Raw genomic sequence first — 56,623 nt, forward strand, 5'->3', positions numbered from 1 at the left:
CACTGCAAGGTGTTGAGCTAACGTGTACTAATGGCCCGTGAGGCTTGACCCTATAACACCCAAGGGGTCTGGTCGCAATGATAACGATGAATACCGGATACGCGCGCTGAGCGAGAAACGCTTGGCACGAGAGACGTCACAGAACACGTCAGCATGATAGACATTGACAGTTACGCCTGACGACCATAGCGAGCGTGAACCACCTGATCCCTTGCCGAACTCAGTAGTGAAACCGCTTAGCGCCGATGGTAGTGTGGGGTCTCCCCATGCGAGAGTAGGTCATCGTCAGGCACTTATACCGCAGAAAACCCAGCCATCGGCTGGGTTTTTTGTTTGCATGGAAGAAAAGGGTGGGGTCTCGCCAGGCGAGAGCACCGGAGCGCCGGCCGGCGGATGGCCGCCTCAGTTATCGTCAGGCACTTATTGTGAAAAATCCCCCGGGGCTTGCGCCTCGGGGGATTTTTTTTGCCTGGAACTTGCTATTTACGCTTTCGTTTGCAAGCAGCTACCCTGATATGGGTGGTGATACCGTGCTGTTGTCTTTAAAATGGTTCGGTACGTTGATGGAAGAGCACTTCACGCGCTATCTCAGGAGGAGAAACAAGATGAATGGACAATTGGTTAAGAAGTTATCAGCTGCGGTATTGATGGCACTGCTCGCGGGCGGTCTGGCTGCCTGTGATAACCAGGGCCCTGCTGAAGAAGCAGGTGAGAGCATTGATAACAGCATGGAAAGCGCTGGCGAAAGCATTGAGAATGCGGGCGAGAGTATCGAAGATGCTGCTGAAAATTAATCCAACGCGTTGATTGTAAAATATTTAGCTAGGGTATTGCCTAGCCAGCAAAACGGCCGCTAATAGCGGCCGTTTTGCTTGGTCTTTTGTATCGTCTTATGTTGATTTTAAGCGCCTGGGTTTTGTTCAATACCCTGTACATACCATGGAGCCTGGTCACGCATTGTGCGGGTCAAGTGCCAGGATTCGTTAAACTCAGTCTGCTGTCCGTTCTCTTCGATAATGCCGTGGAAGATTACGCTGGCCTCTGCATGGCCATCGTACTCATTGATATCCCCCAGCTCGGCAAACAGCCGTACGATCTCTGTACGATTATTGGCCGGATGCTGAGCACGCTCTGTACGTAACAGGTTATAGAGCTCGGGAGTAACATATTCCTGGATCTGGCTAAAGTCGTTATTGTCCCAGGCGCGCTGAAGGGTCATAAAATGCTCTTTCGCGCCGTTTAAAAACTGCTCTTTATCAAACCAGGCGGGCGTACTTTGCAGGCTGCTCGCTAAACTACCCGGGGAGGCCCCAGCTGAGCCAGCGGCAGGTGTTGATGGCACGTGCTGCGTACGCTGATAGTTGGATTCGGAAGCGTGCGCCGGGCGGCGCTGGCGAATAAAGGCACGGAAGGCGATCATCGCCAGCACCGCAATGCCCACCACCATGAGCAGATCCATCATTCTTAGCTCATCAAAGGCGCCGCCAAAAAACAGCGCAGCAATTAATCCACCGGCCAACAGGCCCCCCATCATGCCGCCCATTCCACCTCTACGTGCTGCCGCAGCACCCGCTTGGCCCTGTTGTCCACCTTGGGCCTGTTGTGTACTGGGTGTGCTGGCTGGGCGATCCGCAGAGCGGGACATACTGCCCACATTGCCGCCTCCGCCCATACGGCGCGCTTCAGCATGCTCTACCGCAACGCTAAACCCCATAACGCTGACCAGCAGCATGACAAACAGTTGTCGTAACATGGCAATCTCCAATGATTAAAAGCCATCAAGAACCTAAGCCCAACGTACTGAGCGTGTAGAAAGTATTGAACGGCTAGTTTAGCGCCTGGGCGGTTAGAATGGGCTATCTTAATAGCACTAATAAACACAAAGAATAAGGGGGAAGCGTGCGCCTACAACGAGATCGTAGCCTATTACTAATGGTCGATTTTCAAGCAGGCTTACTGCCCGTCATTGATGATGGCGTAAAAGTAATTGAAGAAGCCGCCTGGCTTGCAAAAGTAGCCGAAGCGTTAGACGTGCCTGTATGGCTTACCGAGCAGTATCCTGAAAAGTTGGGGGGGACGACGTCTGGCTTATTAAGCGAGCTGGGTGAGCATCAGGTTTGGCAAAAGCACCATTTCAGCGCGATGGAAGAGCCCGAATTCGCCCAGACGTTAAAGGCCCAGTCAGTGCAGCAAGTAGTGATCTGTGGGACGGAAGCCCACATCTGCGTGCTTCAGAGCGCACTTGGACTGCTTGAGGCAGGCTATAACGTATATTGGCTAAGCGAAGCAACGGCCAGCCGCCGCCGTGATGAAGCGCGCCTTGCCCGCGAGCGTGCCTGTGCTCACGGTGCAATCGCTGTGACGTCGGATATGGTGGCCTACGAGTGGCTTCACCGCTGTGATAACGCACTGTTTAAGGACGTGCATCAGCGCCTTCTAAAGCCCCGTTCCTCGCGCGTCGTCACATTTTTTTAGCTAAAGGTCAGCTTTCGTTTAGCGATCGGCTTCTTTGCGGGTAAAGACGAGCGTATCGCCTTCAGAAGAGGCAGCATCAAAGCGATAGCCTGCAACGTTAAAGCCTTTAAGCTCGTCAGGGTCATTAATTTTCTGGTTAATGATCCAGGCGCTCATCAACCCGCGTGCTTTTTTGGCGTAAAAGCTGATGATTTTAAACGTGCCGTTTTTCTCATCTTTAAACACCGGTGTAATAATGCGCGCATCAAGCTGCTTGGCATCTACCGCTTTAAAGTATTCGTTGGAGGCCAGGTTGACCAAGGCCTTAGAGCCGCTTTGTGTAATAGCGTCATCAAGCGCTTTAGTGAGGGTAGGCTTCCAGTAGGCGTATAAATCCTTGCCTGCCTGGTTAGGCAGTTTGGTACCCATCTCCAATCGGTAAGCCTGGATCAGATCCAGCGGTCTCAGCAAGCCATACAGGCCTGAGAGAATGCGCAGATGCTGCTGAGCAAAATGGTTATCCGCATCGCTGAATGTTTTAGCTTCCAGCCCGGTGTAAACATCGCCCTGAAACGCCTGGGCGGCAGGTTTCGCATTCTCAAGCGAAAATGGCGGCTCCCACTCAGCAAAGCGGGCTGCATTAAGGCCAGCCAGCTTATCGCTGATACCCATCAGCTCACTGATCTGCTGGGGCGAGTAATCACGCAGAATATCAATCAGCGATTGGCTTTCGCTGAGAAAGTCGGGCTGCGTAACGTGCTTGGTCGTAGAGGGCGTTTCAAAATCCAGCGTCTTGGCTGGCGAAATAACGCTTAGCAAGGTGAGCTCCTTCAGCCGATGCAAAAACCTAATAACAAATGTATGGCCGCTAGTATATCAAGCCTCGGCGTTGGCCGAGGCTATCGCCTTCATAGCGTCACTATACTTATCCAAGGCCCAAGGACTTATCCAAGGCTCAAGGGCAGGGATTGGGCATCCGGCGGTGGATATCGTCAATGGCATCCAGCACTTCGTCATCAAGCTTGAGGCTCTCACTAGCCAGGTTGCTTTCCAGCTGGTCAAGGGTAGTTGCACCAATGATATTACTGGTCAGGAAGCTGCGTGAGTTGATGAATGACAGCGCCATCTGGGCCGGGTCGAGATCGTGCTCGCGGGCCAGATCAACGTACGCTTGTGTGGCTGCTTCTGCTTCGGGCGAGGTATAGCGCTTAAAGCGCTCATAAAGCGTCAGGCGACCTTTTTCAGGCCAAGCACCGTTCAGGTACTTGCCGGAGAGCACGCCAAAGCCCAGCGGCGAGTAGGCCAATAAGCCAACATCTTCGCGGTGGGCGATTTCCGCCAAGCCGACTTCAAACGAACGGTTAAGCAGGTTGTAGGGGTTTTGTACTGATGCCACGCGTGGCAAATTCATTTTCTCAGCCAGATAAAGCGAGCGCATCACGCCCCACGGCGTATCGTTGGACAGGCCAATCGATCGTACCTTGCCAGCGTCGACCAGCTCTTTAAGCGCAGAAAGCGTCTCTTCAAGCGGTGTGGCATCTTCCTGGTCCTGATGGGTGTAGCCTAGCTTGCCGAAAAAATTGGTGTTGCGATCCGGCCAGTGCAGCTGATAAAGGTCGACATAGTCTGTCTGTAAACGCTTAAGGCTATCGTCGATTGCCTGATGAATATGCTCGCGCGTCATGCGCGGGCCGCCCCGGATATGCTCAGGGCCCGGGCCCACTGCCTTGGTCGCAATGATGACGTCATCGCGTGCACCACGCTGTTTCAGCCAGCTGCCGATATACGTTTCGGTTAAGCCCTGGGTCTCCGCCTTGGGTGGCACAGGGTACATTTCAGCGGTATCGATAAAGTTGATACCGAAAGCGACAGCGCGATCCAGCTGTTCGTGAGCCTCTGCTTCGCTGTTTTGCTCGCCAAACGTCATCGTACCTAGACAGAGTCGACTGACCTCAATTCCCGTTCTGCCAAGTGGGCGCGTTTGCATTTTTATCTCCTCGCTAAGGCGAAAATTGCCGCCAAATAGGCGTTTATTATCATGATGAATGGTGATGTGTGACAGGCATGTTAGCGAGGCAATTTAAAAGCAGCAAATCAATGGGGTTGAGTCGTCGCAAAGGCAGGCGTATGCTTGCCAGCCCATCGACCGGCTAAAGGCCGGTTTCTCGTTTGGTTGGCAGTCAAATGATGTAGTGATCGCTAATCAAGGTCTCAACAAATTGGCAGGGTGGTTTGCCATGCCGCAGGCATCATCTTTGTTTACTCGATTAGAATTTCGCTTAGCCGAACGGCTTTTTCAAAACCGTTGGTTGCTTCCGCGTTCCAAGCGTACACAGCGCCTGACCATGCGACTGTTCAAGCGCTGCGCTGATGCAGGACATCCGGATGCGCTATCCGTTTACGGCCATATGCTGTTTCATAGCAGCCTTTCGCCGCAGGATAAAGCGCGGGGCGCGCGTTATGTCGTAGAAGCCGCTCAGTCTGGCGACGTAAAGTCGCAGTTTCAGGTAGCGCAAATCTACGAGCATGGCTGTGCGCAGTATCCGCGTCGTGAAGACTATGCGGTAACCTGGTATGCCCGCGCCGCCCAGGCGGGGCATTACCTGGCCGCTGAGCGGTTAGCCTGTGCCTACCGGTTGGGTGAGCTAGGCTTAGCCGTAGACGCCGGGCAGGCCGCTTATTGGCAGCGTCTGGCGGATCGTCAGCCGCTTAACGATGCCGCCGTCGCGTAAGGGGCCGTTGAGCGATCACTATGCGTAATGATTGAATGAGGAAGTCAGTGTCCGAGACGCTACCTACCGTACTAGATATTGAAGCGTCCGGATTCGGGCGTGGCAGTTATCCGATAGAAGTCGGTATCGCGCGTGCTGACGGAAGCTGCTGCGCGTTTCTTATTCAGCCGCTGGAAGAGTGGACCCACTGGGACCCAAAAGCTGAGCTTTTGCACGGTATCTCGCGCGATCGTCTGCTCGCAGAGGGGCATCCTGTACAGCAGGTCGCCCAATGGCTTAACGATGAGCTAAGCCGTTTGGGTAAGGCTTATAGCGACAGTTGGGGGTACGATAACACCTGGCTGTCGCTACTTTTTCATCATGCTGGCATGCTGCCACGTTTTCGACTTGAAGCGCTGCGGATTTTGCTAAGCGAAGAGCAACAAGCCCTTTGGAGCCATACCAAAGAGAGCATGATTGCCGAGCGCGATATTAATCGCCATCGCGCCGGTGAAGATGCCCGCCTGTTACAGCTTACCTACCAGCGTACTCGCCTGCTGACAGAGCGCTAACGCTGTTTCAGGCAGGTTTATAAAAGCCTATAGGCGTATATCCAGTGCACTGAGTAGCGCTTGTGGCGTTTGCGCATCCTGCAGCATGTCACGCGTTGTCTGGGCTAAAAAGCCGTTGGCTACGGTGCTGTCCAAAAATGTTAAAAGCGGCCCATAAAAATCATCGATATTTAGCAGGCCCATGGGCTTTTCATGTAGGCCCAGATAGCCCCACGTCCAGATTTCAAACAGCTCTTCAAACGTTCCAATGCCGCCCGGCATGGCGATAAACGCATCGGCGTTAGCCGCCATGGTGGCTTTACGCTCATGCATATTGGCGACGCGGATAAGCTCGGTAAGCCCAAAGTGGGCCTGCTCACGCTCCACCAGATGATCCGGCATCACGCCGATAACGCTCCCCCCGGCTTCTAGCGCTGCATTGGCAAGCTCACCCATCAGACCGATCCGCGCACCACCATAGACCAGCGTATGGCCTCGCTCGGCCAGTGCTGTACCCAGTGCCTGGGCGGCTTGACGAAAAATCGGACGGCTGCCTTCACGCGAACCAAGATAAACGCAAATACGGGACATTAATCGGGTTCCTTAAACGAATATTGAATGGCGCTTTACAGGATAAAACGATCGATCTGATGGTGCTCGTTCATCCACTGGCCAATAACGTTGTCGCCACATAGATGATGGGCGTACTGGGTGTGCAGGCAGCGCACCTGCTGCCAGTTGCTGATACCGCCAATGCCACGCTCGGTAAGCACGTCGGTGTAACCCAGCCGGGTAACCTCGGCACGTTGTGCGTCACTCATATAGTCCCAGCGGGCTTTGACGTAGTCGCGGTGGCTTTGCTGGTAGCTTTCCAGAAAGGCAGGTTCATCCTGCAGGCGCTGTTCGAGTGATTTGATGACCCCTACGGCTTCAATGCGGGAAATCTCCACTTTGAGCACGTCAGAACACAGCCAGTACAGCGTAGGAAAGGGCTTGTCATCCACGATAGGCGCCATGCGCAGTACCAGCGGTGTTCCTTGGCTATCGGTCGCGGCGACGGCTTCGATACCGCGCGGTGCGCGGCCTAGCTGCTGGGTAATAATAGCTAGCTGGCGCTCATCAGGCGCTTGGTTGGTGCGAATCACCATCAGGTTGGTCTCTCAGGAGCGGTCGTCTTGAACAAATTTATTGGAGCGGCCAACAGCACGGAAAAAGCAGCGATTCAACTGCTCAGGGGACGCTACATAGCACCATGTCCGCTCGCAATACTCGGCGGCTCGTGCCATTAGCACGTCATAAAGGCGATTAAACGGGGCATCATAATCGTAAGGGTCAGCCCCGAACAAGCGGATATGTGGATAGTCCGCAAAGCGCTCCATGAAATAGTGTTCAAGATCCGCTTCGACAGCGCGATGCTGCGCGGTATTGTCCGGGTCTAGCCAGAGATTATAGCGAATGGCCATGCTGTGCTCCTGGTAGCCCCGTCCAGCGGGGCAGTGCGTCAGGCGGGCGCATCTTGTAAATGGGCTGACAAGGCGTCGCGCAGCTTGCCTTCAATAGGCACGGCGCACTTAGCCTGATGATCGTACTGTACCATCACGGTATGGCCGAGATTAGTCAACGTACCGTGCTGGCGAGCTTCCTGAGTAACCGTGAATGAGCTATTACCCAAACGCGTCAAGTAGGTGCGTAATTCGATGTCATGGCCGTAAAACAGTTCAGCACGGTAGTCGATTTCCATGCGCGCCATAATTAAGCGCCACTGTTTAGGATCCAGATCCGGCGTAAAAAGCTTGAACAGATCATTGCGGGCCAGCTCAAACCAGGCGGGCAGGCGCGTATTATTAATATGGCCTAGCGCATCGGTATCATAAAAAGCTGGCTCAATCGTGCGGGTGAACATAGTGGTCGCCTTGTTATTGGTCAGCCTTCAGGATTGCCCCTAGCAAGCGCTTGGTCAAGTGGCTTGGCCCTGTGCCTCTCGCCTTTCTGCCCACCAGCGTTGCCCCTGCATCCAGCCAATCAGCCATAGCGTCGCTACGCTAAAACCTGCCAGCGTACCCAAGGCAAGCCCCCAGCTTTCATAGGTGAACGAGACGCATAGGGCGTAGCACAGCAGCGAGCCGAGACCCATCGGGTAGTGCTTGATGACCGTGGCAGTCGGTGCAGGCCCTTGGCTCAAATGTAGAATCAGCAGGAAAGGCAGCATGGTGATCGGAAAGGCCGCCAGCGTTCCCGCCCAGGCGGACGGCACCCAGTGAGCAAGCGTGGTGATCGCGAACACGATAAGCGTGGCCAGCAGGGCACGTACACACAGCGCGCCCCACGAGAAAGGCGCTCGCGTGGTGGCGACGCTGTCCGGTATACGTCGGAAGAGCCAGCTGAACAGTACAATGGCGCAAAGCGTTACCAGCGTACCCGTCAGCCGGGTGAAATCAAACTGAGCCAGCACCAGGCTGACGCAAAACCAGGCGATAAAGCCACCAGTGGTGCCGGCCAAAAGCCCTCGTAATCCAGGCTTGCGCCCGCATAGCCAGTAGCCCGCCCCCAGCGCCATGGTGGCGGTAAAACCGGCCAGCGTATGCACAGCGCTCTCGGCGGCGAATAGCGGCGAGATCTCCAGGCCGATAAAGAAAAGCGCCAGTGCCGTGCCCAGCGGATAGCCCGCCAAAAGCCCCGCCACCCGTGGGCTTACCCGTACTGCCACTACTCCCAGGCCCAGCACCATAGCGACAGAAACCATGCCCTTGGCAAGCTGCCAGCTAATCGGAACTTCCAGCATAAATGACTATCCTTATAATTGATTAAATACTGTTTGAGTTATTTTGCAGCCACCCAACCCAGGAGAGCAGAGTCGTCGTGGATGTTGCTTCCCCACCAGGACATACGCTTTCGCCCCCGCTAAGGCCCGAGCGGTGCGAGCTTTGCACGCGCGCTGCATCGTTGACCAAGCACCACCTGATTCCACGAGCGCTGCACAACAAACCGCGCTATCGAAAGCGTTACTCGCGCGAAGAGCGGCTGACCGCCATCTTATGGCTCTGCCACGCCTGCCATCGGCATATTCACAGACTCTATAGCGAACGTGAGCTGGCCGATCAGTTTGCCAGCCGCGAGGCGCTGCTGGCGAGTGAAGAGGTACGCCATTTCGTCGAATGGCTTTCCAACAAGCCAGCAGGCTTCAAGCCCAAATCCCGTCCGCCCAAGCGCTGATGTTTCCTTTTTATACTAGGCGCAGCCCCTGCTGGTCGCGCCAGGCAGCTTCCAAAGCGCTTTTTAACGGCTCTTGAAGGTGAGCGGGAAGCGCAGCATGAGCGTCCTCTAAAGTGCTGAACGTACGGTTGCGCAGCCAGCAGTACGCCCAGGCGCAGGCTTCTGCATCACTTTGAGGCATGGGTTTGGCAGGCATTTGATTGAGTAAAAATACCGCGGTACGCGGTGCCCAAAGCGGAATATCGCCCTCCAGAGTCTGGCTCCAGTATTTAAGCATCGCCCCATCGGGCGTCGTGTCCGGCGTGCCCAGTTTGGCAACCCGAGCGGTTTCCGCCAGGATGAGCGCTAACTGATCAGCATCGGCTTGACCAAGCGCTTGCCACTGCCGCAATAGTGCCGGTAATCCTGCGCGCACCTTGGTATAAAAGTCATCTTGCGGCATGCTCGTTACCAATCCTTTATCAATGAGTGAGACCTGTATGGCCTTTGATTTTGCCACGCCAATCGAGCGACGCCACCCCGAAGGCGGCTTCTCGTCACAAAAATGGCACCGTTACAGTGGCGAGGTGCTGCCGCTGTGGGTCGCTGATATGGATTTTCGCTCGCCGCCGGCGGTTATTGAAGCACTCCAGGACCGGGTTGCCCACGGTGTGTATGGCTATGGTGAAGTGCCCGCTACGTTAACAGAAACGCTGTGTCAGTGGAGCACTTCGCACTACGACTGGACTATCCAGCCTGAGTGGCAGCACTGGCTGCCGGGGGTGGTGCCGGCGCTACATTTCGCGACGCTCGCCTTAACCCAGCCAGGCGATGGCGTATTAACGATGACGCCTATTTACCCGCCTTTCTTGGCGGTAGCCGAGCGCACTGGCCGGCTCCCCCAGCAAGCAATGTTGACCGAACCTAAAGGCCCTGGCGAGTCGTGGCAGTTGGATATGGCCGCTATAGAAGCGGCCATTACGCCCAAGACGCGCCTGTTGCTCTGGTGCCATCCGCATAACCCGACAGGGCGTGTCTGGCGCCATGAAGAGCTGGCGCCGTTGGCAAAACTGGTTGAACAGCACGATTTGTGGGTGGTCTCGGACGAGCTTCACTGTGATTTGCTGCTGGACAAAGATGCCCGGCATCGCCCGCTGGCGGCCATGTTTCCTGAGCTCGCCAAGCGTACGATTACCCTATGGGCGCCATCTAAAACCTTTAACTTGGCAGGTTTAACCAGCGCCTGTGCGGTGATCCCTGACCCTGAAGTGCGCAAGCGGTTTACCGCTGCCTGCAAAGGGCTGCTGCCTGATGTGAACGTTTTGGGGCTGGTAGCGGCTGAGGCGGCTTATCGGCAAGGCGAGCCTTGGCGCCAAGCGCTGCTGGAAGTGCTGCGTCAGCATCGCGCGACGCTTGAAACACACGTGGCAAGCTGGCCGGGGGTGACGTTAAGCAAACCGGAAGCCACTTATTTAGCCTGGTTGGATATGCGCGAGGCGGGGTTGGGCAGCACGCCCTATCAAACGCTCAAGGAACAGGCGGGGGTTGCGCTGTCTGACGGGGCAGCGTTTGGCTGCCCCGGCTTTTTACGACTTAACTTTGGCACCACGGCGTCCCAGCTGGACGCCGCGTTAGTGCGGATGGATAAGCTGTTAAAGGCCTAGCGATTAATACAGCAGAGCAAACAGCTTGCGGCGGTAGGCGACGGTCAGCGGATGATCGGCGCCTAGCGCATCAAACACCTGCAGCAGCGCTTTACGCGCCGCGTCGTCGTTATACGCACGGTCACGCTTCATGAGCGTCAGCAGCGCTTCAAGGCCGGCGTCGTACTGGCCATCGGCCACCTGGCGCAGAGCGCGCTGGAACTGTGCTTCGCTATCGTCGCGCTCGCCTAAAGCGGCGATATCTTCTGCTGAAAGCGCTCGTTCGCTGAACTCAATGCTCGCACGGACGCCGCGGGCGGCAGGCGCATCACGCTCTTCGGGCGGCAAATTATCCAGCACGCTGCGCGCTTCATCGCCACGCTTTTCAGCCACCAGGACGCGAGCAAAAGCTACCTGATAGGCATAGTGCTCGGGGTATTGGGTTACCAGGTTCTGGTAGATATCGCGAGCGGTGGCCGCGTCGCCTTCCAGAAGCGCCGCTTCGGCTTCTTCCTCCGGACTAGGCGGAGCTTCCGCGGGGGCCGGGAAGTAGCGGCTGAGCCAGGCACGAACTTCTTTCTCGGGCTGTGCTCCCTGCAAGCTATCGACCAGTCCACCTTGGCTGATTAACTTAACATCGGGTACCGAGCGCACGCCCAGCTGGGCTGAAATCTCTGGATTGGCCTGGGCATCCAGCTTACCCAGCAAAAAGGCCCCCGCGTATTCAATCGCCAGCTTTTCCAGAATCGTTGCAAGTTTGCTGCTGCTATCGTCGGCGGGGGAATAGCAGCACATAAGTACCGGCACCTGCATGGAGGCTTCGAGCACCTGCTGAATATTGCCAGCGTTTAGTTCAATGATGACTTCTTCAGCGGTAACCGGAGGGCGCTCAGCACTTGCCTGGGTATCGCCGGTGTTAGCGGGCTCCGCAGTAAGCGGATTGCCGGTACGGGGATCAATAATCGACATGGGTAAGCTCTACATCGCGTAAAAAGAAGGTTATCTGATGATATGCAGGCAGAGGCGTGCATATTCAAGCCGCAATGCAGCTAATCGTTGATATCCAAGCAGTAGAGGAAGGCAAGGCAAAGTGGACAGGCGTTGCACGCTAGATCGTGTTTAGCATGCAACGCTTGAAAGGTTGGTACTTATTGACGTTCAGTAATCTCAGTTTCCATACGCTCATACACATCATCCCATATAAAGCGATCATACGATGGAACTCTCTGACGGCGCCAATACGGTCAGCACGCAATAGCATCACCATTTAGCCTCATAATCTCTATTACTAGCCTCGCTGGGTTTGTTTACCTAACCAACTGGCGATAAGAGGAAGCATTGCTACGATCAAGAAAACACGAAGTACATGGTGGGCTGCCACCATAGCGGGGTCTATGGATAACGCTAGCGCTACGACGCCAAGTTCTGGCGCTCCTCCAGGCAAATAGGATAAGAACAAGGGTGTGTTGTCGAGTCCTATAATAGGTGCAAACAACAGCGCTGCAATGAAAGAGCCAAAGGTAAGAAGCACGCCGATCACCGCCGCGAGCCAGCCATCTTTTAAAATTTGTGGAAGAGAGTAATTCGCGAATCGCGCCCCTACTCCTGCGCCAATAACTATTTGTGCTGCACTGGAAAGCAGGGGAGGAACATGCACCGTCAAAAGGTCAGTCGCGTGTAGTAACCCCGAACTAAGCAATGGAATTAATAGCATCGCTGAAGGGAAGTTTAGCCGCCAGGCTAGCCAGCCGCTGACTATCGCTACCAGCGCCAGGATGCCATGGTTAACAGGGTCAATTGCTTCCGCGTGAGTGAAGCTTGCAAGGCTAGCATCAGCGAGATTAATGCCGGAAATAGCCTGGATGATGATGGGGGCTGCAATAAGCAATACCACTAAGCGCGCGGTATGACAGAGGGCAACGCGGCTGACTTCGGCACGGTAATTTTCTGCCAAAACAGAAACGACTGAAAGTCCGCCGGGTATGGCGGCGAACAAGGCCGTCACTCGATCCATTTTTCCGAAACGATAAAATATTTGATAGGCAATGAAACAAAATGCCAGCGATAACAAGCTCATCACAATCAGACTGATGGTCCAATCCCCGGCCTGACGAACAACTTCTGGCGTAAAGCTGGTGCCTAGCATCGTGCCGATAGCGACCATGGCGTAACTTCGCCATGGGGCAGGAAAGCGAGGCTGAAAAGATGTCGTCTGAGTGCACAGAAGTGATGCTGTTAGGCTGCCCAGTACCCATGGCAATGGTAGAGAGAGTGCAAAAAAAGCGAGTCCGCCTAACGCGCCGATGCCAAAGGTAACGCCTCCTCTACGTTGAGGAGGCATTTGTTTAATTAGATTCATGGCTAGTGCGGCGAGAGCGGAAGGCTTTCAGTGCGGGGACACCCATTAACACCAGCAGCATTATAGTGAAAAGAGCCAGAGCAATGGGTCGCTCCATCATGTATTCAAACGGTCGGCCACCGGACACCTGTAAGGTGCGCACGACTTCGCCTTCCATCATTCGGCCAAGCAGTAAACCGATGACTGTTGCTGCGACGGGATAGTTGTTTTGTCGCATGAGCCAGCCAAGCCCTGCAAATGCGGCAACGGTTAGCGGCCCAGCGATCGTGCCGGTTATGCCATAGCCACCCCAGGCACACATGGCCAATACACTGGGTACTAGATAAGCCAGCGGAACGCGCACCACCATGCCGAGTAAGCGAAGGCTAAGTAACCCCAAAAACGCTAGAAGTACCACTTGGCCCAGGTTGCCGAGAATAATCGAGTAGACGATATCGGTCTGGTCTCTTATAAACGATGGCCCACCAATAATATTGTGAAAAGAGAACGCAGCCAGAAGCACCGCCGTCGCAGCCCCGCCAGGGATGCCTAGCGCTAATAGCGCCGTCATGGAGCCGCCCTCCGAGCTTGAGTTTGCGGATTCGGCGGCTACGACACCTTCGGATGCTCCCTTGCCGAATGCTTCAGGCGTCTTCGACGTTCGTTTGGCCTCACCATAAGAGACCAGATTAGCTACCGATGACCCCACGCCTGGAATGGCACCGATCACGGCACCAATCAGACTGCCGCGCAGTAAGGTGCCGGGATGGCGGAATGTCTGCCCAACGCCTTTAAGAATAAGAGCAAACGATATATTACGCTGGGCCTCATTTTGTACTAGAAACGAGCCTCCCCTCAGGCGCAACAGTTCAGAGGCGGCAAATATGCCGATCATGGCGGGCACCACCGGAATGCCATCAAGTAAATAGGGGTTGCCTATAGTTGTGCGCATAATGCCCGTCGTGGACATGCCAATTTGACTCAGCATGAGCCCCAGAAAACCTGCCAGTAGGCCCTTGGCCATACTGCTGTCATTAAGTGTCGCGATGAGGGTTAACCCCCAAAGGACCACCACGACCATTTCCAGCGGGCCTATCTTTAGTACAAAAGCAGCCAGTGGATTGATTAACAACATCAGAAGGCTGTAACCCACGAAAGCGCCCACGACGGAAGCACAAAGGCCCAGGCCCAGGGCTTCATTGTGCTGTCCCTTTCGCGCCATAGGGTATCCATCGAATGCCGTGGCAATTGATGACGATGATCCGGGGATATTCATAAGAATAGCGGTTACCCCGCCACCATAGGCGCCGCCAGTAAATATGGCGGTTAAAAACAGCATGGCTTGAAGAAAATCCATGCCAAAGGTCACGGGTAAAAAAACGGCCATGGCCATTGATATTTGTAGCCCGGGAATCGAGCCGAAAATCAGGCCGATTAATAGGCCGGGGATAACCCAAAGCCAAGGGCTTAGGTCAGTAAAAAGAAGCGTAAAAGCCTGAGATAATGCGAGTTGATCAATCATATTAAAGCACGAGTGTGGTCATTGGATAAGGGAAGAGAGAGCCAAAACCCTTGACAAGAAAAACAGTAAACACAAGTGCGTATAAAGGCGGCTGCCACTTACCTTTACTCCCACACATAAGAACACCGACCCAGACGAAAATGAAAGTAGCAACGTCGAAGCCGACAGTGGTTAATGCAAAACAGAAAGCGGCAAATCCTGCAAGAAGCAGAATGTCGCTCCATATAGAGGATTTATTGGTACTGCTGGATGAAGACTCGGGCGCTGGCTTCAACAGGAGGCTAGCGACAATGCCTATGGATAGAAGACCCACGATTAACGCACTGGGAGCTACTACCACCAGATTATTCATCGTTGTGGAAGCCTGGGTAGCGCTCCAGGTAATAAAGCCCGTTATAGCCAATACGAGGCCTAACAAAAAGGCATGCGTTGCAGAAATCTTTCCTGTCACCATTTTATAGTGCCTCCACATTGAAATAATAATGGGACCAAGCGTAAGTTGGTCCCGTAACGATCAAGCGCAACGTGCTAGTGCTAATGCGCCAGCATTGAAATCACTTATTCTTCTGATGTGTACTGCTTCAAGATTTCAAAGTTGGACTCGATGATCTCAGTCGTACGTTCAGGCCCCAGCCACTCGGCACCGATATCCTGAGCTTCTAACCGACTAACGAACGCCTCATCTTCAAGCGCATTTTGATAGGCATCGACCATTTGTTGAAATGCTTCGGGGTTATTCTCTTTAAAGGCAGCATGCGCGGCAAGGCCTCGCATTGACCCTGCAAGCACCGGGACCGGCTCGTGTCCGCTCTCTTCAAGCGCTGCGTTCAACGTTGGTGCATCCCAGTCTTCCGATGAGGCATCCGCCGCCAGGGCAAGAGGACGAATATATTCCTGAATTGATAGCGTGCCGTCTGCCGCCAATACGGTCATGTCTACTTGCCCGCCAGCCACCGCCGTACGTGCAGCACCGCCAGACTGATAGGTGACAATGTTGACGTCTGTTTTATCGAGCCCAAAGGCCTCCAGAGCCAGTTCAAGGTTGATGGCACCGGTTGAGCCGGGCACGACAGAAACTCTAAGTTTTCCTGGGTTTTCCTTGGCTGCAGCCATGAAGTCCGCTAGCGTTTCGTAAGGCGTGTCAGCATTAACGGCGAAAAGATCGTAATCGTTCCACTGCCCGTTGATGAATGCGAAGTCTGATAATTCATACGTGGCATCAAAGCCAAGAATCGCATTAGAGATGTAAGGGTGGATCGAAGAGGCAAGGAAATAACTGCCATCAGCAGGCATGTTATGGAAGTAAGTATGGCCGACGTGACCACCGCCACCATTCTGATTAACGACTGAAATCGGCGTGCCTAGATCCTCCTGGAGCCGTTGAGCCAGCGCGCGAGCAGTGCGGTCAGCGGAGCCGCCAGGGCCAAGCGCAACAACGAACGTGATTTTCTGAGTTGGCCAGCTTTCCTGAGCAGCGGCCGTGAGGGGGGTAATCGAAGCCGCCAAGGAGAAACCCAAAATGGCATTAGCGATGACTTTTTTCTTATCGAGCATGGTGGTCACTCCGCTTTTATTTTGAAGATTGTAAGACAATAATTTGTTCGTAAATATAGAAGTACATATAGTAGTTTGTGTCAATCCTCGGATATGTAAGTAAAAGGTCTAATTTTCCACCTATTTCAGGAAAATATTGAACGTTGTATAAAGTGTGTCGCTTTCGGAGGATAAATATCTTGTCTACAATAAAAGAAGAGACACACGGATTGGCTGCTGAACGAGTGGCGAGTGGCTTGTACGATGAAATACTAAAAGGGCAGCTTCAGGCTGGTGCTCGTCTCGGGGAAGTCGCGTTGGCTGAGCGCTTTTGTGTCAGCCGAGGGCCGATACGTATGGCGCTCAAAAGCCTTAGCGAGTGTGGGCTCGTTACTATCGTGCCGAACAGTGGGGCGCATGTGCGTGAAATGCGCTACGAAGATGCACGGGCTATTTACCAGGTCAGAGCTGCTCTTGAAGCTGAGGCTGCCATGTTGGCGGCTCGTTGCGCGAACGCATCCACCGCCAATGAGTATCTTGCGCTGCTGCAGTTGCATGCCAGCCAAGTGACATCTCATCCTGAAGGAGCCTATCTTCAGGAGTCCGAGGAGTATGATTTTCATTTAATTACCGCACGGATGTCCGGTAATCCGCTCATTGAGCGTTATTTAACCCACGAGCTTCGTCCACAGCTAACTCTGTTAAGGAACAAGCATCGGCATGTTACGGGGCGTGGAAAAATCGCACTTTATGAGCATGAGCGCATAGCATCAGCTATCTCGGAAGGTGATGTGGAGGTGGCGGGGTTGTTGATGCGACGGCATATACAAAGCAGCTGGGAAGCGCTTGAAGAGCAGTTGCCCAAGCGAGATGCCCTTAATTAAACAGTCATTAAGGGATAAGTACACCGTTCAGACAAGGCTATGACCGGCTTTTGGCTGAACTAGAGGGGAAGTGTATGAAGACGGTAATTCTTGATGATTGGGAGGGGTGTCTAAAAGAGCACCCTGCCGTATCCCGCTTGCGCGAATTCTCAGAGGTGGCGGTCTATGGGGATATGCCGACCTTTGAAACCCTGGTGAGCCGGCTTCAAGGGGCCGATGCGATTATTCCTCTCAGGGAGCGCACCTCGATTGGCAGAGACCTTATCGCGTCCTTGCCTGATCTAAAGCTAATCGCCCAAACTGGTACAGGCCTTGCGCATATGGATAAAGGCGCAGTGGCCGAAGCGGGGGTTTCGGTTGCAACAACGCCAGGTGGGTCTACCGCGGCGGTGACCGAGATGACCTTTGCGTTTTTGCTTAACCTCACCAAGCGGATCGTTGAGGTGGACCGTCGGATGTCCGCAGGAGAGTGGCCTGTGATCGTTACCAGTAACTTGAGCGGTAAAACCATTGGCCTGATTGGCCTGGGCAAGATTGGTTGTTCAGTGGCGAGAATGGCACAGGCCTTTGGTATGCGCGTTATTGCATGGGGCCCCAGGCTGACTCGAGAGCGAGCCGTTCAGGCGGGAGTGGAGTACGTCTCATTGGAAGACCTGCTTACCCAATCGGATGCTGTTAGTATCCATGTAAGGCTTGTGCCTGAAACTGAGAGTTTACTGACGACGGAACATTTTGAACTCATGAAGCCTAATGCGGTTCTGGTTAACACATCACGTGGGCCCATTATTGACGAGGCTGCGCTCCTTGATGCTTTGCAGCGTAAGAAAATTGGTGGGGCGGGGCTTGATGTTTTCTGCGAAGAGCCGCTGCCGCAACATAATGCCTTTGCAGCATTGGATAATGTCATGACAACGCCGCATATGGCGTGGAAGACTGAAGAAACCTTTTCGCGTTTTCTGAATGGGTCGGTTGATAATGTCCATGCATTTTTTGTAAAGGGAGAGCCGCAAAATATCGTAAGCATTTCCAGTGACAAGAAAAAACAGGAGTAGTGACTGCCCTTTGAGAGTCTCATCGCTAATTTTGGGACGCCTGATGTACCGCTGGGTTGCTTGCGTCCGCCCTGTAAGCCGCCCATGAGGTTTGCCGGGAGCTGAGCTTTAGTGTCAGTAAGGGTATCCGATGTCGAGAGTGAGTGTCACGCACTCGGCATAACGGCTTGGTTGGCTGTGGAATGGTGCTCCGGGGAAGGGGTTTAAGAAAGAAAGTATCTGCTTTAGAAAAATGGTAAGCAAACGGAAAAGAGCCAGGTCAGTAAATAACTGATCTGGCTCTTTAAATATTGGTAGCGGGGACCGGATTTGAACCGATGACCTTCGGGTTATGAGCCCGACGAGCTACCAGACTGCTCCACCCCGCATCAACGTGAGGCGTATTCTACGGGTTTTTTTAGATAAGTCAACCCTCGCTAGAAAACTACTCACATAAGACTGATATTCATACTGCTGCAATATACAAAGAGTAAAGCTATGCTTTCAAAAGCCATAACAAAAAGCTTACTGTCAGTAGGTCGTCTGATAGGTAAAGCGACGTGCTGTTAGTGATACAAGCGCTTAGCGCTTATTCGAAATGGTTTGCGACACCATAACAGTGCTTACAGTCCAAGCCATTTGTCATATCAGGGAGGTAGTCAATGGCCAATCAAGCCCCCGTCGCCTGGGTAACTGGTGGAACTGGTGGAATCGGTACGGCAATTTGCCATTCGTTGGCGGATGCGGGTTATTGGGTGGTAGCGGGGTATAACAATCCCGAAAAAGCCAAAACCTGGCTGGAAACCCAGCAAGCTGCCGGTTATGAAAATATTACAACGTTAGGGGTTGATCTATCTGACCATAATGCATGTCTGGAAGCCGCGCGTGAGATCCACGAAAAATACGGCCCTATCAGCGTGTTGGTTAACTGTGCCGGCATTACCCGCGATGGCACAATGAAGAAGATGGCCTACGATCAGTGGTACCAGGTCATCGATACCAATCTTAACAGCGTCTTTAACACCTGCCGCAGCGTGATCGAGATGATGCTCGAAAACGGCCATGGTCGAATCATCAATATCTCGTCTATTAATGGTCGTAAAGGTCAGTTTGGTCAGGTTAACTACGCAGCCGCTAAGGCGGGCATGCACGGCTTAACCATGTCGCTGGCGCAGGAAACCGCGACCAAAGGCATCACGGTAAACACCATATCGCCGGGCTATATTGCGACCGATATGATTATGCAAATTCCAGAAACGGTACGCGAAGCCATTCGCGAAACGATCCCGGTAAAACGCTATGGTAAGCCTGAGGAAATTGGCCGGTTAGTGTCCTTCCTGGCCGATAAAGAGTCTGGATTTATCACTGGCGCCAATATCGATATCAACGGTGGCCAGTTTATGGGGTAGGCCATCACGCCTATGGATTTACTGGATAAATGCTTTCTCATAAGGAGAGCATGAAAACGGGAGGCCAATGGCCTCCCGTTGCGCTGTTGCTGAAACACGTCGCTGAATTCTACTTCACGCTAGGGTGGGAGAACCCTCGCCAAGTCACTGAGTAAGTTATCTAGCTCCTTTACTTCGCGCTCCCACTGCTCTGCGGATATCGGCCCAAGCGCAAGTAGTGCTGCGAGCACATCGATAATTTCTTCTGGGCGGCTGCGCTCTTGCCGAATCCCTTCATTTAAACGCTCTACCTGGATCGCCAGGCGCAACGGTTCATCGGTCTGGCGTACGCTGCCGCTGGTTAATAAGGCAAGGTGTACCCGCAGGCGGGAAACCGAGTCCGCCAGCGCCGCTTTATCTTCTGCCGATAACGGTAGGGGTGTTGTATGGCGCTGACGATTGCGGGTGTGGTGTGCCTCGATAAATGCAGCGGGGAGCGGCGTGCTGATCACCTCAGTTGCGTTGACGGTTTCTGCGGCTTCCCCGGCCAGATAGCGCTGGTCGGCTGCCAGGTGCGCATTGACGAGCGGCAGGATCAGATGCCACTGCTCAACCGTGTCGGCAATTTCCAGGCGGCTTAAGCGCTCGCGTTTGGCCCGCACGATGCCACTCAAACGTCGCTGCATACCTTCGCTGCGACGGTTTCTTGGCAGCGGTTCAAGTCCGTTGACCTGGCTTAGGAAGTCTTCCAGCACGCTCGCTTCCCGGGCAGTAGTGGGTTGCCAGCTATCCATTTGGTCAATCAGCACCTGCATCGCATCAAGTTGCTGTTGCTGGCGGGCGGCCTGCTCGTTTTTATGTGCATCACGTTGAGCAAATAGCTGATCGCACTCATGCCGAAAAGCTTTCCAAAGCGACTGCTCTGCACCTTTAGGGGCTCTCCCTAACTGGCGCCAGCGTTGCTGTAGCTGCTTGGTTTGGGAAATGCGCTGAGCCAAGGGTTGCTGCTCATCGCTGCGCAAAGCCTTCACTTCTTCAATCAAAGCGTGTTTTTGTGAGGCGATTTGCTCTGCTCGCTGATCGATCAGCGTCTGAAGCTGATGACGAATTTTACCAAACCGCTGGCCTACCGCTTCAGAGCGCTCGCGGGGGACCGGTGAATAGTGACGCCATTGATGACGTGCTTTATCGCGAATTTCACGCAGCACGTCAGGGTCGGCATTCTCGGCCGGTTGAGCAAGCAGGGTTTCAAGCTGTTCGCATAGCTGTTCCCGGGCGCTTAGATTCGCTTCACGCTCCTGGCTAAGCTGATCACGCCACGGACCGAGCCGTTCATGAATACGCTCCGACGCCGCGCGAAAGCGTGTTGACTGTTCGCGGTTGGCCGCTGCATCGCCCAGTGATTTCCACTCTTTTACCAGCTGGCGGTGGTGGCGGTCCAGCGCGGCTTCAGCCATATGCTGGTCATTAGCCAGTGCATCAATACTGGCGCATAGCTGCTCACGCTTTGGCCCAGCAACAAAACCGCGCCAATCGCGTAGTTCGGCCAGGCGCGCACCCAGTTGTTTCAGTCGTGCTTTCAGCGGCTTGGCATCGGCTGTTTTCAAACCTTCAATTTGCGGCTTTAAGCGCTGATGAAGCTGGCTGGCGCTTTTAAAGGCTCCCCGCTCCAGCAGGTGCTCAAAGCTATCAAGCTCCGCTTCAAGCGTGCTTAGCGAGACGGAGGCCTGATGGCTGTCGTCAATTTCTTTTGACTCAGTGGCAAGCGTTGCCTGGGCGCGCTGTATGAGTGCCGGTGGCGTAAGCGTTTCAGGCCAGGCGCACGCTTTTAACAAGCGCTTCATGGCGCTGTAGTCGTTATCCGTCAGGGCCTGCTCAAGCGTGACGCTGATATCCTGCCAGCGGTGCCAGGCGTCCAGGCACTGCTCGTACTGAACGATCGCCTGGGTGTAGCGCTGCCGGGCCAGCTCGCTAGGAGTATGCAAATCAGAAAGCGCTTGCCAGCGCTGGCTAAACAGTTGCCGCTGGGCGCGCAGGCTGTCGATATCCTGCTCGGTGATTTCCGTTGCGTGGTGTAAGCCTTCAAGCGTCTCCTCCAGCCCATCCAGAAGCTGGTTGCGGGTCCGTTCCGCTTCGTCTCGGCGGGCAAGGCTTTGCTGGCGGGCCTGCTCTTGGGTTTCATGATCATGCAAGGTTCTACGACAGCCCAGCATAGCGTGATGAAAACGCTGCTCCTGCTCGGCGCTAGGTGGGTGCGCAAGGCCCTTCCATTCGCGCTCCAAATGGCGCAGTCGGCCACCGTAAAGCGGCTCCCACGGGACACGCGCCTGCTGCTCAAGCTGCTGAAGTAGCTGTTCACGCTGCTGTTGCTGTTGGGCAAGCCACTCTGCATCGGTGCGCTTCTGGCCGAGCTTTTCACGGGCAAGACGCACGACGTGACGGTCACGGCGAGCCTCTTTGAGCAGGCGCTTTAAGCTCTCTTCGTCTTCTATGCGCTCGGCCGCGCGATGGCGCACGGTGGCTACGCCGTTGTGACACGCCTGGGTAATAAGATCGTTATCATCGGTGAGCCGGGCAAGCGCCGTTAGGCGGAGATTAAGATTATCTCCTTGAAGAGCAATCGCATTCAGCAGTCGCGATTCATCTAACTGCTCTACAAGTGCTTGGCGCTGATGAAGGTCGGTATTACCTTCAAGACCACCGAGCCGCTGGCACATGGCATTAAACCATGCCTCTTGCTGGCGGTGATCGGAGTAAGCATCGAACAGGCCTTGTATGTCATCCAGCGCTAATAGAGCCGCCAGGCGGATGTCGCTTTCGCTATCGTGAGCGAGTGCTTGCAGCGCTTCACGCTGCTCTGCCTGGCTCGGGTCCAGGCGTGCGAGGGCCTGTCGACGTACCTCGGGGTCGGGGTGTTGCCACCGAGGAGCGAACAGGCGTCTTAACAGTCCGTACATGGATCATCCTGCGTAGAGGTGCGTGACATAAAAAAATCAGCCATTGTTGAACAGGCGGTTGCAGTCACCGGCGCTGTCGCTTAGCTTTGCCTTACCAGGGTGTAATAGAAATTGATTCTTCACACCGAAAGGCGCCAAATTGCGCTACCTTTATCTTACCTGAACATGACATGGAGTTCGGCTATGAGCCTCAACGCCGATAGTGCCAACGTGGCGTTTACCTTTAAAGGCGGCATGCTGCCGATGACCGTCATGGAGCTAAGTAGCGCCGATCCTGAGCATATCCGGCGGCAGCTGGCCGGTAAACTATCTCAATCTCCGGCATTCTTTCAGCATACACCGGTTGTGCTTAGCGTGGAAAAGCTTGATGAACCCCACTTAGCCCTGGAGCGGATATGCGCCGTTTGTCGGGACCACAAGCTTTTGCCGGTAGCCGTACGCGGTGGCTCAGAGCCGGTGCGTCAATCAGCCTGGGCATTGGGTCTTGGCTGGTTCGCGCCCGTAGAAGAGGGGCGGGCTAGATCGCTTGAGAGCGTTAGCCGAACGCCAGAAATGGCGCCTGTCGCTTCCAGCACGCAGCCTGATGTTGAAAATCTGGAAGCGCCTAGCGCTGCCACGCGCCTGTTTCGCGGTACCGTTCGCTCAGGCCAGCAAGTTAGTGCATCAGACGGGGATTTAGTCGTCATTGGCGCGGTCAATGCGGGCGCTGAGGTATTGGCTGCGGGGAGCATTCATGTTTACGGTGCTTTGCGCGGGCGAGCTTTGGCAGGTATACACGGCAATACTCAGGCGGGTATTTACTGTCGTGAACTTGAAGCCGAGCTGATTTCTGTCGCAGGAAACTATAAACGTCTTGAAGATATTGATTCACAGCTTTTAGGCTGTGCTGCAGAAGTTCATTTTATAAAAGAGCAACTTGAAATTAAGCCGCTAAGTTAATGGCGTAAGCGCGGGGTGTATCCATGCTTAATGCTTAGCGACGCTGCCTTGCCTATCCGTTACAGTATGGCATCCTACATAACATTGACGTTTCCGTTATTCGTTCTGCGTCATGCGCTCGCGATGAACGACTTCAAGAAGGAAGTTAATCTTGGCTAAAATTATTGTTGTGACCTCAGGTAAAGGGGGGGTCGGTAAAACTACCAGCGCTGCGGCAATCTCTACGGGGCTTGCGCTGCGCGGTAAAAAAACCGTAGTTATCGATTTTGATGTGGGGCTGCGTAACCTTGACCTGATCATGGGCTGCGAGCGCCGGGTGGTATATGACCTGGTGAATGTTATCCAGGGGGAAGCAGGCCTCAATCAGGCGCTGATCCGTGATAAGCGCGTTGAGAATTTATATATTTTGCCCGCCTCACAAACCCGCGATAAAGATGCGCTGACCCAGGAAGGGGTGGCGGAAATACTGGACAAGCTCAAAGAAGAGTTCGATTTTATTATCTGTGATTCACCTGCCGGTATTGAGCGTGGTGCGCAGCTTGCCATGTATTTTGCCGACGAAGCGATTGTAGTAACCAATCCTGAAGTCTCCTCGGTGCGTGACTCTGACCGTATCTTGGGACTTTTAGCATCAAAAACCCGGCGTGCTGAGCAAGGCGGCGATCCGATTAAAGAGCATTTGCTCGTTACCCGCTACAACCCCGAGCGCGTGACTACGGGCGATATGCTTACCCTTGAAGATATTCGTGAAATTTTAGCGGTTCATCTGTTGGGCCTTATTCCTGAGTCTGAAGCTGTGCTTCGTGCCTCTAACCAAGGTGTGCCGGTCACTCATGATGCATCAAGCGATGCAGGCCAGGCGTATAGCGATACGGTGTCGCGTCTGCTGGGTGAAGAGATTCCGTTACGTTTTCATGAAGTGCAGCGTAAGAGCCTGCTCAGCCGCATGTTTGGAGGTAACCGTCGATGAAACTACTGGAGTTCTTGAAGCGCGAGCGCAAGAAATCCGCCTCGGTGGCCAAAGAACGGTTACAAATCATCGTGGCGCATCAGCGCAGCCAACGTGGTCAACCTGACTACATGCCGTTGCTTGAGCGCGAACTATTAGAAGTTATCCGTCGCTATGTGCATGTAGACGATAACGCTATCCAGATTTCTTTGGATAGCGAAGATAACTGCTCGGTGCTTGAGCTGAACGTAACGTTGCCTAAAAGCTAAGAGCAATCCTGTCGAGAAGAGTCAGCGCCGTGATAGGGGCGAAGGGCGAGATAGGTTTGGTGAGATAGGTTTGGCGAAATAGGTTAGCGGCGAGATAGGCAAAGGGTGTGCTAGGCTTGGTGTTTTGCCCTGCGGAGTGCTTGTTCATGGCGCCATCCAATGCCGCCCCTGCCAGTTTTTTGTGGCATGACTATGAAACGTTCGGGGCCGATCCACGCCGAGATCGGCCTGCCCAATTTGCTGCGCTGCGTACCGACGCGGACTTAAACGAGATTGGCGAGCCGGTCGAGCTTTACTGTAAGCCGGCAGACGACTATCTGCCGCACCCTGCCGCCTGCCTGATTACCGGTATTACTCCGCAAAAAGCCCAGCGCCACGGCTTGCCTGAAGCGCAGTTCGCCAGTGAAGTGCAGCGCCATATGAGCGAGCCAGGCACCTGTGTCGCGGGCTATAACAGCCTGCGCTTTGATGACGAAGTCTCCCGCCATCTGTTCTATCGTAACCTGATCGATCCTTACGCTCGCGAGTGGCAAAACGGCAATTCCCGCTGGGACTTGATTGATGTCGTGCGGGCGTTTTACGCACTGCGCCCGGACGGCATCGAGTGGCCCCTGCGCGAAGATGGCGCGCCAAGCTTTAAGCTTGAGCACTTGACCAAAGCCAATGGTATTGACCACGAAGGCGCCCACGACGCGGTAGCCGACGTGCGGGCCACTATTGCCCTGGCTCGACTGCTCAAGGAGCGTAATCCCAAGCTGTTTGATTACCTGCTTGGCCTGCGTGGCAAGCGCGCGGTTGCCCAACAGCTAGACCTGCCTAACGCCAAGCCGCTTCTGCATATCTCACGCCGCTACCCGGCCAGCCGTGGTTGCAGTGCCCTGGTGATGCCGCTGGCTGAACATCCCACCAACCCCAATGGGATGATCGTTTACGATTTAAGCGTTGACCCTGGTGATCTTCTAACGCTCAGCGCTGAAGAGATCCGCGAGCGCGTTTTTGTCAGCCAGCAGGATCTGTCGGAAGGCGAGGCGCGTATTCCGCTGAAAGTCATCCATATCAATCGCTGCCCGGTTATCTTTCCGGCCAGCGTGCTTAAAGATATTGATGGGCCGCAAAAGGGGTCTTACGGCGCGATTGTTGAGCGCCTGGGCTTGGATATTGTTACCTGTCGCCAGCACTGGAAAACCCTACGCAGCGCCCAGGGCGTGGCGCAGAAAGTCGCCGATGTATTTAAAGCAGGTTTTGATGAGCCGGTTCAAGACCCTGATTTAATGCTTTATTCAGGCAGCTTCTTTTCCGCCGCTGACCGTCAGCAGATGGAGCGGGTGCGCGAAATGGATCCCTGGGACTTAGTCGGGCAGCGGTTTGCCTTTCAGGACCCGCGCCTGGAAGAAATGCTGTTCCGCTATCGGGCGCGTAGCTACCCCGATACGTTGGAAGGTGAGGAGCGCGAGCAGTGGGAAGCGTTTCGCTGGATGCGTATCAACGATCCGGCCATTTCAGGATTTACGCTTAAAGCGTTTGCCCGGGAAATTGAGCGCTATAACCAGCAAACGCTCAGCGACCGTGAGCGGCAGGTGCTGGAGGAGCTGGTAATGTTCGTCGAGGCGATGATGCCCGCCCAGGCCTTTGATGCCTGAGCGGGTCATGTGGCTTACGGCTGGCTTTGTTTGCTAAACGGCGTTAACGCTTCACGATAGGGTGTCACGTCGCTGGGTGTATCGCCTGGGTTGAAGCGTACATCCAGCTGGTGGGTAAGCAGCTCAGGCCATGCGGCCTGTATATCGGCTGGGCTTACCTCAAGTGCCAGATTGGCCAGCTCCTCGCGGCGATCAAAGCGGATTTCATCCAGCGCGGTGGCCTGCCAGTATCGGCTGGCCATACCGCTCAGGCTGGTATCGCGCTGTTTGAGCCGGTCATGAACCGCCTGACGGTAAGGGGCGAGTGTCTCATCGTCTAGCTGCTCAAGCTGTTGGCTGGCGTCATCCAAAAACGTATCCATATGCTCAGCCACGGTTTCGCTGTCCACATCGGGCGATTGAACGAGCAGCGCAATACCAGGCGCTTCAAGCAGCGGCGAATAACCGGCATTGACGATATAGCCTAGCTGCTCCTCGGTACGCAGCTTCTGATAAAACGGCGTTTCCAGCCATTGCGCAATCACGCTGGTGACTGCCTGCTCCTTGGCGGTTTGGTTGCGGGCCTGTAAATAGCGCAACACCAACGACTCTTCACGCGTGCTGTGGGGGCGAAGCACGCTGGGCGTCTCGCTGACAGCCTGTGGCGTTAGCTTAGGAATATCGTCACGGGTTAAGCGCGGGCGTAGCTTGTTACGCATTATGTCGGCCTGCTCGCGGGCCAGGTCTGCATCCAGGTTGCCGACCGCCATGGCGTCAGCATAAAGCCCGCCTAAAAAGCGCTTGCGGAAGTTTTCCAGATGGCTGCGTTCCAGGCGCTGACTGGCAGCAAGAAGCTCGGTAGTCGACCATTGAGGGGCTAGCAGCGCCTCACCTAGCGTGCGGCTGGCCTGGCCTGGAAGTGATGACTGCGGCGCATTGCGCCATTCCCGCTGCAGCTGATAGCGTACGCGCTCAAAGGTGCTGTCGCTGATTTCGGCCATTTTAAGCTGATCAATGGCTTGCTCAATGAGCGGCGTCTGGCCATCACGCCAGCCTGAGAACGAAAGCGTCATGCCGCGCGCATGCGGATAGGCGCTAAACGCTTGGCCCGCCAGCCACGCCGGATACAGTGACTCATTGAGGCTGTCGTTTAACCACCCGGCCAGCAGTTGAGTCAGCACCACTTCTTCAGGTGAGTAGCTGGCGTCCGGGTATTGCAGGCTCAGGCGCCACTCAACGCTTGGCGTATTGAACCGGGCATCCTGCATATGCCACGCGTGAAACGAGGGTGTATCGATTAGTATGCTGGGGCGCTCATCCTGACCTTCCAGGAGCGTCAGGTCGCTGGCAATAAACGGATTCGGCTCAGGGAGTGTCAGTTCACCCAGTACCTGGCCTGCCTGGGAAGGCTGCTGCTCCCGCCACTGGGTATTGAACCAAGGCGACGCGGTGTCACTTTCAATGTCCGGTGCGGAATAAAAGCGCAGCATGTTGTCAGGCGTTAACGCATCTAGATACACCTCTTGGCGTTCAGCGTCCGGCGCATCCATTCGGTAGGCGGCGTACTGTACATCTTCCACCGGATGGCGGGACAGGCTCATTGAAAGACGAGTGGCTTCCTGCTGCGGCGCACCGTGCTGCTGAAAACGAAAGGCCTGCTCGCGAAGGTCGCGTTGCTCGGCGTAGCGCCAGTCGGCGAGCCCCTTGGTACGGATCTTCTCAATGGCGGCAAACAGCGTGGTTTGAATATCATCCAGCCGCTCAGCCCCTGCAGGCGTTAAGCTGATGGATACGGTAAATAAAGCATTCTCGCCATCGCCTCGGCCAACGCCTGCCGACAGTCCATCGGCCAAGCCTGCATCGCGCAGTACGGCTAAAAGACTGCCGTCGCCCTCATCACCTAACAGGTGTGAAATCACCTGGGTGGGTTTGGTGCGATACTCATCGGTGGGATCGGGGATCGGAAAGTAAAAACGCAGCTGGCGACGGTCCTGCAGCGATTGACGCTCGATATAGCGCGGCAGAGTGGACGCATCTACCAGTGGCGCATCAATCGCCGGAACGCTGAGGTCATTGTCGGGGATATCGGCAAAGCGTTCTGCCACCCAGTCTTCGAGAGTATCCAGCGGCTGTGGGGCAACCACGGCCAGGTTCATAACGTTGGCATCGTAATGCTGATGGTAAAAGTCCATCACCCGCTCGCGCAGCGTCGCCTCGCCTTCAGGCGGGTTGGCGAGGGTTTCGCGGCTGCCTACGGCAAAGCTGGTGGTGGCGTTGTCAGGATTCAATAGCTGATTGAGCACGTCGTTTTCACGGCGTGACTCATCGCGAATACGCGCCATGTATTCCGAGTGAACAATATTGCGCTCGCTCGCCAGGTGATCGGCATTAAACAGCGGCGATAAGAAAAACTCGCTAAACCGGTCAAGTGCTTCCGGCAGGGCTGACGGCTCGATATCAAAAAAGTAGTTGGTGTCCTGCTGGGCGGTAAAAGCGTTGTGAGAGCCCGCATGGTCTGAAATAAACCGCTGATAGGCATCTGAAGCGGGGTAGGGCTCAGTGCCCAAGAACAGCATATGCTCAAGAAAGTGAGCAAGCCCCATTAGGTCGTCCGGATCCTGAGCGCTGCCCACTCGAACGTTCATTGAGGCCGCGGCCTTGTCGGCTTCCGGGTCGCTTACCAGCAAAACGTTTAAGCCATTCTCAAGGGTCAATACGCGATAGTCGCGGCTATCGAAAGGGCTGGTGGTGGGTGTTACCACTTCGTCGACCGGATGATCGCTTGCCGCCAGTAAGTGGGGGGAGAACCATAAAGCGCCTAGCATCACAATCAAGCTAATACGCGGATAGGGCACGCGTTCGGGGACTATACTCATCGGCTGTAACATTATGGCTCCTGTGCGGTGGCCCACTGCAGCATTGGCCCTATGGGGTGGGCGCAGACCGCAGATTGATAGGCAGGATTATTAACATGCTTTGATACCGGAAAAGCGCCCAACAGTTCCAAAGGCGCGGGCATTAATAATTCTTTGACGGTGTCGAGAAGGCTGTCTGGGTCAAGCCATGTGTCTAGAGCATGAGGCGGAATAACCACCGGCAGACGGTCGCTCAATGGTGCAAGACACGCATTGGCGGGCACGCTAATCAGCGCGGTTGAGTCGGTAAACGCGCTAAGCGTTGTATGATAACGACACCATAATGCCCCCAGCAGCAGGGGCGCACGGGTTACGTGAGTGACCAAATAGGGCTGTTTGCTTCGCGGCAGCGCTTTCCAGATATAAAAACCGCTTACCGGAATAACGCAGCGCCTGGCCTGAAAAGCCTCATAAAACATGGCCTTTGAGCTAAGGGTCTCGGCCCTGGCGCAGTGGGGAGCGTGATCCAGCACCGTCAGCCACGGCGGCGTAAGCCCCCAGAACAGCGACTCAAGCTGATACTCACCTTGCGCTAAACGAATAGCCGAAACCGGCTGGCGCGGCGCCAGATTGGGCGATTCCACAAGCGCTGAGTGCGCCTTAAGCGAGGGCAAAAGACGCGTAAGCGCTAAGTTTTGCACGTGTAGGCGTCCCGTCATGCCTTTCTCCTTAAGCCAAATCGACGCAATCATGTCATGGGAGAGCGAAAGACGCATAAGAATGCAGTAAATGTAATGTTTTAGTGTCGAAAACAGTGTTCGATGTAAGGTATCCTATATTACCCCTTGCTCACGCTAAAGCGCGGTGAGGCATTCTTATTTGTTTGCCGTTGACCTGAAGAGATCGCCATGGCCCGTCCTAGACAGCATGCGCCCGATGCCCTCCATGCGCAGGTCATGAACGTTTGTGATGAGTGGTTGGCTGAAAAGCCAGTCCATGGTTTGTCACTGCGTGCCCTGGCTAGAGAGGTTGGCTGCGCACCCAGTACGCTGCTCAAACTGTATGGCAGCTTTAACAACTTACTGCAGAACGTCAACGTTGAAACGTTGGCAGGATTGCAGCATACCATTACGTCATTAGCCGAGGACGCCCCCGAGCCGTGGCTGCGTTCGCTTGCTCATGCGTACTGGCATTTCGCCGAGCAGGACTGTTACCGCTGGCAGCTTTTGTTTGATTACCCCTTGGCTCAGGAGGGTGAGCTGGATCAGCGTCAAGGCGCTTTGATTGAAGCGCTGTTTACTCAGGTTGAGTCTGCCCTTAAAAAGTATCAGCCCACGCTTGATGATTTAGAGGCGCGCCGTTTAGGACGCACCCTATGGGGTAGTGTGCACGGACTTGTACAGCTAGGCTTAAATGAGCGGCTAGGTTATTGGCAAGGGCAGCAGCTCAAAGTGGATGAATTACTTGATCAGTTAGTAAGCACCGTACTGGCAGGGCTCCGGCATCGGGGGCCTGCAGCGTGAGATGTTGGATGAACGGTGTTCGCCAGGTATTACGTAGCCTGATCTATCTGGCTATGCGCCTGTGCTACCGTTTGCATGTTCATGGACGCTACCACCTGCCCAGGCAGGGTGGCGCGCTCGTGGTGTGTAATCACGTAAGCTTTATGGACGCTTTGGTGTTGGGCGGCGGCAGCCCTCGGCCGCTTCGGTTCGTCATGGATCAGCCGATTTTCGATTCGCCTTGGCTCAAGTGGTGGTTTCAGCTGGTTGGCGCCATTCCCATTGAATCTGAGCGGCGTAGCCCCGGCGCCTTGCGGCGTACGCTGGATGAAATCAGCCGGGCGCTACATCGTGGCGAAGTGGTCATGGTATTTCCGGAAGGGCGGTTAACCCCCGACGGTGAAATTCATACCTTTCGACGTGGCCTGGAAACCATTTTGGCGCGCGATAACGTGCCTGTGATTCCGGCAGGGCTTGCCGGGCTTTGGGGGTCATGGACATCTCACTACAATGGTAAAGCGCTTAAGAAGTGGCCAAGCCGCTTTCGGGCGCCGGTTAGCCTGCATTTCGGCCCACCGATTAATGCCCAGGAAGTCAATGACGTGGCGCTACGCAGCTATCTGGAAGCGCGAGTAAGAGTGCTTAAAGCGGCCGCCGATAAAGATCTTGGTCACCGCTAATCGGCTCTTTAAATTGCTCTTTTCGAGCGCTCTCTAGCGCTACTTCTTTATAGAGCTGTTTCTGCCTAGAAGTATCTTTTCTTTTCCAAGCGCTATCCGCCACGCCGGGGCAGGCGAACTTTTTGCCAGCAGCGGGCCGATGTAATCAAATTGTCGCGAATCTCCAGGATTTCCATGCGGGTATTGCCAATCTGTAGGCTGGCAGGGCCTTCTGGAAACGCCTCCAAGTGTTCCAATATCAGTCCGTTTAGCGTCTTGGGGCCATCGGTTGGCAAGTGCCAGCCAAGCATCTTGTTGATTTCACGGATATTGGCCGTGCCTTCAATTACATGACTGCCATCATCCTGCTGATGAATCTCTTCGTCTTCAGATACATCCGTGGTGAACTCGCCCACAATCTCTTCCAGAATATCTTCAAGGGTGACTAGCCCTTCGACATCGCCATACTCGTCTACCACCACACCAATGCGGCGTTTCTGCTTTTGGAAGTTAAGCAGCTGGGTATGTAGCGGAGTGGATTCGGGAATAAAGTAGGGTTCGCGGGCTTCTTGCACGATCGCTGCTTTGGTGACTTCGCTGCGCGATAAAAACCGCGCGGCATTGCGTAAGTGCAGCATGCCGATGATGTTATTGATATCGCCTTTATAAACCGGCAGGCGGGTATGCTGGCTGGTGCGAATCTGAGTCAGAATATCTTCCAGCGAGTCGTCTAAATCGATCCCCAGCACCTCGTGGCGCGGCACCATGATGTCGTTTACCGTGACGTTCTCAAGATCCAGAATCGACAGCAGCATGGCGCGGTGACGGTAAGGAATCAGCGTGCCCGCTTCATGCACCACGGTGCGCAGCTCATCGCGAGTCAGGCTGTCACCACCGTTCTCCACGCTTTTCACGCCGAGTATTCGCAGCAACCCGTTGGAGATCATGTTGACCAGCCACACCAGAGGATACAGCAGCTTTAGCAGCGGCTCTAGCGCCATTGAGGTTGGGTAGGCAATGCGTTCAGGTTTGATCGCCGCGTAGGTCTTGGGCGTGACTTCGGCAAAAATCAAAATGGTAATGGTTAAAAGCGCGGTAGAAATCGCCGGGCCCGAGACGTCGCCGAAGAAATGGATGGCAATAATAGTGGCAATGGACGCCGCCAGGTTATTGACGAAGTTATTACCAATCAGAATGACGCCGATGAGGCGGTCGGGCCGGGTAAGCAGGCGCATGACCCGTTTGGCGCGCCGGTCACCGCTGTTGGCCTGATGGCTCAGGCGGTAGCGGTTGATCGACATCATGCCGGTTTCAGAGCTGGAGAAGAAGGCAGACAGTACTATCAGTAAGCCTAGTAGGCCGAACAGTAACCCCAGAGGGAAGTCGTCGCTCAAGTCGAAAGTTCCTTTATGACGTATTAGGCTCGATTTGTAGAAGGTAGGGGATGGTGTGTCAAGACAACCATGGCCGCCTAAGTCTGCCTAGCGATTAAGCAGTATTTCAAGTACAAACTTGCTGCCAAAGTAGGCCAGTACCAATAGCGTGCAGCCACCCAGCGTCCAGCGTACCGCACGCATGCCTCGCCAGCCAAAACGATAGCGGCCAATAAGTAGTGTGGTAAAGATTATCCACGCCCCCAACGATAATACGGTTTTATGTAATAAGTGCTGGGCAAAAATATTATCTAAAAAGATAAAGCCGCTAATGATGGAGAGGGTAAGCAGCAAAATACCTGCCCACACCAGCTCAAACAGCACGCGCTCCATGGTGGTTAATGGCGGAAGTGACTGCACGATACCGCGAATATGATGATGGCGCAGCGCCTGATTCTGCAGGCCTACGAGTATCGCCTGCACTGCCGCAATGGCCAGCATGGCAAAGGCCAGTGCCGAGCTAATAGCATGTAGCAGAATGCCCGGTGTGAGGCCTGCATGGCTGCCGTGGCTGGGGAGCCAAGTAGCGGTAATCAGCGCGACACCGGCGAGCGGAAATAAAACAATGCTGACGTTAAGGACCGGCTTGAAAAGGCTGGCTATCAGCAGCACGTTAACCGCGACGGCCATAAATAGCGTCGCGCTGGTGGTGAACCCCGGCAGTAAACCGGGCGCCTGATTCACAAGCTGCACGACCACCGGAATGTGCAGCAGTAGCCCCAAGGCACCGAGAAGGCGCACCATACCCTGGCGGGGCGGTACGCGGCGAAAAAGAGTCATGCCCTGCCAGATAGCAGCGGCGACATAAAATACAAAAGCGATCGTGGCGAGAGGCAGCGCCTGCATGATGCTATCCGTGCGCGCGTTTCGCGCGTTGCAGTGAAAAACAGTCGAACTAAAGTGTACTGACTACTATAACCAATCGAAACCGTATCGCACAGCCATCGTTAGTCGGCGCTGACAGCCATGGAGACTCAGGGCATGAGCGCGTATAATCCATGTACATCAGTCTAGGGCCGTAGGTGCCCGGCGACAGCGACGGAGGCAGAGAGGCCCCATGTTCCAGAATCTCAGTGAGCGTCTTTCCCAGACGTTGAAGTCGATCAAAGGTCAGGCACGCCTGACCGACGACAATATTAAAGACACCCTGCGCGAAGTACGCAAAGCGCTGCTCGAAGCTGACGTGGCGCTGCCGGTCGTCAAAGCCTTTATCGAGCGTGTGCGCGAGCGGGCGGTTGGCCAGGAAGTGTCCAAAAGCCTGTCACCGGGCCAGCAGTTCGTCAAAATCGTCCAGCAGGAGCTGGAAGCTATTATGGGCGAGGCCAATGAAGGCCTGACCCTGAAAGGCTCCCCGGCGGTCGTGCTGATGGCCGGTTTGCAGGGGGCGGGTAAAACTACCTCGGTTGCCAAACTGGCCCGCTACCTACGCGAGCGCGAGAAGAAAAAGGTTCTTGTAGTCTCGGCCGACGTCTATCGTCCGGCGGCCATTGATCAGTTGGAGACGCTGGCCAAAGAGGTTGAAGTCGACTTCTTCCCGTCACGCTCTGACCAGAAGCCGGTTGATATTGCCGAAGCGGCGATCAAGCACGCCAAAATCCAGTTCCACGATGTGGTGCTGGTGGATACCGCTGGTCGTTTGGCGATTGATGAAGCCATGATGGCGGAGATCCAGGCGCTGCATAAGGCGATCTCACCGCAAGAGACGCTGTTTGTCGTCGATGCGATGACCGGCCAGGATGCGGTTAATACCGCAAAAGCGTTCCACGATGCGTTGCCACTAACCGGGGTGATTCTCACCAAGGCCGACGGTGATGCGCGTGGTGGTGCGGCGCTGTCCGTGCGCCATATTACCGGCAAACCCATCAAGTTTATGGGGGTGGGCGAGAAAGTCGACGCCCTGGAGCCTTTCCACCCGGATCGTGTTGCATCACGCATCCTCGGTATGGGCGACATGCTGTCGCTGATCGAGGAAGCCGAGCGCACGGTCGATAAAGACAAAGCCGCCAAGCTTGCCAGCAAGGTCAAAAAAGGCGATGGCTTTGATCTGGAAGACTTCCGTGACCAGCTCCAGCAGCTCAAAAAGATGGGCGGCATGGGTGGTCTTCTGGGCAAGCTGCCCGGCATGGGGCAAATGGCGGAAATGGCCCAAGGCCCCGGTCCTGAAAAGGAGCTGGGTAAGCTTGAAGCGCTGATCAACTCCATGACCCCCAAAGAGCGCCGCACGCCGGATCTGATCAATGGCTCGCGCAAGCGCCGGATCGCGGCGGGTGCTGGCCTGCAGGTGCCGGATCTGAACCGTCTGCTCAAGCAACATAAGCAGATGCAGAAGATGATGAAGAAAGCGGGCAAGAAAGGCGGAATGCAGAAGATGATGCGCGGCATGTCTGGCATGATGGGCGGCGGTGGTGGTCCCGGCGGCCCGGGTGGAATGGGCGGTATGGGTGGCGGCGGTATGGGTGGTCCCGGTGGCCTACCCTGGCGCTAAGCACATTAGTTTAGGCGCTGCGGCGATGTTGGTAAGGTTGACGGCCTGTGAGTTTTCTGGCTGTCAGGCTTTCCAATCCGGGCGCATTTGCGTAGAATGCGGCCTCTTCATGCGTGGGTGTTGGCAAAATATGCGCAAGCATTGCCGTCATATCCGGTCGTGAAGGCCTTAAAATGATACAAAGCAGGCACTTATCTTTGAGTGAGCGGCGTATCAAGAAAACAGTATGATGAGTGTTCTGGTGGCGGTTTGCGCTATTTTCCACTCTCGTAACCTCAACCGAAGGATAGTTATCGTATGGTTACCATTCGTTTGGCACGTGGTGGCGCCAAGAAGCGTCCCTTTTACCACCTGACTGTTACCGACTCGCGTAACGCCCGTGACGGCCGTTTCATCGAGCGTATTGGCTTCTTCAACCCGGTTGCCCGTGGTCAGGAAGAGCGTCTGCGCGTTGATCTAGAGCGTGTTACTCACTGGCAGAGCCAAGGCGCCCAGCTGTCTGGTCGTGTTGCTGAGCTGGTTAAAGAAGCGCGTAAACAGGCATAAGTCTGTTCACGGTAGAATCTGGACTGCTGTACGTTGAGGTCGTCGATGACGCGTTTTGAAACAAGCCATACTGACGACACGCATGTGGTGTTAGGCAAGCTGACCAGCCCTCACGGGGTGCAAGGCTGGCTCAAGGTGTATTCATACACCAGCCCCATGGACAGCATTTTGGATTACCCCGAATGGTGGGTGCGTAAAGGGGAAACCCTGACGCGAATGGCCATTGTTCAGGGACGTCGGCAAGGTAAAGGCCTTGTTGTGCAGCTTAAGGGCGTAGATGACCGCAATGCCGCTGAAGCACTGGCGCAGACGGATATCTTGCTGCCTAAAGATGCACTGCCTGAGCTTTCCGCCGATGAGTATTACTGGCATGAGCTTGAAGGCCTGGCTGTTTTCACTCAAGCCGGCGAGCGGTTGGGACGGATAAGCTATCTGTTTGAAACCGGCGCCAACGATGTCATGGTGGTTCGCGGCGATGACGACGCGATCGACAAACGCGAGCGGTTGATACCGTTTCTGCCTGATGATGTGATTGTCGAAATCAGCCTGGAAGATGACCGTATGGTCGTTAACTGGGATGCTGACTTTTGAGCAGTGACATGACCTGTGATGCGCAAGCACCAGGCTCTGGCAGTAACCTGGATACGCCCGCAATGTGGATCGGTGTGGTGTCGTTGTTTCCCGAAATGTTCGATGCACTCACCCAGCAGGGCGTAGTAGGTCGAGCGATTGAGAAGCAACGTATTGCCCTGGAGTTCTGGAATCCGCGGGATTACGCCACCGATCGCCATCGCAGTGTGGATGACCGTCCTTATGGCGGTGGCCCGGGTATGTTGATGAAAGTCGATACACTCCGTGGCGCTATTCACGATGCCCGCGAGCGGGCACATCAAGCCACTGGCCTGGAGCCTACCGTGATTTATCTTTCGCCCCAGGGGCGCAAGCTGGATCAAAAAGGTGCTCAGGCGTTAGCCGCTGCAGGCCCCCTCGTGGTGGTAGCAGGGCGCTATGAAGGCATTGATGAGCGTGTGGTAGAAAGTGACATTGATGAAGAATGGTCGATTGGCGACTATGTGTTGAGCGGCGGTGAGCTGCCCGCCATGGTGCTGATTGACGCAGCGGCAAGGCTGATTCCCGGTGTTTTGGGGCATCAGGATTCCGCTGTCGAAGACTCGTTTAATGACGGTCTGCTAGACTGCCCGCACTATACCCGTCCAGAAATCATCGACGGGAAGACCGTGCCGGATGTGCTGCTAAGCGGTAATCATGCAGCCATCAAGCGCTGGCGCTTAAAGCAGTCTTTAGGCCGCACATGGCAGCGTCGTCCCGATTTATTAAAGGGGCGCGAGCTTAATGCCGAGCAGCATAAGTTGCTGAACGAGTTTATCGAGGAACACGCTCTGTCCGCCAGGTAGGTTATTTTCAACTACATAGTGCAGAGCGGCGGTGCAGGACGGCAAGGGCGCGTCGTTTATCTATTGACTGCAAGCCTACGTACCTGCGTCACCCATAACGACTCCCGCGAAGCTCGTTTCGAGCGCCGGGATCACGATTTGCCCCTTCCACAACTGCGTGGCAAATCATTCCGTTATTTAGGAGCATGAAGATGAGCAGCAAGAACAAGGTGATCCAGGCGATCGAAAACGAGCAGATGGGCAAAGAGCTTCCTTCTTTTGCACCGGGCGACACCATTGTCGTTCAGGTAAAAGTAAAGGAAGGCACCCGCGAGCGTCTGCAGGCGTTTGAAGGTGTGGTTATCGCTAAGCGTAACCGTGGCCTGAACTCCGCTTTCACCGTACGTAAAATTTCTCACGGTGTTGGCGTTGAGCGTACCTTCCAGACCTACAGCCCGCTGGTTGACTCTCTTGAAGTCAAGCGTCGTGGTGACGTGCGTCAAGCCAAGCTGTACTACCTGCGTGAGCGTAGCGGTAAGTCAGCACGTATCAAAGAAAAGCTGGCGTAAACGCCGCTTTCTCGGGCGTGCCCTGTTCTTGACGTACGTCTTGAGCATTCGTTGTGCCCAGATACCAGGACCCCGTCACCGCTTTGCGGGACGGGGTTTTGTTTATGTACCCGTATCACTCAGGGGCCGTTAACGTATGAGCGTCATTGATGCCTTTTTGGATGCCCTCTGGTTAGAGCAAGGTGCCAGCGATCATACGTTAGCCGCTTATCGGCGCGACTTAACCGCGTGGCAGAATTATCTGGTGGCGCAAGGCGACGATATATTATCCCCCGGCCTCCAGCAGCTTCCTGTATGGCTCGACGCCCGCCGGGAGCAGGGTTATCAGCTGCGCAGTAACGCCCGGCTGTTATCGAGTCTTAGAAGTTTTTATCGCTGGGCGCGCCTGCACGGCCATGTGGCGAGCGACCCGCTGGCTGAAGTGAAATTACCACGCGTTCTTCCCGGGTTGCCCAATACGCTGGAAGAGGCGGAGGTCGAGCGCCTGCTGATGGCGCCAGATATCGAAACCCCGCTTGGCGTGCGTGATCGAACCATGTTGGAATTGCTATATGCCTGCGGATTGCGTGTATCGGAGCTTGTGTCGTTAACCGGAGACGCGGTGAACCTGCGCCAGGGCGTAGTGCGTGTGCGCGGTAAAGGGGATAAGGATCGCCTGGTGCCTATGGGCGAAGAGGCCATCGACTGGCTTGCGCACTATATGAAAACGGCCAGGCCTGCGCTAATGAGTGACCCGACAAAGTCTGCGCTGTTTCCGGGGCGAGGCGATAAAGCCATGACCCGGCAGACCTTTTGGCATCGCATAAAGGCCCATTCGATCACAGCCGGAATTACTCGTCCGCTGTCGCCACACACATTGCGCCATGCTTTTGCGACACATTTATTGAATCATGGGGCCAATTTACGGGTCGTACAGCTGCTGTTAGGCCACAGCGATTTATCCACGACTCAAATTTATACGCATGTTGCCCAGGCTCGCTTGGAAAATCTTCATGCTGAACATCATCCGCGAGGTTGAAGAAAGAATGCGCCAACGTACGGTTACTCCCTCTTTACGCTCTGCATTATTCACACTCGCCATGGCAAGTGTTTTACCTATCGCTGCCCACGCTGATGCTGCCACCGACTACTTGCGCGAATCACTCAGCGTTAACGGCCAGCAGATGCCGGTTGAGCAGGTAACCGCAACCCCGATAGAAGGCATTTACCATGTGCTTCTGGAAAGCGGTGAATCGTTTTATTCCAACGCCGAGGGCAGCCACTTTTTAGTCGGCGATCTATTCGAAAATGCAGAAACGGGTCTGGTCAATTTAACCGAGCAGGCCAAAAATCAGGATCGCGTAGCTGCCTTGGCATCTGTGCCTGAGTCCGAGCGTATCGTGTATCGCGGTGTGGACGAGCCCAAAGCAACCGTCGTGGTGTTTACTGACCCGACCTGCCCGTATTGCGAGCGCCTGCACGAAACTGTGCCTGAGCTTAATGAGCGCGGTATTGCGGTACACTATATGGCCTTCCCGCGTGCGGGAATGGGTAGCGCAGCGGCGACCTCGCTACAGCAGGCTTGGTGTTCAAGTAATTCAAGCGAAGCCATGACCCGTGCTCAGCAGCGCCAAGAGCTAACTGGCCCGTCTGACTGTGATAATCCGGTCGCCGAGCAGTATGAGTTAGGCATGTCGCTTGGTATTCAGGGCACGCCAGCGATTATTCTGCCTAACGGTCAGCTGGTACCTGGTTTTGTACCGCCAGAAAGGCTTGCTGCCATGTTAGGCTTAGGCGACGCGTAAGCCTATTTAAGTAAGTTCTATCCAGGTAAGTTCTATCCAAGTAAGTTTTATCTAAATAGAATCGTCGTTTATATCACGATGACGCTGAGACACTGATTTAAGACCGGGCGCTTTATGCGCCCTATACGAAAGGGGATGTATTTTGAAACCGGTAAGAGTAGGCATTTGTGGGCTAGGCACGGTTGGTGGCGGCACGTTCAATGTGTTGACGCGCAACGCTGATGATATTGCACGCCGTGCAGGCCGCCCTATTGTTATTGAGCAGGTGGCTCATCGCAGTATCCATCCTGACTGCGATATTACCGGTATTAACACAACCACCGATGTTTTCGAGGTGGCTAATAACCCTAACGTTGATGTGCTGGTCGAATTGATCGGCGGCTACGACATGGCCCGCGAGCTGGTGTTAACCGCGATTGCCAACGGCAAGCACGTGGTGACGGCCAACAAGGCGTTGATTGCCGTTCACGGTAATGAAATCTTCAAGGCGGCTCATGAAAAGGGCGTTATCGTGGCCTTTGAAGCTGCCGTTGCAGGCGGTATTCCGGTTATCAAATCGCTGCGTGAAGGCCTGGGTGCCAACCGGATCGAGTGGGTGGCAGGTATCATTAACGGTACCGGCAACTTTATTCTGACGCACATGCGCGACGAAGGCCGTGCCTTTGAAGACGTGCTTGCCGAAGCGCAGGCACTGGGTTACGCCGAAGCCGACCCCACGTTTGACGTGGAAGGTATCGATGCGGCGCACAAGCTGACCATTCTGGCCTCGATTGCCTATGGCGTGCCGCTCCAGTTCGAGAAAGCCTTCACTGAAGGCATTTCACGGATTACTGCTGAAGATGTTGAACAGGCCGATAACCTGGGCTACGTCATCAAGCACCTGGGTATTTCCAAACGCACCGATCAGGGGCTTGAGCTGCGCGTTCACCCCACGCTGATCCCCAAAGAGCGTTTGCTGGCCAACGTGCACGGCGTCAAAAACGCCATCGCTATCATGGGTGACGCGGTCGGTCCTACGCTTTATTACGGTGCCGGTGCGGGTGCTGAACCAACAGCTTCTGCCGTGGTTGCCGATCTGCTTGACGTAGCTCGCGATATCTCCACTGACCATCACTACCGCGTGCCTTACCTGGCATTCAGCGGTATTGACGAAGACGTCAGCCAGCTGCCAATTATGCCTATGGAAGACATCATCACGGCGTATTACCTGCGCCTGCTGGCGGTGGATCGTCCCGGCGTATTGGCGCGCGTAGCCACTATCCTTGCCGAACAAGGCATCTCGATCGAGGCGCTGATCCAGAAAGAGGCGACCGAAGGCGAGCTGGTGCCGATTATTCTGCTGACGCATCGTACTAAAGAGAAGCAGATGAACGAAGCGATCCGCGAAATCGAAGCGATGGCCGATATCGCCGGGCCAGTGACACGCATCCGCGTGGAAAGCCTGAGCGAAGGGGAGTAACCCACTATGCGCTATATCAGTACGCGTGGGCAGGCGCCCGCGCTCTCGTTTGAAGAAGTCGTACTAACCGGTATGGCCAGCGACGGTGGCCTTTACGTGCCGGAAGAGCTGCCCTCTCTCTCGAAAGAAGCGCTGGCCGATATGGCCGGGCTCTCTTACGCTGAGATTGCCTTTCGCGTTATGAAGCCGTTTGTGAACGGCGAGATCGACGACGACACTTTCCGCACCATCGTGACCGAAGCGTACGCCACCTTCACCCACGATGCGGTGGTGCCGCTCAAGCAGCTCGACGCCAGTCACTTTCTGCTTGAGCAGTTCCATGGCCCGACGCTGGCGTTTAAAGACGTCGCGCTACAGCTTTTGGGCCGCCTGCTTGATCACTTTTTGAAAAAGCGTGGCGAGCGCGCGGTAATCATGGGTGCCACCTCGGGCGATACCGGGTCAGCCGCCATCGAAGGCTGTCGCCACTGCGACAATCTGGATATCTTCATTCTGCATCCGCACAAGCGGGTGTCTGAAGTGCAGCGCCGTCAGATGACGTCAGTACTGGCCAACAACGTGTTCAACGTGGCCATTGAAGGCAACTTTGACGATGCTCAGGCCATGGTCAAGGCAAGCTTTGCCAATCAGGACTTTTTGAACGGCACACGCCTGGTGGCGGTCAATTCGATCAACTGGGCGCGCATCATGGCGCAAATCGTTTACTACGTTGCATCAGGCGTGGCACTGGGTGCACCGCATCGCGACGTCAGCTTCTGCGTGCCGTCGGCCAACTTTGGCAACGTGTTTGCGGGCTACATGGCGTACAAGATGGGGCTGCCGGTCAAGCAGTTCATCATCGCCACCAACTCCAACGACATTCTGCACCGCACGCTTGCCGCCAACGACTTCTCCAAGAAGGAGCTTGAGGCAACGCTCGCGCCTTCCATGGATATCGTGGTGTCGTCGAACTTCGAGCGTCTTCTGTTTGATGCCTATGATCGTGATGGCGCGGCCGTGGCGGCACTACTGGAGCGCTTTCAGCAAGAGCCCACCGCGCTTGCCGATGCGCCACTTGCCAAGCTGCGTGAGAAGTTCTCAAGCTTTAGTGTGGACGATGACACCATTCTGGAAGTCATTCGCGAAGCGCATCACCGTACCGGCGAAATGCTCGACCCGCATACCGCCACGGGCTACCGCGCTGCTGAACGTGTCCGCGCTGATCAATCAACGCCGATGATAACGCTTGCCACCGCGCATCCGGCCAAGTTTGCTGAAGCGGTGGTAAAAGCAGGCTTCCAGGGCGTACCGCTGCCCACACACATGGATGATTTGCTGGAGCGGGAAGAGCGCTACACGGTACTGCCTGCTGAGTTGAGCGCCGTACAGCAGTTTGTTGCGGATAACCGTCGTTAACACATGATGACTGCTTTGCCAGATGCCAATCAGCCCGTTACGCCTCAGCACACTACGCAGCTAATGCTGGAGCCTCGTCCACTGGACGAGGCTGTCTACGCCCGTGCCCAGGCACAAGGCTTGAGCGAGCTTCAGGCGCGCCTTCTGGCCTCACGGCTGCCCGGCTATCAGGGCGAGCTTGCTCCGCTGGTAACGCCCAGCCTGCGCTATCTGGCTCACCCGGAAAAGCTTGCCGATGGGCGCCGTGCCGCCGAACGTATTGCTCAGGCTGTTGCGGAGGGTGAATCCATCGGGATTCTGACCGATTACGATGTGGATGGGATTACCTCTCACGTCGTCATTCGCCGCACGCTGGTTGAGCTGTTTGGTGTGCCCGAGCACAAACTGCACAGCCTGATTGGCCACCGTATTCACGATGGCTACGGCATCAGCTTGCCGTTGGTTGAGCGCACGCTGGCGCTCAAGCCATTCCCGACCCTGGTGATTACTGCCGACTGCGGAAGTAGCGACGAGCCACGTATCGCGCGACTCAAAGCGGCAGGCATTGACGTAGTGGTCAGTGATCACCACGCGCTGCCGTTGGAAGGCCCGCCCGCGTCGGCCTACGCCTGCGTGAATCCGACCCGCCCGGACTGCGCCTACCCGGATAAAACCATCGCCGGGTGCATGGTGGCGTGGCTGTTGATGTCGTTGGCGCGTGGCGTATTGGTGGAGTGGGGCGCACTGCCCAGCGCTACGCCCAAGCTTTCGCCCTGGCTCTCCTATGTGGCGCTGGGCACCGTGGCGGACTGTGTGTCGCTGGGTGGAAGCCCGGCTAACCGCGCCGTAGTGAGCTACGGGTTAACCCTGATCAACCGCATGGACGCCGCCTGCTGGCGCGCCATGGCCGCACGTCTGGGCGCAGATAGCGTGCCGTTCAATGCCGAAACCCTGGCTTTTCAGATGGGCCCGCGGATCAATGCGCGCTCGCGGTTGGATGACCCTTACGCCGCACTGCATTTCATGCTGGCCGAAAGCGACGCCGTCGCTAACCGTCAGCTCGAAGTGCTGGACCAGGATAACCAGTCGCGTAAGGCGATTGAGGCGGATATGGCCGAAGAGGCGCGGGTGCTGGCCGCCAGTGCGTTGATCGCCGATGAGCCTGCCGTGGTGGTATTTCTGGAAGATGGTCACCCCGGCGTTCAAGGCATTGTGGCCTCCCGGCTGGTGCAGTCTTACGGGCGCCCTGCGCTGGTGCTGACACAGGCGGCGGCGCCCAATATGCTCACCGGCTCCGGGCGCTCAATCGATGGTTTGCACCTGCGCGATGCGCTGCAGCGTACCTTTGAACTGGCCCCAGAGGCGCTACCACGCTTTGGTGGGCACAGCGGTGCTGCCGGAGTGGGTGTCCCTCGCGAATACTTGGACGTGTTTAAACAAGCGTTTCTCAAGGCCGTGGCGGAACAGCTGGAGGGGCGTTCGCTCTATCCCAGGCTATGGACGGACGGCGAGCTTTCCACCGCGCAGCTTTCGCTGGCAACGCTTGAAGAAATTGACGCTCTGGGCCCGTATGGGCGTGAATTTGACGCACCGCTCTTTGAAGGGCGTTTTATCGTCGAGGCGCTTCGCCCGGTGGGTGCTGATGGCGCGCACTTGATGCTCGAACTCTCCATGGGCGCCATCACCTGCAAAGCGATCTGGTTTCGCGCCCTGACTCCAGGCGAGCTGCCCGCGTTCGCCATCGGCGATACGCTGCACTGCGCTTACAAGCTTAACCGTAACCGCTGGCGGGGCCGGGAGTCGTTGCAGTTGATGGTTGAACACGCCAGCACAGTTTAAAACTCGTACATCACCCCGGTTCATCACTCCGTCACACTTCATAAGGGCGTTTTAATGCGCATGGAAGATTTACCCAACGACCCGCACCGCCTATATGAGGATGTGATGGCGATGCTGCTGGGCACGTTTTTCGTGGCACTCGGCGTTACTTTTTATACCCAAGCGGTGCTGCTAACGGGCAGCACTGCGGGCTTGGCGCTGCTGCTTAATTACGTGACGCAGTGGGGGTTTGGGCTGTGGTTTTTTGCCATCAACCTGCCGTTTTACTACCTGGCGATCAAGCGTATGGGGTGGAGCTTTACGCTGCGCACGTTTATCGCCATTGGCCTGGTATCGCTATTTTCTGAATTAACCCAGGGCTGGGTGCAGTTTGAAAGCGTGCCTTCGCTCTACGCGGCACTCATGGGCGGGGCATTGATGGGCATTGGCATGCTGATGCTGTTTCGCCACCGTACAAGCCTTGGCGGCATCAACATTCTGGCGCTCTACCTGCAGGACCGCCACGGCCTGAGAGCGGGCTATGTGCAGCTAGGCATCGACGGGGTGATTTTGCTGGTGGCGCTTACCCAGCTACCGTTAGACCGCGTTGGCTACTCGGTGCTGGGGGCGCTGACACTGAACTTGATCATCGCCCTGAACCATAAGCCGGGGCGGTATATCGGCGTGAGTTGAATGGCCGCTTTAATTGGCAATCACCACTCTTCAAGCTGCCTATTGGGGCGCGTCGGGCAAGCGTTTTTCATCGTCTATCACGCAGACCTTAGTAGGCACTTGGTGCGACCATTTCCAGAAAACGATATTAACATCTCGGTTGGTTGCCCCCTTCGCTTGTGAGGGCACACGAATGCCAGTGAAGCCCATGTTGATCAACCGCTCAGCGATTTCCCAGGCAATAACGGGGTCGCGTCTTATCTTCTTATCTAACCAGGCTTCTTGTATCCAGGTCGCTGGGTGGGCGCGCACGCGCGCTTGAATAGCTGAGTCACACAGGTCGAGAATCGGGCCGCAATCTACCTCGTAGCTACAGAGCGTTAGCGGCTGCGTTTTGAAGGGGAAGCCTTGCTGTGCTTCAAGCCAAGCCGTTTCAAAACGTTCGCTGGTATAAAGCGCGGGCAGGCCAGCAGGGTTCCAGCGGCCTCCATTGCGAGCAGCGCCTTCTCCTGATGCTGGCGCATGCTGCCACCTTGGATTATGACCTCGGTAGACGATCCCTTGGTATTGAAAGCCGAATTCCCGCAGGCTCACGCATAACCCCCCTCGGCAATGTGCGAGAGATAAGTACGAACATCATTCGCCCGACCGTGGCTGACCAGTTCTTCTGCGGTGAGGTCGCCCAAGGGCGCAATGGGGTGGGTGCGGTACCAGGACCATGCAGCGCTTATCGACCCTGCCCAAGGCTCAATGCGTTTGAGGATTTCCATCGTTTGGCGTAAGCGTTGCTGAGTAGAAACGGCATGCAGGCGATCCTTGCGGATGATAGCGCTGTGGCTCAGCCCAATCGCATGTGCGAACTCACGCTTAGTGATATGCAGCTCATCAAGAAGCGCGTCGGCGATGATAAAGCCTTCACGATTGACGATGCTGCTTATTTCAAGACTCATCACTGTCACCCATAGAGACATATGTTTATGTCATTATGGGTGACGTCTTAAGATTTGTAAAAAAATCGTTTTGGATAAAAGAGGCGCTTACCGCTAGGTAGGCGCGTTGGCGCAAGCCGTTAACTTAGCCAGAACCACCAGACGACCAGGGCAATTAGTCCAAGGCCCGCTGCGTTAACCAGTAAGCTCATGAGACCTCCTGTTGAGTGGGCTTCCAGAACCGCAGGCGGTTAGCGTTACTCACCACGGTGATAGAGGAGAGCGACATGGCGACCCCCGCGATAATCGGTGAAAGCAGCATGCCGGTCACGGGGTAGAGCAAGCCTGCCGCAATTGGGATGCACAGCACGTTATAGCCAAAGGCGCCCACCAAGTTCTGCTTGATGTTGGCAAGCGTGGCGCGGCTGATTTCAATCGCTGAGGCCACGCCGTGAAGCGAACCACGCATTAACGTAATCCCCGCACTTTCCATGGCGATATCCGTCCCCTGGCCAATCGCAAAGCCGACGTTGGCGCGCGCCAGCGCCGGGGCATCGTTAATGCCGTCGCCCACCATGCCTACGATTTCCCCTGCCTTTTGTAAACGCTCAATTTCGGCGTGCTTGTCCTCGGGTGTCAGGCCCGCTTTGAACGTTGTAATACCCACTTCGCGGGCAATCGCCGCGGCGCTATGCTGATTATCACCGGTCAGCATGACCACGTTCAGACCATCCTGCTGCAGGCGCTTAACCGCCGCGACGGCATCGTGGCGTAATGGGTCGCTAATTCCAAATAGCGCCGCTAGCTGATTATCCACTGCCAGATACACCAGCGTACGCGCCTTGTTTTGCAGTGCGTGGACGTCTTGCTGAGCAGGCGAAAGATCGACGCCGCTGCCTTCAAGCAGGCGCGCATTGCCAAGCAGCAGCGCTTGGCCGTCGCGGGTTTCGGCTTTTACACCGCCGCCCGTGACGCTTTCAAACCCTTGAATATCGGCAGGCGCGGCGCCCAACGCATCCGCGTAAGCGATAAGGGCTGTTGCCAGTGGATGCTCAGAACCGCGCTCCAGGGCATGAACCAGGCCCAGCGCAGTGGTTTGATTCATGCTAAACAGCTGTGCATCGGTGACGCTGGGTTTGCCTTCGGTGAGCGTGCCGGTTTTATCGACCACCAGCGTGGTCAATTTGCTGGCGGTCTGTAGCGCTTCGCCACTTCTTACCAGTACGCCCTGTTCAGCGGCCTTGCCCACGCCAATCATGGTGGAAATGGGGGTAGCCAGACCCAGTGCGCAGGGGCAGGCAATAATCAGCACGGTCGTGGCCGCCACCAGCATATGAATTACGCGTGGTTCAGGGCCAACGTTAAACCATACAAGTGCCGCCAGTACGGCAATAATGATGACGGACGGCACGAAGATGCTCGATACTTTATCCGCCAGCTCACCAATCGGCGGGCGCGAATTCTGGGCGCTGGCGACCTGCTCGGTGATTTGCCCAAGGCGGGTATCGCGGCCCACACGGGTCGCGCGGTAAACCAGCCCGCCCTGGCCATTGACCGTGCCTGCACTGACGTCATCGCCGGTTTGCTTACTGACCGCCAGCGGCTCGCCGGTCAGCATGGACTCATCAATATGGCTCTGGCCTTCGGTGACTTCGCCATCGACGGGTAAGCGCTCGCCGGGGCGCACGCGGAGTTGATCGCCTTCACGTACCTCATCCACGTCTACCTCTTGCTCCTGGCCGTCGCGAATGACGCGTGCCGTGCGGCTTTGCAAATCAAGCAGGCGCTTTAACGCATTGCTGGTACGCCCACGAGCGCGAAGCTCCATGGCGTTCCCCAGTAGGATAAGTCCAACCACCATCGCTGAGGCTTCAAAATAAATGCCCTGGGCTATTTCAGGCAGCCAGGGCGCAAACAGCACCACCGCCATGGAGTAGAGCCAAGCGGTACCCGTGCCCATCGCCACCAGCGTATCCATATTGGCCTGATGGCGTTTGAGATTCTTCCACGCGCTAACAAAAAAGTGTCGGCCTGGAAATGCGAGCACACCCAAGGTCAAGAGGCCAATCACCAGCCAGTAAACGCGGCCCAGGCCCATGACATGCGGATGATAGATAAACATGCTCAGCATCAGCGGAATGGCCAATGCCAGCGCGATGGCGCTGCCCCGCAGCCGCTGGCGATAGGTAGTGGCGTCCTGTTCGGCGCGAACGCGTTCGGCTTCGCGCATATCCACAATCGGCTCCGCCGTGTAGCCGGCTGAGGCGACCGCGGTGATAAGGGCTTGCGCATCGGCACTGCCTACTACCTGGGCGGTGTGGGTTGCGAAGTTGACGCTCGCGGCTTCCACACCCTGAGTATTTTCCAAGGCATTCTGAACGCTTTTAACGCAGCTGGCGCAGGTCATGCCGCTAATCGCCAGGCGTAGATTGGGACCTGGCTTGGGGCGCTGTTCAGCCGTGACCGGTATATCAGCCGCCTCTTGAGATGCTTCAGGCGCTGCTGGCGATGCGGGGTCGTTGCTGGCCGGGTAGCCAGCTTTCTTAAGCGCCGCGTCCAGGCGGCTATCGTCCAGGCTTGTCGTAACTTCAAGGCGTTTTTCAGTCGGGGTGCCCACCACCTCAGCCGCTGGGTCTTCTGCCTGAATGGCCTCGCGCATCCGCTTAACGCAGCCCTGGCAGCTCATGCTGGTAACGGTGCGAAGCGCCACATGACGCGAATCGGGGGTAGCGCTCATAACGCCTCCTGGGTGGATGGCTCATCGGGGAAGCTTTCAATAAGGCGGCACAGGCTATGCCCATCCGGCGTGCCGTCCGGCATGTGCTGCCAGCACTCCAGCGCCTGCTCCATGCGCTGGGCCAGCGCTTCAAGCTCAGCAATACGCGTGCGGATCTGCGGCAGGCGGCTGGCGAGCAGATCGCGCACTAGCGGGCAGGGCGAGTCGCCGTGGTCGGCATGCAGGAGAATGTCGCGTATCTCCGCTACGCTAAATCCCAGTTTGCGTGCTCGCTGAATAAAGTGCAGTCGCTCAAGGTCGGTGCTTGAAAAGAGTTGATAGCCGTTTTCTGGATGGCGCTTTGGGGAAAGTAAACCTTCGCGGGTGTAATGACGCACTGTCTCTGCAGTAACACCGCCGTGTTTGGCAAGCTCGCTGACTTTCATGGCGCCCTCCTTCTGGCATTAATCCGGTGGCCGATTAAGCGATTTGAATGCCATAAGTGTAAAACCTGTGGGTTACACATAGGTCAAGCGAGGTGCTTAAATAATTCCCTAAAAAGACTTAAAACGACTAAAACAACGATTTAAAACGCTCGTGCGACTAATGTATAAGCAAAAAACAAAATAAAACGCTCGTTTGCCCCTTGAACCCAAAGACACTTTAGGCCAAAACTGAGAGGTAAGACCGAGGTATAAAAACTAGTCACCAAAAAATAAGCAGATAAATAAGCGCAGGCGGATGCATCCATTCGTAGGATCATTGGGACAAGAGGCTAACCATGAATAATAAATTTAAGAAGCTCACGCTAGCAGCAGCGGTGTCAGCCGCTGTCTTTACCGCCAGTACAGCCAACGCTGGCGGCTACCAGGTTAACGAGCAGAGTGTTAGTGGCCAGGGCTATGGTCATGCTGGGCGCAGTTCCAATGTGAACGACGCAACGATTGTGTACGGTAACCCGGCGGGTATGTCGTTTCTCGATCGTGCTCAGGTAACGGTAGGTGGCACCTATCTAAACGTTAATACCGATATTGATAATGTCCAGGCGAGCCGCACCCTGGATTCAGGCGTAGCTACTGGCGGTGCGCCGACGGGAACGCAGATACCTGTTGGCGGTATTCCCGGCAGCAGTGATGGCGATATGGTGCCAGGCACTCTGGTGCCGTTTGCCTTCTATGCCCAGCCGGTGACTGACCGATTAGCTTTCGGGTTTGGTGTATATGCCCCATTTGGCTCTAAAACCGAGTATGAAGGCAACTTTCAGGGCCGCTATTTTGGCGACTACACCGAAGTCACGGTCATGTCTGCTCAGCCGACCGTCTCTTACCGCTTAAACGATCAGTGGGCCGTGGGTGCTGGCGTTACTTATAACAAGGTCGACGGCGAGCTGCGCCGTCAACTGCCTTCCAGTGCCGGATTCAATGCCGCCGGTGATATCGATTCACGCGTAGAGGGCGAAGACGAAGCCTGGGGTTACAATCTAGGCGTGATTTACCAGCCCGTGCCGGAGACCACCTTCGGTTTAACCTACCGCTCGAAAGTCGATTACACCCTGGAAGGTTCCTTTGTTGCCCGTGACCCGGCGGGTAATGTGGTACGCGCTGATGACAGTGCGAGCCTAGATCTCACCACGCCTGAAACGGTCAACTTCTCGCTGACTCAGCAAATGACCGACCGTTTGAAGTTGATGTTTGGCGCCTCCTGGGTGCGCTGGAGCCACTTTGACCAGATTCTAGTGCAGGGCGGCGCAGGCGATACGATTACCCAAGAGCCTCAGAACTACTCCAATGCCTGGGCGTTTGCGACCGGCGGTGAGTATCAGCTGACGCCAACGCTCGCGCTGCGGGCCGGGGTGACGCTGGATTACACACCTACCAACGATGAGGACCGCAGCGTGCGCATCCCCTCGGATGATCGGCGGATATTCTCCCTGGGTGCTGGTTGGAGCCCAACGCCTGACATGACGCTTGATTTTGCCTACTCCTACTTGACCGAGCGTAGTACCTCGCTTGAGCAAGAGCGTAGCGATCTGCTGGCAAGCCCTGCAACCGGTGGTGTGCCGGTGGGCGGCGCAACTTACTCAGCGGACTATAAAAACGAAGCCCATGGCTTTGGTGCCCAGCTAACCTATCGTTTTTAAAACAGCGTTTCTAAAACAGCGTTTTTAAACCTGCGCTTTAAGCGTTAATAAGATGACCCCTTAAACCCGGCAAAAAGCCGGGTTTAATCATGGGCGGTATATGGCGATGGATGCGAGAAGCGCCAGGTTTCGTTACAATGCGTTCTCAGAATTTCGCCGCTGTGGTGCTGGCTTGGAACATCCAGCCAAGACGCCATCGCGGCGCATCTTTCTTTTGAACCGTGTCATATTGACCAAGGCCAGGGCGATCCATGTTGGAAACCAACCCGATACATAACCAGATCAAGGACCTGTCTGAGCGGACAGACGTTCTTAGGGGGTATCTTTGACTATGCCGAGCGTAAAGATCGGCTAGAAGAAGTCTCTCGCGAGCTTGAAGACCCGAATGTCTGGAACGACCCAGCCTATGCGCAAAAGCTGGGTAAAGAGCGCTCTTCACTCGAAGCGATCGTTGCCACTATCGACGAACTGGATCAGGGCCTTGGCGATAGCCGTGACCTTTTAGAACTCGCCGAAATGGAAGATGACGAAGGCACGGTTGAAGAAGTGCGCAAAGAGCTTGATGGCCTTCAGACAGCGCTTGAAAAGCTTGAGTTTCGGCGCATGTTTTCCGGCGAGATGGATGAAAACAACGCCTACCTGGACATTCAGTCGGGTTCCGGCGGTACGGAAGCTCAGGACTGGGCCAATATTTTGCTGCGTATGTACCTGCGCTGGGCAGAAAGCCACGGATTCAAGGCTGAAATAACCGAAATTTCCGCCGGTGAAGTGGCGGGTATCAAGTCGGCTTCTCTTCACGTTCAGGGCGACCACGCCTTTGGTTGGCTGCGCACTGAAACCGGCGTGCACCGACTGGTGCGCAAAAGCCCGTTCGACTCCGGCGGCCGCCGTCATACGTCTTTTGCGTCGGTTTTCCTGTCACCGGAAGTCGACGACAGCTTCGAGGTCGAGATCAATCCATCGGACCTGCGCGTTGATACCTACCGCTCCAGCGGCGCAGGCGGTCAGCACGTTAACACCACCGATTCGGCGGTGCGGATCACCCATGAGCCTACCGGGATTGTAGTGGCGTGCCAGAACCAGCGCAGCCAGCATGCTAACCGTGACTTTGCCATGAAGCAGTTAAAGGCGAAGCTCTGGGAGCATGAAATGCAAAAGCGTAATGCCGCCAAGCAAGAGGCAGAAGACTCCAAGGCCGATATCGGTTGGGGCAGCCAAATTCGCTCTTACGTGCTTGATGACCAGCGCATTAAAGATTTGCGCACCGGCGTACAGTCCAGCAACTGCGACAAGGTCCTCGACGGTGATTTAGATCAGTTTATCGTCGCCAGCCTCAAGCAAGGTTTGTAATCTTTTTAGCGTTCGAACATGAATAGGGTGCCCCATGGCTAACCAAGACGCGTCTTCTCCTGAAAACGAAAATCATCTTATTGCCGAGCGTCGCGCCAAGCTCACCGCGCGTCGTGAGCTGGCCGCAGAGCAAGGGAAGAGCGCTTTCCCAAATGACTTCCGCCGCGATAGCCTGACCGTCGAGCTGCAAGACCTGCTGGGCGATAAAGACAAAGCCGAACTGGAGACGCTGGACCACCAGGCGTCGGTGGCGGGGCGTGTTATGCGCCAGCGCGGCCCGTTTATTGTTATTCAGGACGTGGCGGGGCAGATCCAGCTTTACGTCGATAAAAAAGGCCTGCCGGCGGATGTGCTTGAAGACATCAAGGGCTGGGATATCGGTGATATCGTGGCGGCCCGCGGCCCGGTGCATAAATCCGGCAAGGGCGATCTGTACGTGATGATGGTCGATGCCCAGCTTCTGACCAAGAGCCTGCGTCCATTGCCGGATAAATTCCACGGCCTGACGGATCAAGAGGCGCGCTATCGTCAGCGCTATGTCGATCTGATCATGAACCCGCAGTCGCGCAAGGCATTTGAGACACGGGCGGCGGTGATCAGCTCCATGCGCCGTTTCTTTGAAACGCGTGGCTTTATGGAAGTGGAAACACCCATGCTCCAGGCGATTCCAGGTGGTGCGACGGCGCGCCCGTTTGTTACCCACCACAACGCGCTGGGCATGGACATGTACCTGCGTATTGCGCCGGAGCTTTATCTCAAGCGCCTGGTGGTGGGTGGTTTCGAGAAGGTGTTTGAAATCAACCGCAACTTCCGTAACGAAGGGCTTTCGACGCGGCATAACCCTGAATTCACCATGGTCGAATTCTACTGGGCGTATGCCGACTATAACGACCTGATGGACATGACCGAGGCGATGCTGCGTACCGCAGCCGAAGAAGTGCTGGGCACCACAACGCTTGAATACCAGGGCGCAAGCTACGACTTTGGCCAGCCGTTCAAGCGTTTGACGCTCAAGCAGTCGATTCTGGATCATGGCGACGGCATTAGCGATGCGGATCTGGATAGCCTGGAGGCGGCGCGTGCAACCGCCCAGAAACTGGGCATCAAGGTCAAGGACAGCTGGGGACTGGGTAAAGTCCAAACGGAAATTTTTGAAGAAGTAGCCGAGCACAAGCTCGACCAGCCAACCTTCATTACCGAATACCCGGCCGAAGTCAGTCCGTTGGCGCGACGTAACGATGCCAACCCGTTTGTCACCGACCGCTTCGAGTTCTTTGTGGGCGGGCGTGAAATTGCCAACGGTTTCTCGGAGCTGAATGACGCCGAGGACCAGGCCGAGCGCTTCCGTGAGCAGGCTGCCGAGAAAGAGGCGGGCGACCTAGAGGCGATGTACTACGATGCAGACTACGTGCGTGCCCTGGAATATGGCATGCCGCCCACTGCCGGTGAAGGTATTGGTATTGACCGTTTGGTGATGCTGTTTACCGACAGCCCCTCCATTCGTGATGTGCTGCTATTCCCGGCGATGCGTCCCGAAGTAGACTAAAAGTTGGTAAGGGCGCGTTTTAGCGCCCATAATGGTCAACGTTTCGACGGCGAGGAGAATCCCATGAAACTGCTTAACCGCTCCGCTCTGAGCGTCAGGCCGACCCAGCCCTTTGTGGACTGGATCAATGCGCTGGAACCCACCATGGGAGACGACGACCTGACACTGGACGACGTCGAACGTGAAAGTACCGTTTATCTTATCCCTGAGATGGACACCCCGGAAGCGCTTGAAACCTTTGTACGTGACCGCTTTGCCGAAATTCTCGAGACCGAGCTGCGCGCTTGGGAAGAGGACGAACGTCAGTGGCCGGAAACGCTTAACTGGGCCCTATTTCAGGAATTTCTGCGCATTGAGCACAGCTATCTCGCCATCGACCTGGATGATGAGACAGCGCTTGAAATTTCTGATGTTGATGATGCGTTGCTGCTCGACAACGACCAGGATTAACGCACGGCGTTAGCTAATGTCGTAACCGCATTCAGGCGGCTGCGTTCATACACGTTAAAACCGGCTTAGGCCGGTTTTAACGTGTTAGTCGTTTCGTTTTAGGAACATCCCACCCATGCGACTGTTTGAAACCCGTCCTGGAGACGACGGCCTGCCCGGGCCTGAACGTGCGTTAGCGGTGCTGGCACTGATTACCGGTACGCTGATGGCGGTGGTGGATACCACCATGATCAATCTTGCCCTGCCCACTATCGCCGCGGATCTAAACGCATCGGCGTCGCGTGCGGTATGGATCACCAATATGTTTCAGGTGGTGTGCGCGGCGTTTTTGCTGGTATTTGCCGGGATTAGCGAGCTGGTCACTCGCAGGCATATTTACCTGTTTGGATTGACCACCTTCATGCTGGGCGCGCTGGGTGCCGCGCTTTCCCGTAACCTGGAAGCGCTGCTGGTGTTTCGCGCTTTGCAGGGCCTGGGCGCTGCCGCCACGCTCTCGATTGGCCCTGCGCTTTATCGGGCTATCTTTCCCTCGCGTCTGCTGGGCAGCGCCTTGGGATTAAGCGCGCTGGTCGTGGCGGGCGGCTATGCCGCAGGGCCCACGCTTAGCGGGGTAATTCTATCGTTTGCCGATTGGCCGTGGCTGTTTGCGCTCAATCTACCCTTGGGGCTATGTTCGCTATGGTTGGCGAACCGGGCCCTGCCAAAGGATAAGCCTCGCCAGGGCAGCTTCGATTTTTTGGGTGCGCTGCTTTCCATGCTGATGCTGGCAAGCTTCTTTTTGGCCATGGATGCCGTGGGCCACGCGGCGCCTTTCTGGCAAGTGGGTGCCTGGGTGCTGTTGGCGGTATCAAGCTTTGCAGGTTTTATTGCCCGTCAGCGCCGCGCGCCATATCCGCTGCTGCCGCTTAGCGTGTTTGCTGAAAAGCGCTTCACCCTTGCAGTATCGGCGTCAGGGCTTGCGTTTATTGGTCAGGGGCTGACGTTTGTAGCGCTATCGTTTTTCTATCAGGAGCAAATGGGCTTTACGCCGCTGGAAACCGCCTGGCTGTTTACCCCATGGCCCCTCGCCATTATGGTGGTGGGCCCACTAGCGGGCCGGCTTGCCGATCGCATTAACCCAAGCGTGCTTTCAAGCGCCGGGCTTGGACTGTTGATTGCTGGATTAATCGCGCTGGCGCTGGTGGATGAAACCATGGGCGTGGCGGAAAGCCTTTGGCGCACGGCGCTGTGCGGAATCGGTTTTGGCCTGTTTCAGCCGCCCAATAATCGCGAAATGATGGGCAGTCTGCCCCCTGAGCGTAGCGCCAACGTATCGGGCGTTATGAGTACTATCCGCACGGTGGGTCAGTCGCTGGGGGTTGCCATGGTGGGCGCCGCTTTGGCGCTTGGCTTGGCCGTTCAGGTAACCCTGTGGCTGGGAGCCGCTACGTCTTTTCTGGCGCTGCTGGCAAGCCTTTCAAGAATTTCTGTCGCCCGGCGTGCACTTGTTGAGCGGCGGACGTCGTCTGGCAGCCAGTAAGCGCGTACAATAAAAACGTTAAATACCGAGGAGAGCATGCATGACGGTGCAAGCACAGATCGAGCAGAAGTTAGCGGCGTTAGCGCCTGAAGCAGTGCGTGTGGAAAACGAAAGCCACATGCATAACGTGCCCGCCAACTCCGAAACCCACTTTAAGGTGACGCTGGTAAGCGATATTTTCGACGGCTTAATGCCGGTGAAGCGCCACCAGAAAATCTACGCGCTGCTGGCCGACGAACTGTCCGGACCGGTCCACGCCCTGGCGCTACATCTATATACACCGGTTGAATGGCAGACGCGGGGCGGTGAGCGTCCTGATTCACCTAACTGTCGTGGCGGCGGCCAGTGACACCAGAAGTTGCCCGCCGTTACTACCTCGACGCCATGGGCATTACCGCCTGGGCGTCGCGCTATCAGCTGCCGAATGCACTGCCGACCGAAGCCTGCGAGTGGGACGATACGCCACCGGAAAAAACACCTCCGCGTGATCGCCTGCAAGCGGTGCTTGATGACGCACCGCCGCCGCGCAAAGAAGCCAAACCGGCTGAGCTAAGCACACCATCGCCTGAGGCTTCGCCTTTGTCAGTGCGGGCCCTGCTTGGGCAGGCCCCGCCGGTCGCTGAGCCGCCCGTTAAAAAAGAAGCAGTATCACCTGCGCCCAAACCGACACCCGCAACCTCTGCCAAGCCCCTGCGCTTTGCGCTTTCCTGCATGTGTATTGGCCAGCGCTGGCTGAGTTTGCACCCTGGCAATATCACGCCTAAAGAGCAGCAGCTGCTAAGCAATATCTTGCAGGCTGCCAGCATTCAGCAGGGCGAACTGCCCAGCATCATGCTGTTTGAATGGCCGCCCATGGCCAACGCTTTTGAAGTCGCAGAGCCGCTTGAAGAAGCCCGCGAGGGGCTTTCAGCGTTTATCGAGGGTAGCGCAAGCCGGAAGGGCTGGAAGCTTGAGCGTGTGCTGTGGTGGGGCGAACATGAGACGCAACAGACCGACGAGATTTGGCAGGTGCTTAACGTTCAGCAAACACACAGCCAAACGCTGGCACTGCCGATATGGCAAGGGCCGTCGCTTGCCGGGTTGATTCAGAATCCGCAGGCCAAGCGGGAACTGTGGCCTGCTTTAAACGTGCTTGGCCAAGAGTGGCAGACGCTTGAGAAAGGCCCAAGCAGTCGTGACTGAGCGCACGATAAACGAGCTTCAGGAGAGCGAGCTTGCCCAGTTGATGGCACTTGAAGCGCAGGCCCAAAGCGGGGCCAGTGATGCTCAGCTTCATGAGGCCTTAACCGATGCGACAAGCTGCGTATTAGGGTGTATTCAAGCCGGGGAGTTGGTGGGCTATGCCATCGTCGCGCGCTTACCTTTTGATGCTGAGCTGCAGGCGATTGGCGTACTGCCCGAGCATCGCCACCTTGGGGTGGGCGGTGGGCTGATGAATGCAGC

General features: G+C 55.7%; 57 protein-coding genes, 1 tRNA gene and 1 rRNA gene (1 of these 59 cut by a window edge). 35 read left to right on the forward strand and 24 right to left on the reverse strand.

Annotated elements, in window-relative coordinates:
• Positions 1-175: 175 nt before the first annotated feature.
• Both rrf and INT33_RS21655 read left to right on the forward strand, forming a co-directional pair.
• Positions 176-291, forward strand: a 5S ribosomal RNA gene (gene rrf / locus INT33_RS02260).
• A gap of 134 nt (positions 292-425) precedes the next feature.
• Positions 426-794, forward strand: a complete 369-nt coding sequence (locus INT33_RS21655; RefSeq protein ID WP_319643904.1) for a hypothetical protein — start codon at positions 426-428, stop codon at positions 792-794.
• 107 nt (positions 795-901) lie between these two features.
• On the opposite strand, the gene INT33_RS02270 is transcribed toward INT33_RS21655, so the two are convergent.
• On the reverse strand, positions 902-1,753 hold the full coding sequence (locus INT33_RS02270) for a Tim44 domain-containing protein (RefSeq protein WP_193090973.1): 852 nt from the start codon (positions 1,751-1,753) through the stop codon (positions 902-904).
• 179 nt (positions 1,754-1,932) lie between these two features.
• Here INT33_RS02270 and INT33_RS02275 point away from each other — a divergent pair, with 179 nt between their 5' ends.
• On the forward strand, positions 1,933-2,475 hold the full coding sequence (locus INT33_RS02275) for an isochorismatase family protein (RefSeq protein WP_226940045.1): 543 nt from the start codon (positions 1,933-1,935) through the stop codon (positions 2,473-2,475).
• An 18-nt stretch (positions 2,476-2,493) separates the two neighbouring features.
• Here the strand turns inward: INT33_RS02275 and yaaA are convergent, their stop codons facing one another.
• Entirely contained in the window at positions 2,494-3,273 is a 780-nt protein-coding gene (gene yaaA / locus INT33_RS02280; RefSeq protein ID WP_193090975.1) for a peroxide stress protein YaaA, read from the reverse strand.
• A 136-nt stretch (positions 3,274-3,409) separates the two neighbouring features.
• A complete protein-coding gene (locus INT33_RS02285) occupies positions 3,410-4,441 on the reverse strand; it encodes an NADP(H)-dependent aldo-keto reductase (protein WP_018918351.1) in 1,032 nt (343 codons plus the stop codon).
• A gap of 250 nt (positions 4,442-4,691) precedes the next feature.
• Here INT33_RS02285 and INT33_RS02290 point away from each other — a divergent pair, with 250 nt between their 5' ends.
• Both INT33_RS02290 and INT33_RS02295 read left to right on the forward strand, forming a co-directional pair.
• Entirely contained in the window at positions 4,692-5,186 is a 495-nt protein-coding gene (locus INT33_RS02290) for a tetratricopeptide repeat protein (RefSeq protein WP_018918350.1), read from the forward strand.
• A 47-nt stretch (positions 5,187-5,233) separates the two neighbouring features.
• Positions 5,234-5,737, forward strand: coding sequence for a hypothetical protein (locus INT33_RS02295; protein ID WP_018918349.1), 504 nt, complete (start codon positions 5,234-5,236; stop codon positions 5,735-5,737).
• Positions 5,738-5,764: 27 nt separating this feature from the next.
• Here the strand turns inward: INT33_RS02295 and INT33_RS02300 are convergent, their stop codons facing one another.
• From INT33_RS02300 to INT33_RS02320, 5 genes are read right to left on the reverse strand one after another with little or no spacing between them, the layout of a single operon-like run.
• On the reverse strand, positions 5,765-6,307 hold the full coding sequence (locus tag INT33_RS02300) for an LOG family protein (RefSeq protein ID WP_193090976.1): 543 nt from the start codon (positions 6,305-6,307) through the stop codon (positions 5,765-5,767).
• Positions 6,308-6,342: 35 nt separating this feature from the next.
• Positions 6,343-6,864: a DUF501 domain-containing protein gene (locus tag INT33_RS02305; protein ID WP_193090977.1), complete on the reverse strand. Its 522-nt coding sequence runs from the start codon at positions 6,862-6,864 to the stop codon at positions 6,343-6,345.
• A 12-nt stretch (positions 6,865-6,876) separates the two neighbouring features.
• On the reverse strand, positions 6,877-7,179 hold the full coding sequence (locus tag INT33_RS02310; RefSeq protein ID WP_018918346.1) for a hypothetical protein: 303 nt from the start codon (positions 7,177-7,179) through the stop codon (positions 6,877-6,879).
• Between the two features lie 38 nt (positions 7,180-7,217).
• Positions 7,218-7,619: an acyl-CoA thioesterase gene (locus INT33_RS02315; protein WP_018918345.1), complete on the reverse strand. Its 402-nt coding sequence runs from the start codon at positions 7,617-7,619 to the stop codon at positions 7,218-7,220.
• 54 nt (positions 7,620-7,673) lie between these two features.
• Positions 7,674-8,498, reverse strand: coding sequence for a hypothetical protein (locus INT33_RS02320; protein WP_193090978.1), 825 nt, complete (start codon positions 8,496-8,498; stop codon positions 7,674-7,676).
• Positions 8,499-8,575: 77 nt separating this feature from the next.
• Between INT33_RS02320 and INT33_RS02325 the strand changes: the two genes are divergently transcribed.
• Positions 8,576-8,929 carry a hypothetical protein gene (locus tag INT33_RS02325; RefSeq protein WP_193090979.1) on the forward strand — a complete coding sequence of 118 codons (354 nt, stop codon included), beginning with the start codon at positions 8,576-8,578 and terminating at the stop codon, positions 8,927-8,929.
• 10 nt (positions 8,930-8,939) lie between these two features.
• Here INT33_RS02325 and INT33_RS02330 read toward each other — a convergent pair whose 3' ends face one another.
• Positions 8,940-9,371, reverse strand: a complete 432-nt coding sequence (locus INT33_RS02330; RefSeq protein WP_193090980.1) for a hypothetical protein — start codon at positions 9,369-9,371, stop codon at positions 8,940-8,942.
• Between the two features lie 37 nt (positions 9,372-9,408).
• Between INT33_RS02330 and INT33_RS02335 the strand changes: the two genes are divergently transcribed.
• On the forward strand, positions 9,409-10,572 hold the full coding sequence (locus INT33_RS02335) for a MalY/PatB family protein (RefSeq protein ID WP_193090981.1): 1,164 nt from the start codon (positions 9,409-9,411) through the stop codon (positions 10,570-10,572).
• Between the two features lie 3 nt (positions 10,573-10,575).
• Here the strand turns inward: INT33_RS02335 and INT33_RS02340 are convergent, their stop codons facing one another.
• The 5 genes from INT33_RS02340 to INT33_RS02360 form a co-directional block, all read right to left on the reverse strand.
• Positions 10,576-11,520, reverse strand: coding sequence for a co-chaperone YbbN (locus tag INT33_RS02340; protein WP_193090982.1), 945 nt, complete (start codon positions 11,518-11,520; stop codon positions 10,576-10,578).
• Between the two features lie 319 nt (positions 11,521-11,839).
• Positions 11,840-12,910 carry an AbrB family transcriptional regulator gene (locus INT33_RS02345; RefSeq protein ID WP_319643905.1) on the reverse strand — a complete coding sequence of 357 codons (1,071 nt, stop codon included), beginning with the start codon at positions 12,908-12,910 and terminating at the stop codon, positions 11,840-11,842.
• On the reverse strand, positions 12,897-14,411 hold the full coding sequence (locus tag INT33_RS02350; RefSeq protein WP_193090983.1) for a tripartite tricarboxylate transporter permease: 1,515 nt from the start codon (positions 14,409-14,411) through the stop codon (positions 12,897-12,899). Before INT33_RS02350 ends, INT33_RS02345 begins: the two co-directional genes overlap by 14 nt.
• A gap of 1 nt (position 14,412) precedes the next feature.
• Positions 14,413-14,865, reverse strand: coding sequence for a tripartite tricarboxylate transporter TctB family protein (locus INT33_RS02355; protein ID WP_226940037.1), 453 nt, complete (start codon positions 14,863-14,865; stop codon positions 14,413-14,415).
• Positions 14,866-14,969: 104 nt separating this feature from the next.
• Positions 14,970-15,965, reverse strand: a complete 996-nt coding sequence (locus tag INT33_RS02360; protein ID WP_193090984.1) for a Bug family tripartite tricarboxylate transporter substrate binding protein — start codon at positions 15,963-15,965, stop codon at positions 14,970-14,972.
• 179 nt (positions 15,966-16,144) lie between these two features.
• On the opposite strand from INT33_RS02360, the gene INT33_RS02365 reads away from it, so the two are divergent.
• Both INT33_RS02365 and INT33_RS02370 read left to right on the forward strand, forming a co-directional pair.
• Complete coding sequence (locus tag INT33_RS02365; protein WP_193090985.1) at positions 16,145-16,828, forward strand: GntR family transcriptional regulator; 684 nt, start codon at positions 16,145-16,147, stop codon at positions 16,826-16,828.
• Positions 16,829-16,902: 74 nt separating this feature from the next.
• Positions 16,903-17,880, forward strand: coding sequence for a D-2-hydroxyacid dehydrogenase family protein (locus INT33_RS02370; RefSeq protein WP_193090986.1), 978 nt, complete (start codon positions 16,903-16,905; stop codon positions 17,878-17,880).
• A gap of 291 nt (positions 17,881-18,171) precedes the next feature.
• On the opposite strand, the gene INT33_RS02375 is transcribed toward INT33_RS02370, so the two are convergent.
• Positions 18,172-18,248, reverse strand: a tRNA-Met gene (locus INT33_RS02375).
• A gap of 273 nt (positions 18,249-18,521) precedes the next feature.
• On the opposite strand from INT33_RS02375, the gene phbB reads away from it, so the two are divergent.
• Complete coding sequence (phbB, locus tag INT33_RS02380; RefSeq protein ID WP_192538739.1) at positions 18,522-19,268, forward strand: acetoacetyl-CoA reductase; 747 nt, start codon at positions 18,522-18,524, stop codon at positions 19,266-19,268.
• Positions 19,269-19,387: 119 nt separating this feature from the next.
• Here phbB and INT33_RS02385 read toward each other — a convergent pair whose 3' ends face one another.
• A complete protein-coding gene (locus INT33_RS02385; RefSeq protein WP_193090987.1) occupies positions 19,388-22,204 on the reverse strand; it encodes a DUF349 domain-containing protein in 2,817 nt (938 codons plus the stop codon).
• A gap of 183 nt (positions 22,205-22,387) precedes the next feature.
• Between INT33_RS02385 and minC the strand changes: the two genes are divergently transcribed.
• The 4 genes from minC to sbcB all read left to right on the forward strand — a co-directional run bounded on the left by minC (position 22,388) and on the right by sbcB (position 26,001).
• The gene (minC, locus tag INT33_RS02390; protein ID WP_192538737.1) at positions 22,388-23,143 is read left to right on the forward strand and encodes a septum site-determining protein MinC; all 756 of its coding nucleotides are present in this window, start codon (positions 22,388-22,390) and stop codon (positions 23,141-23,143) included.
• Between the two features lie 151 nt (positions 23,144-23,294).
• Positions 23,295-24,113, forward strand: coding sequence for a septum site-determining protein MinD (gene minD, locus INT33_RS02395; RefSeq protein WP_192538736.1), 819 nt, complete (start codon positions 23,295-23,297; stop codon positions 24,111-24,113).
• A complete protein-coding gene (gene minE / locus INT33_RS02400) occupies positions 24,110-24,361 on the forward strand; it encodes a cell division topological specificity factor MinE (RefSeq protein ID WP_018918334.1) in 252 nt (83 codons plus the stop codon). Before minD ends, minE begins: the two co-directional genes overlap by 4 nt.
• A gap of 146 nt (positions 24,362-24,507) precedes the next feature.
• Entirely contained in the window at positions 24,508-26,001 is a 1,494-nt protein-coding gene (sbcB, locus tag INT33_RS02405; RefSeq protein ID WP_193090988.1) for an exodeoxyribonuclease I, read from the forward strand.
• Positions 26,002-26,015: 14 nt separating this feature from the next.
• On the opposite strand, the gene INT33_RS02410 is transcribed toward sbcB, so the two are convergent.
• On the reverse strand, positions 26,016-28,868 hold the full coding sequence (locus INT33_RS02410; protein ID WP_193090989.1) for an insulinase family protein: 2,853 nt from the start codon (positions 28,866-28,868) through the stop codon (positions 26,016-26,018).
• Positions 28,868-29,554, reverse strand: a complete 687-nt coding sequence (locus tag INT33_RS02415; RefSeq protein ID WP_192538733.1) for an SOS response-associated peptidase — start codon at positions 29,552-29,554, stop codon at positions 28,868-28,870. The genes INT33_RS02410 and INT33_RS02415 overlap by 1 nt, the downstream gene beginning before the upstream one ends.
• A 189-nt stretch (positions 29,555-29,743) precedes the next feature.
• Here INT33_RS02415 and INT33_RS02420 point away from each other — a divergent pair, with 189 nt between their 5' ends.
• Positions 29,744-30,358, forward strand: a complete 615-nt coding sequence (locus INT33_RS02420; RefSeq protein WP_193090990.1) for a TetR/AcrR family transcriptional regulator — start codon at positions 29,744-29,746, stop codon at positions 30,356-30,358.
• 8 nt (positions 30,359-30,366) lie between these two features.
• Positions 30,367-31,017, forward strand: coding sequence for a 1-acyl-sn-glycerol-3-phosphate acyltransferase (locus tag INT33_RS02425; protein WP_193090991.1), 651 nt, complete (start codon positions 30,367-30,369; stop codon positions 31,015-31,017).
• A gap of 92 nt (positions 31,018-31,109) precedes the next feature.
• Here the strand turns inward: INT33_RS02425 and INT33_RS02430 are convergent, their stop codons facing one another.
• Positions 31,110-32,390 carry an HlyC/CorC family transporter gene (locus INT33_RS02430; protein WP_192538730.1) on the reverse strand — a complete coding sequence of 427 codons (1,281 nt, stop codon included), beginning with the start codon at positions 32,388-32,390 and terminating at the stop codon, positions 31,110-31,112.
• A gap of 87 nt (positions 32,391-32,477) precedes the next feature.
• Positions 32,478-33,275 carry a cytochrome C assembly family protein gene (locus INT33_RS02435; RefSeq protein WP_018918327.1) on the reverse strand — a complete coding sequence of 266 codons (798 nt, stop codon included), beginning with the start codon at positions 33,273-33,275 and terminating at the stop codon, positions 32,478-32,480.
• 211 nt (positions 33,276-33,486) lie between these two features.
• Here INT33_RS02435 and ffh point away from each other — a divergent pair, with 211 nt between their 5' ends.
• The 11 genes from ffh to INT33_RS02490 all read left to right on the forward strand — a co-directional run bounded on the left by ffh (position 33,487) and on the right by INT33_RS02490 (position 44,551).
• Positions 33,487-34,914, forward strand: a complete 1,428-nt coding sequence (ffh, locus tag INT33_RS02440; RefSeq protein ID WP_193090992.1) for a signal recognition particle protein — start codon at positions 33,487-33,489, stop codon at positions 34,912-34,914.
• Between the two features lie 297 nt (positions 34,915-35,211).
• A complete protein-coding gene (rpsP, locus tag INT33_RS02445; protein WP_009724081.1) occupies positions 35,212-35,460 on the forward strand; it encodes a 30S ribosomal protein S16 in 249 nt (82 codons plus the stop codon).
• 45 nt (positions 35,461-35,505) lie between these two features.
• Positions 35,506-36,051 (forward strand): ribosome maturation factor RimM, encoded by a 546-nt coding sequence (gene rimM, locus INT33_RS02450; RefSeq protein WP_018918319.1) that lies wholly within the window; start codon positions 35,506-35,508, stop codon positions 36,049-36,051.
• Positions 36,052-36,113: 62 nt separating this feature from the next.
• Positions 36,114-36,875, forward strand: a complete 762-nt coding sequence (gene trmD, locus INT33_RS02455) for a tRNA (guanosine(37)-N1)-methyltransferase TrmD (protein ID WP_192538752.1) — start codon at positions 36,114-36,116, stop codon at positions 36,873-36,875.
• A 191-nt stretch (positions 36,876-37,066) separates the two neighbouring features.
• Positions 37,067-37,423 carry a 50S ribosomal protein L19 gene (gene rplS / locus INT33_RS02460; RefSeq protein ID WP_192538728.1) on the forward strand — a complete coding sequence of 119 codons (357 nt, stop codon included), beginning with the start codon at positions 37,067-37,069 and terminating at the stop codon, positions 37,421-37,423.
• Positions 37,424-37,559: 136 nt separating this feature from the next.
• Entirely contained in the window at positions 37,560-38,441 is an 882-nt protein-coding gene (xerD, locus tag INT33_RS02465; protein ID WP_193090993.1) for a site-specific tyrosine recombinase XerD, read from the forward strand.
• The gene (locus tag INT33_RS02470) at positions 38,416-39,207 is read left to right on the forward strand and encodes a thioredoxin fold domain-containing protein (protein ID WP_193090994.1); all 792 of its coding nucleotides are present in this window, start codon (positions 38,416-38,418) and stop codon (positions 39,205-39,207) included. Before xerD ends, INT33_RS02470 begins: the two co-directional genes overlap by 26 nt.
• A gap of 142 nt (positions 39,208-39,349) precedes the next feature.
• On the forward strand, positions 39,350-40,666 hold the full coding sequence (locus INT33_RS02475) for a homoserine dehydrogenase (protein ID WP_192538725.1): 1,317 nt from the start codon (positions 39,350-39,352) through the stop codon (positions 40,664-40,666).
• A 6-nt stretch (positions 40,667-40,672) separates the two neighbouring features.
• On the forward strand, positions 40,673-42,061 hold the full coding sequence (gene thrC / locus INT33_RS02480) for a threonine synthase (protein WP_193090995.1): 1,389 nt from the start codon (positions 40,673-40,675) through the stop codon (positions 42,059-42,061).
• A gap of 63 nt (positions 42,062-42,124) precedes the next feature.
• On the forward strand, positions 42,125-43,879 hold the full coding sequence (locus INT33_RS02485) for a single-stranded-DNA-specific exonuclease RecJ (protein ID WP_193091080.1): 1,755 nt from the start codon (positions 42,125-42,127) through the stop codon (positions 43,877-43,879).
• Between the two features lie 54 nt (positions 43,880-43,933).
• Positions 43,934-44,551: a YitT family protein gene (locus INT33_RS02490; RefSeq protein ID WP_192538722.1), complete on the forward strand. Its 618-nt coding sequence runs from the start codon at positions 43,934-43,936 to the stop codon at positions 44,549-44,551.
• A 39-nt stretch (positions 44,552-44,590) separates the two neighbouring features.
• On the opposite strand, the gene INT33_RS02495 is transcribed toward INT33_RS02490, so the two are convergent.
• The 4 genes from INT33_RS02495 to INT33_RS02510 all read right to left on the reverse strand — a co-directional run bounded on the left by INT33_RS02495 (position 44,591) and on the right by INT33_RS02510 (position 48,621).
• Positions 44,591-45,124 carry an RES family NAD+ phosphorylase gene (locus INT33_RS02495; RefSeq protein WP_318782769.1) on the reverse strand — a complete coding sequence of 178 codons (534 nt, stop codon included), beginning with the start codon at positions 45,122-45,124 and terminating at the stop codon, positions 44,591-44,593.
• Complete coding sequence (locus INT33_RS02500; protein WP_193090996.1) at positions 45,121-45,480, reverse strand: XRE family transcriptional regulator; 360 nt, start codon at positions 45,478-45,480, stop codon at positions 45,121-45,123. The genes INT33_RS02495 and INT33_RS02500 overlap by 4 nt, the downstream gene beginning before the upstream one ends.
• Positions 45,481-45,667: 187 nt before the next feature.
• Positions 45,668-48,196 (reverse strand): heavy metal translocating P-type ATPase, encoded by a 2,529-nt coding sequence (locus INT33_RS02505; RefSeq protein ID WP_193090997.1) that lies wholly within the window; start codon positions 48,194-48,196, stop codon positions 45,668-45,670.
• On the reverse strand, positions 48,193-48,621 hold the full coding sequence (locus tag INT33_RS02510; protein ID WP_193090998.1) for a MerR family transcriptional regulator: 429 nt from the start codon (positions 48,619-48,621) through the stop codon (positions 48,193-48,195). The genes INT33_RS02505 and INT33_RS02510 overlap by 4 nt, the downstream gene beginning before the upstream one ends.
• 335 nt (positions 48,622-48,956) lie before the next feature.
• On the opposite strand from INT33_RS02510, the gene INT33_RS02515 reads away from it, so the two are divergent.
• The 8 genes from INT33_RS02515 to INT33_RS02550 all read left to right on the forward strand — a co-directional run.
• Complete coding sequence (locus INT33_RS02515) at positions 48,957-50,315, forward strand: OmpP1/FadL family transporter (RefSeq protein WP_193090999.1); 1,359 nt, start codon at positions 48,957-48,959, stop codon at positions 50,313-50,315.
• 251 nt (positions 50,316-50,566) lie between these two features.
• Positions 50,567-51,665, forward strand: a protein-coding gene (gene prfB, locus INT33_RS02520) for a peptide chain release factor 2 (protein WP_193091000.1) whose coding sequence is annotated in 2 segments (ribosomal slippage) — positions 50,567-50,641 and positions 50,643-51,665 — 1,098 coding nt in all. Because the reading frame shifts where the segments join, the coding sequence is not laid out codon by codon here.
• Between the two features lie 34 nt (positions 51,666-51,699).
• The gene (gene lysS, locus INT33_RS02525; protein WP_193091001.1) at positions 51,700-53,211 is read left to right on the forward strand and encodes a lysine--tRNA ligase; all 1,512 of its coding nucleotides are present in this window, start codon (positions 51,700-51,702) and stop codon (positions 53,209-53,211) included.
• A 63-nt stretch (positions 53,212-53,274) separates the two neighbouring features.
• Positions 53,275-53,661: a hypothetical protein gene (locus tag INT33_RS02530; protein ID WP_018918305.1), complete on the forward strand. Its 387-nt coding sequence runs from the start codon at positions 53,275-53,277 to the stop codon at positions 53,659-53,661.
• 115 nt (positions 53,662-53,776) lie between these two features.
• Positions 53,777-55,180 (forward strand): MFS transporter, encoded by a 1,404-nt coding sequence (locus INT33_RS02535; RefSeq protein ID WP_193091002.1) that lies wholly within the window; start codon positions 53,777-53,779, stop codon positions 55,178-55,180.
• A 40-nt stretch (positions 55,181-55,220) separates the two neighbouring features.
• Positions 55,221-55,529 carry a BolA family protein gene (locus tag INT33_RS02540; RefSeq protein WP_192538714.1) on the forward strand — a complete coding sequence of 103 codons (309 nt, stop codon included), beginning with the start codon at positions 55,221-55,223 and terminating at the stop codon, positions 55,527-55,529.
• Positions 55,526-56,362: a hypothetical protein gene (locus tag INT33_RS02545; RefSeq protein WP_193091003.1), complete on the forward strand. Its 837-nt coding sequence runs from the start codon at positions 55,526-55,528 to the stop codon at positions 56,360-56,362. The genes INT33_RS02540 and INT33_RS02545 overlap by 4 nt, the downstream gene beginning before the upstream one ends.
• Positions 56,355-56,623, forward strand: partial view of a GNAT family N-acetyltransferase gene (locus INT33_RS02550; RefSeq protein ID WP_319643906.1) — the 5' portion only. It continues 190 nt past the right edge of the window; only the first 269 of its 459 coding nucleotides appear in the window; it begins with the start codon at positions 56,355-56,357; the stop codon falls past the right edge of the window. The genes INT33_RS02545 and INT33_RS02550 overlap by 8 nt, the downstream gene beginning before the upstream one ends.

Origin of the sequence: Halomonas colorata (genome assembly GCF_014897985.1) — a bacterium.
Taxonomy (GTDB): Bacteria; Pseudomonadota; Gammaproteobacteria; order Pseudomonadales; family Halomonadaceae; genus Vreelandella; species Vreelandella colorata.

Coding starts and splice junctions, on each gene's coding strand:
- INT33_RS02270 (WP_193090973.1), bottom strand. CDS start 1,753: ATGTTACGACAACTGTTTGTCATGCTGCTGGTCAGCGTTATGGGGTTT.
- INT33_RS02435 (WP_018918327.1), bottom strand. CDS start 33,275: ATGCAGGCGCTGCCTCTCGCCACGATCGCTTTTGTATTTTATGTCGCC.
- INT33_RS02315 (WP_018918345.1), bottom strand. CDS start 7,619: ATGTTCACCCGCACGATTGAGCCAGCTTTTTATGATACCGATGCGCTA.
- rpsP (WP_009724081.1), top strand. CDS start 35,212: ATGGTTACCATTCGTTTGGCACGTGGTGGCGCCAAGAAGCGTCCCTTT.
- INT33_RS02500 (WP_193090996.1), bottom strand. CDS start 45,480: ATGAGTCTTGAAATAAGCAGCATCGTCAATCGTGAAGGCTTTATCATC.
- xerD (WP_193090993.1), top strand. CDS start 37,560: ATGAGCGTCATTGATGCCTTTTTGGATGCCCTCTGGTTAGAGCAAGGT.
- INT33_RS02425 (WP_193090991.1), top strand. CDS start 30,367: ATGAACGGTGTTCGCCAGGTATTACGTAGCCTGATCTATCTGGCTATG.
- INT33_RS02355 (WP_226940037.1), bottom strand. CDS start 14,865: ATGGTGACAGGAAAGATTTCTGCAACGCATGCCTTTTTGTTAGGCCTC.
- lysS (WP_193091001.1), top strand. CDS start 51,700: ATGGCTAACCAAGACGCGTCTTCTCCTGAAAACGAAAATCATCTTATT.
- INT33_RS02285 (WP_018918351.1), bottom strand. CDS start 4,441: ATGCAAACGCGCCCACTTGGCAGAACGGGAATTGAGGTCAGTCGACTC.
- INT33_RS02420 (WP_193090990.1), top strand. CDS start 29,744: ATGGCCCGTCCTAGACAGCATGCGCCCGATGCCCTCCATGCGCAGGTC.
- INT33_RS02360 (WP_193090984.1), bottom strand. CDS start 15,965: ATGCTCGATAAGAAAAAAGTCATCGCTAATGCCATTTTGGGTTTCTCC.
- INT33_RS02470 (WP_193090994.1), top strand. CDS start 38,416: ATGCTGAACATCATCCGCGAGGTTGAAGAAAGAATGCGCCAACGTACG.
- INT33_RS02310 (WP_018918346.1), bottom strand. CDS start 7,179: ATGGCCATTCGCTATAATCTCTGGCTAGACCCGGACAATACCGCGCAG.
- INT33_RS02305 (WP_193090977.1), bottom strand. CDS start 6,864: ATGGTGATTCGCACCAACCAAGCGCCTGATGAGCGCCAGCTAGCTATT.
- INT33_RS02370 (WP_193090986.1), top strand. CDS start 16,903: ATGAAGACGGTAATTCTTGATGATTGGGAGGGGTGTCTAAAAGAGCAC.
- INT33_RS02410 (WP_193090989.1), bottom strand. CDS start 28,868: ATGTTACAGCCGATGAGTATAGTCCCCGAACGCGTGCCCTATCCGCGT.
- INT33_RS02320 (WP_193090978.1), bottom strand. CDS start 8,498: ATGCTGGAAGTTCCGATTAGCTGGCAGCTTGCCAAGGGCATGGTTTCT.
- INT33_RS02350 (WP_193090983.1), bottom strand. CDS start 14,411: ATGATTGATCAACTCGCATTATCTCAGGCTTTTACGCTTCTTTTTACT.
- INT33_RS02330 (WP_193090980.1), bottom strand. CDS start 9,371: ATGCCGCAAGATGACTTTTATACCAAGGTGCGCGCAGGATTACCGGCA.
- minE (WP_018918334.1), top strand. CDS start 24,110: ATGAAACTACTGGAGTTCTTGAAGCGCGAGCGCAAGAAATCCGCCTCG.
- INT33_RS02415 (WP_192538733.1), bottom strand. CDS start 29,554: ATGACGGGACGCCTACACGTGCAAAACTTAGCGCTTACGCGTCTTTTG.
- sbcB (WP_193090988.1), top strand. CDS start 24,508: ATGGCGCCATCCAATGCCGCCCCTGCCAGTTTTTTGTGGCATGACTAT.
- INT33_RS02510 (WP_193090998.1), bottom strand. CDS start 48,621: ATGAAAGTCAGCGAGCTTGCCAAACACGGCGGTGTTACTGCAGAGACA.
- INT33_RS02340 (WP_193090982.1), bottom strand. CDS start 11,520: ATGTCGATTATTGATCCCCGTACCGGCAATCCGCTTACTGCGGAGCCC.
- rplS (WP_192538728.1), top strand. CDS start 37,067: ATGAGCAGCAAGAACAAGGTGATCCAGGCGATCGAAAACGAGCAGATG.
- INT33_RS02335 (WP_193090981.1), top strand. CDS start 9,409: ATGGCCTTTGATTTTGCCACGCCAATCGAGCGACGCCACCCCGAAGGC.
- INT33_RS02535 (WP_193091002.1), top strand. CDS start 53,777: ATGCGACTGTTTGAAACCCGTCCTGGAGACGACGGCCTGCCCGGGCCT.
- rimM (WP_018918319.1), top strand. CDS start 35,506: ATGACGCGTTTTGAAACAAGCCATACTGACGACACGCATGTGGTGTTA.
- INT33_RS02485 (WP_193091080.1), top strand. CDS start 42,125: ATGCTGGAGCCTCGTCCACTGGACGAGGCTGTCTACGCCCGTGCCCAG.
- phbB (WP_192538739.1), top strand. CDS start 18,522: ATGGCCAATCAAGCCCCCGTCGCCTGGGTAACTGGTGGAACTGGTGGA.
- INT33_RS02530 (WP_018918305.1), top strand. CDS start 53,275: ATGAAACTGCTTAACCGCTCCGCTCTGAGCGTCAGGCCGACCCAGCCC.
- INT33_RS02345 (WP_319643905.1), bottom strand. CDS start 12,910: ATGAATCTAATTAAACAAATGCCTCCTCAACGTAGAGGAGGCGTTACC.
- thrC (WP_193090995.1), top strand. CDS start 40,673: ATGCGCTATATCAGTACGCGTGGGCAGGCGCCCGCGCTCTCGTTTGAA.
- INT33_RS02385 (WP_193090987.1), bottom strand. CDS start 22,204: ATGTACGGACTGTTAAGACGCCTGTTCGCTCCTCGGTGGCAACACCCC.
- trmD (WP_192538752.1), top strand. CDS start 36,114: ATGTGGATCGGTGTGGTGTCGTTGTTTCCCGAAATGTTCGATGCACTC.
- ffh (WP_193090992.1), top strand. CDS start 33,487: ATGTTCCAGAATCTCAGTGAGCGTCTTTCCCAGACGTTGAAGTCGATC.
- INT33_RS02275 (WP_226940045.1), top strand. CDS start 1,933: ATGGTCGATTTTCAAGCAGGCTTACTGCCCGTCATTGATGATGGCGTA.
- minC (WP_192538737.1), top strand. CDS start 22,388: ATGAGCCTCAACGCCGATAGTGCCAACGTGGCGTTTACCTTTAAAGGC.
- INT33_RS02505 (WP_193090997.1), bottom strand. CDS start 48,196: ATGAGCGCTACCCCCGATTCGCGTCATGTGGCGCTTCGCACCGTTACC.
- INT33_RS02540 (WP_192538714.1), top strand. CDS start 55,221: ATGACGGTGCAAGCACAGATCGAGCAGAAGTTAGCGGCGTTAGCGCCT.
- INT33_RS02290 (WP_018918350.1), top strand. CDS start 4,692: ATGCCGCAGGCATCATCTTTGTTTACTCGATTAGAATTTCGCTTAGCC.
- INT33_RS02515 (WP_193090999.1), top strand. CDS start 48,957: ATGAATAATAAATTTAAGAAGCTCACGCTAGCAGCAGCGGTGTCAGCC.
- INT33_RS02300 (WP_193090976.1), bottom strand. CDS start 6,307: ATGTCCCGTATTTGCGTTTATCTTGGTTCGCGTGAAGGCAGCCGTCCG.
- INT33_RS02490 (WP_192538722.1), top strand. CDS start 43,934: ATGCGCATGGAAGATTTACCCAACGACCCGCACCGCCTATATGAGGAT.